This is a genomic window from Pseudomonas sp. P4_B3 (assembly GCF_056402295.1).
In genome coordinates this window covers 295,449-351,224 of record NZ_JBFUHR010000007.1, presented here as the reverse complement: position 1 = coordinate 351,224, position 55,776 = coordinate 295,449, and the positions used below count along the sequence as shown (strand labels likewise).

The window sequence follows — 55,776 nt, the reverse complement described above, 5'->3', positions numbered from 1 at the left end:
CAGGGTCCGGGTTCAGGCCACTGACCGGATCACCTCCCCCAACCAATCCATGAACACCCTCACCCGCAACGGCAAATGCCGCTGCCGGGCATACAGCAGCGACGCCTCCATGGACGGCGCGTTGAACGACGGCAACACCTCGATCAATTCGCCGCTTTGCAGGTATTGCTGCATACCCATCCTCGGCGCCTGAATCAGGCCGAAACCACCCAGGCATGCGGCCTCGTAGGCATCGGTGCTGTTGACCGTGACACTCCCGGCCATCGGCAGTCGCTGCACCTGCCCCTTGTCGACGTACACGAACCCTTCCGAACGCCCGCCCAGTACACCGACGTAGTGCACCAGCCGATGCTGCGCCAGATCCTCCAGCCGCTCGGGCACGCCATAACGCTGCAAATACGCAGGGCTGGCGCAGTTGACCATGGTGAAGTCGCACAGGTGTCGCGCCACCACCGATTGGTCCGGTTGGGCGCCGATGCGCAGCACGCAATCGAACCCTTCGGCGAGCAGATCGACCCGACGGTCGGTGCTGCTGATTTCCAGTTCAAGCAGCGGGTGCTGCGCCATGAACGCCGGCAAGCGCGGCATCACCACGCGACGGGCGAGAATGTTCGGCAGGTCGATGCGAATCCGCCCGACCAGCGACGCTTCGTCCTGGCGAAACAAACCCTCGATTTCGTCCATATGCGACAGCAGGTCCTTGCTGCGCTCGTACAACACCAGGCCATCCTGGGTCGCCTGCACTTTGCGCGTGGTGCGCTGCAACAGCCGGGTGCCGAGCAAGGCCTCCAGTGCCTGCACATGTTCGGACACCGTTGAGCGAGGCAGGCCCAGGCTTTCTCCGGCCAGGGTGAAACTCGACATCTCGCTGACTCGGACAAAGGTGCGCAACAGTTCCAGTTTGTTCATCAGCCTGTTCTTCTATTGTTCGGATTATCCGACCAGTGATTCCGGTTTCACTCTGTTTATCACCACCAAGCGGATAAATAAACTTCCTCACAACAACCGCCCACTGCACTTGAGGAAGTCCCATGAACCGTAAAATCGCACTGATCACCGGCGCCAGCCGCGGCCTCGGTAAAAACGCAGCCCTGCATCTGGTCGCCCAAGGCATCGATATCATTGGCACCTACAACAGCCGCGCCGATGAGGCGCAGGCACTGGTGGTCGAGATTGAAAGCCTGGGCGGTCGCGCCGTCATGCTGCAACTGGACGTTGCCCAGAGTGGGAGCTTTAGCGCCTTCGGCAGCGAAGTCGCTAAAGTCTTGCAGAGCCACTTCGAGCGCGAGCGCTTCGATTTTCTGATCAACAACGCCGGAATCGGCCTGCACGCCAACTTCGTCGACACCACCGTCGAACAGTTCGACCTGTTAGCGAACATCCACTTCAAGGGGCCGTTTTTCCTCACGCAGACACTGTTGCCTTTGCTCAATGACGGCGGCCGCATCATCAACATTTCCAGTGGCCTGGCCCGTTTCAGCCTGCCGGGGCACAGCGCCTACGCGGCGATGAAAGGCGCGATGGAAGTGCTGACCCGCTACCAGGCCAAGGAACTCGGTGCGCGTAACATCGCGGTGAATATCCTCGCACCCGGTGCGATTGAAACCGATTTCGGCGATGGCGCCGTGCGCGACAACCCCGGGTTGAACACCCTGGTGGCAAACAACACCGCCCTGGGTCGCGCCGGTTTGCCGGATGACATCGGCGCCGCGATTGCATTACTGCTGGCGCCGGGCAGTCAGTGGATCAACGGTCAGCGTATCGAGGCGTCGGGGGGGATGTTTTTGTAAAACGCCTAACAACGGCGATTGGAATACCCTGTGGCGAGGGGGCTTGTCGGATCGCCGCACCGTCCCGTTCGGCTGCGAAGCAGTCGTAAAGCTTGGGACCGCTTCGCGCTCCAACGGGGGCGAGCCCCCTCGCCACAAAAACACACCTCAGCAAGCCTGACGAGTCATCACCATCCGCTCCCGAACCACGTCATACACCCAGTGGTAGACGTAGGTGTACGGCAGGAAGAACAGCAGCACGCCGATATCCAGCAGGAATGCCTGCCACAGGCTGACATTCAGCCACCAGGCGATCAGCGGTACGCCAAGAGCAACCAGACCGCCTTCGAACAACAGCGCATGCACCACGCGGACCCAGGCGTTGTGTGCGATGGCGAGGCGCTTGAGCACCCGGTCGAACATACCGTTGAAGACCACGTTCCAGGCCAGGGCCAGGCCGGCGATGAGGACGGTGACCATGCCCATTTCCAGCATCGGTTTGTTCATGATCCAGGCCAGCAACGGGGTACAGATCAGGATGGCCAGCAGTTCGAAGCCGATGGCCTGGAAAATACGTTCAGTAATGGACTTGTTGGCGCTCATGGCCGAACTCCCTTGAGTGACTGTGGTTGCCATGATCTGTCATCACACCGATACTTCATAACCAATAACCATCGATCAAGGCGATAGTTCATGGCTTCTCACGAAGTGTTGCTGGCATTTGTCGAAGCGGCGACCCAGGGCTCATTTTCTGCCGCGGCACGCAAGCTGGGCCGCAGTCAGTCGACCATCAGCGCCGCAGTGGCCAGCCTGGAAATCGACCTGAATCTGACGCTGTTCGACCGCAGCAGCCGCAAGCCCGGACTGACTCCGGCCGGGCACGTCATGCTGCAACGGGCCGAAGACATCCTGGCCGCCACCAGTCGCCTGGAAATGACCGCCAGCCAACTGTCCCAAGGGGTGGAGCCAAAGTTGACGGTGGCGCTGTCCGATACCTATCAGTCGGACCGTTTCGAAACCGCCCTCAGCGCCTTCGAGCAGCGTTATCCCGACCTTGAACTCGAATGCCTGATCGCCGAATGCGATGACCTGGTGTCCTTGGTCCAAAGCGGCCGGGCGCAGATTGCCTTTGCCGAAATGCAGGACAGCTACCCGCCGGACCTGGTCAGCTCGACGGTGGACGAGCGCACGGAGATCGCCTTGTTCGTGTCCCCGGCACACCCGTTGGCAACGCTGAACTACGTCGACCGGGACGTACTGCAGCAGCACCGCGAGCTGCGCCTGGCCACCATCATAAATCCCTATGAAAGTCGGGCGAAGGGCCGCGTCTGGTCGGCGCCGAGTTATCTGATGCTGCTGGAAATGGCCCAGGGCGGATTCGGCTGGGCACCGTTGCCCCGCTGGCTGGTCGAGCGGTTCGGGCCTGGCACGTTGCAGGAACTGGTGGTGCGCGGCTGGCCGAAAACGGTGTCGGTGGATGCGTTGTGGTCGCGGCTGAATCCGCCGGGGCCGGCGGGGAGCTGGTTGCTGGGCAAGATGCTGGAGTGAAGGTCCTTCGGCCCTTATCGCGAGCAAGCTCGCTCCTACAGGTTATTGTGTCGGTCATAAAACTTGTGTGCACCACTGCCCCTGTGGGTGTCGGTCATAAAACTTGTGTGCACCACTGCCCCTGTGGGAGCGAGCTTGCTCGCGATGAGGCCAGTACAGCCGCATCACTCCAACGCCTTGAGCCGCTCTTCGATAAACCGCCGCTCCGGCTCTTGCCGGGTCAATTCCAGTGCGCGCTGCCAAGCCGCCCGCGCCTGCTCCTTGCGACCCAGTTGCCGACAAAACTCCGCCCGCGCCGAATGCGCCAGGTGGTAGTCGAGCAGTTCTCCCCGCTCCAGAATCGCATCGACCAGCGTCAGCCCCGCCAGCGGACCATCGCGTTGCGAAATCGCCGCCGCACGATTCAACTCGATCACCGGCGACGGCACCGCCCGCAGCAGGACGTCATACAGACCGACAATCTGTGGCCAATCGGTTTCCCCCGCCGTCGCGGCTTCGGCGTGTACCGCCGCGATCGCCGCTTGCAGGCAATACGGTCCGAATCGTCCCATGCTCAACGCCTGTTCGATCAATGCGCATCCTTCACTGATCAGCCCGGCGTCCCACAGCGAACGGTCCTGCTCGTCGAGCACGATCAGCTCGCCGCTCGCCGAGGTCCTGGCCGGGCGTCGCGACTCGTGCAACAGCATCAACGCCAGCAAGCCCATCACCTCCGGTTCCGGCAACAGTTCCACCAGCAACCGGCCGAGACGGATCGCTTCGCGGGTCAAGTCCTCGCGGATCAGTTCGGCTCCGATGGACGCGGAATACCCCTCGTTGAACACCAGGTAAATCACCCGCAATACGCTGTCCAGGCGCTCGGGCAACTCAGCGAGGGTTGGCACTTGATAAGGAATTTTCGCGTCGCGGATCTTCGCCTTGGCGCGCACGATGCGCTGGGCGATGGTGGCCGGGGCCGAGAGAAAGGCCCGGGCGATTTCTTCCGTGGTCAGGTCGCAGACCTCCCGTAGCGTCAGCGGCACTTGCGCGTCCGCCGCCAGGGCCGGGTGGCAGCAAGTGAAGATCAGCCGCAGGCGATCGTCTTCCACGTCGTCATCACTCCAGTCTGCCTGTTCCAGTTCCTCCAGTTGAGCGATCAACATGGGCTGCGACGCGGCAAAACGTGCGCGCCGGCGCAAGGCATCGATGGCCTTGAAGCGTCCGGTGGACACCAGCCAGGCCCGCGGATTGTCCGGCACGCCGTCACGCTGCCAGCGTTCGACCGCGATGAAAAACGCCTCGTGCAAGGCCTCTTCGGCGAGGTCGAAATCCCCCAGCAAGCGAATCAGGGTCGCAAGAATGCGCCTCGACTCTTCGCGATAGACCCGCTCGACCTGCGCCTGAACCGGCAGCCCTGGCATCTTAAGGATTCAACTGCCGAACGGGGCGCACTTCGACACTGCCGACCCGGGCCGCCGGAATGTTCCCGGCGACCTGGATGGCTTCGTTGAGGTCCCTGGCGTCGATCAGGTAGAAGCCGGCCAACTGCTCCTTGGTTTCGGCGAACGGGCCGTCGGTGATCGACATCTTGCCGTTGCGCATGCGCACCGTGGTGGCGGTCTGCACCGACTCCAGCGCCTCGGCGGCGACCATCCGGCCACTGCCCTGGATCGACTCGGCATAGGCCATGCACTCTTCGTCCTTCGGGCTTTCCGGCAGCGAATGCAGCAGGCGCTCGTCGCTGTAGACCAGGCATAAATATTTCATGAACGTCTCCTGATTCGAACGGATCAACTATGGCCGTGGATTGACCATTTGGCGCAGCGCCCCGAGAAAAAACATCGATCAGGGTTTCAGATCGAACAGGACGGTGCCGCTCATCATGTCGAACGGCGCCGACCAGTGTTCATGGACGATCTGCCACAACCCGTCCTCCTGGCGATAGCACGCACTGCCGCGCATCCAGCAGGCCTGGGTTTCGCCCTTGTCGTTGGTGCCGCCGCAATGGGCCAGCCAATGAGCGAAGGCGATCTCCTGGGACGCCTCGATGCGGATGTCCTGGAAGTCGAAAATGTGCGGCCCTGGGCACATTTTCATGCAATCCTCCCAATGCGCGCGGTACGCCTCCTTGCCCTTGAATTGCAGGGCCTTGACCGCGTCGAAGGAGACGATGTCGTCGGCATACAGGGTCATGATTTTATCTACGTCCTTGGCCATCATGGCCTGACGATAGGTTTCGATCAGGTTCTGGATCTGGGTTTGCGCATTCATGGTGGTTCTCCGTGGTTTTTATTGGAAGACACCCTTAGTCGTCTGGCGATCCGGCGAATCGACAGAAGAAATAAAAATAATCCATAACGCCAGACTCGCTAGAATCCGAGACTCATTTTCAGTTGGAAAAAGGACACTCCAGTGACAGCCCGACTCGTGCCTTATGAAAGCCTGAATGCGCTGCAGCGCCAGCAGGTCGAGGCAATTGAAGTACATCCGGAGCAAATAAAGTTCTCCGGTGACATCCACGGTGCATTGCACACCTTGTTGTCCAGGCCCGGCCCGGGGGTCAAAGGATTTGCCCTGCTGACCGAAGACATCCCCGTGGCCTTCCTGCTGCTCAAACGCCCGCCCGTATTGCCTGCGTGGGCCGATGAACACAGCGCCACGCTGCATGCCCTGCAAGTCGATCAACGCGCTCAAGGCAAAGGCTACGGCAAGGCCTGCCTGCAGGCGCTGCCCGAGGCGGCGCGCCTGGCCTGGCCGGAAATCAGGGGGCTGGAGTTGTCGGTGGATGCCGACAACGAGGCCGCCATCGCCCTGTACGTCAGGTTTGGCTTTGTCGACAGCGGCGAGGCGTACAAAGGCCGGATCGGTTATGAGCGGCGGATGGGGTTGGTGTTTTGAACGCGGCCCCCGCCAACACCACAAAACTACTGTAGGAGCGGGCTTGCCCGCGAAAGCGGTGTGTCAGTCAACATCACTGTTGAATGTGATGACCTCTTCGCGAGCAAGCTCGCTCCTACAAGGGGATTTGTGTCGGGTCAGAGTTCGAGCACCATCTCATGCCACGCCATGCCGCCATGGTCGGACGCCGACGGTTTGACGTAGGCAAAACCGAACCCGGCGTACAACGGAATATGCCGTTCCTTGCACATCAGGTTGATGCTGACCTTGCCCATCGCGCGCATGCGCTCGATGAACTCGCCCATCAGGCGTTTGGCCAGGCCTAGCCCCTGGAAATCCGGATGCACTACCACCGACATGATCACCACGTGCGGCCCGGCCGGGTCGTGGCCGATCAGTTCCTTGAACGCTTCGTCCGACATTTCCACCTGGAACGCCGCACCGGAGTTGATGAAACCGGCGACTGCCCCGTCCACTTCAGCAACGATAAAACCCTCGGGCCAGGTGGCGATGCGGGTGGCGATCTTCTCGCGGGTCGCGGCTTCGTCACCTTCATAGGCAAGGGTTTCGATGGCAAAGCAGCGGTCCAGATCGGCGGGGGTGACGTTGCGGATGACGGTGTTCATGGCAGCTCGGAATCAGCGTGGGAAAGGCTGGGGATGATAAATCAGCCGCCGTGGGACATCGAGAGACGAATCGGCTGATCCGCCTCTCGCTGCAGGTGTCATGCCTTGATTGGCAGCCAGATTTCCAGCTTTCCGGTGTTGAGCCTGGGGTTGAAGTCTTCACTGTAGCGCTCGAATTCCGGGGCAGCCAGCAACTCATGCCCGGACTGTGGCAACCATGTGCCATGGATGTATTGGAAGGTTTGCGGCAATGTGGCCAGCGGTCCTTGATGTTCGAACACGACGTACTGCTGGGGCTGAATCTCTACCCAGCGGTACGTATCCGGCAAATCGTCGAGTTTGCTGATCTCGACCCCCGCGATGTAATCGAAGCCGCCCTTGCCGTCGAAATTACAGCAGACGCCGTAAGTCACTTCGTCTTTTTGCCCCGGAATGTTCCCAATGTGGGGCTCGAGTTTTTCCCAGAGATCGGGAATGTCTTTAGTGGTCTCTTGGGTAAATCGTCCGCCAAGCCCTGCGATCAGCAGGAAGTGTCCGTGTTCAAAGCGCGGTTCCGTCACTTCGACGCGTGTTTGCTCATCCATGGCTCGACTCCTGAAACGAAAAAATGGGTTCGGCTGGGAGTATAGAAGCCAAACCCGATTCGCCCAATTACAGTGCGTGCAATTGCTCGACGGCAGCGGCGCCAACGAACTCGTTATAGCCAGATAGAATCACGTAGACCGCGAAATAGCAGAAAATCGCCGCCGATGCCATGTAGGAGTAACGCAGCAATTTGTCGCCGAGCAACTTGCCGCCGTGGCTCGCGGCAAAGCACAGCCCGACGCACCAGAGAATCCCCGCGCAGAGAAAACCGCCGAGAAACAGCGCCGAACTGAGGGCGCCACCGCCACCGGAACGGGCGATCAGCGTACCGCCCACAGCGGCGAACCAGAGAATCGCACTGGGCGACGACATGGCCAGGAAAATCCCGCGAAAGAACTCCTTGCGATGGGAGTTGTGGCCCACCTCGGCGGTCTCGGCCAACAGCGCCTCATGGTGGATCGCCGAATAAATCATCTTCGCCGCGAAGTACACCAGCAGCGCCGAGCCACCGATCCACAACACCCAACGCACGGTTTCGTACTGCAGCAACACGGTCATGCCGGCCAGCGCCAGCACCGCGTAGATCAGGTCGCCGACGCAGGTCCCGAGGCCCAGGGCAAAGCCCTGGAAGTAGCCGCGCTGCATGGCCAGGGTGATCATCGCGATGTTGGCCACGCCGATATCCAGGCACAGCGAGAGGCTCAGCAAGAAGCCGCTGGTAAATTCCATCGAACCTTTTCCTTCGGACAAATTTTTTACATTGAGGCTGGACAGTCTGCCACAGCTGCCCTTACATTCCGCCACAGGTCACCGCAGTGACCAGCGTCGCTCGGACGGTTCCGGGCGCTTACGTTATCCGAGGCAACAATGGCCGAACAAGGTTCGCCGCGCCGCTTTGCGCGCATAGATCGACTCCCCCCTTACGTTTTCAACATCACTGCCGAGCTGAAGATGGCCGCCCGTCGTCGTGGCGAAGACATCATCGACTTGAGCATGGGTAACCCCGACGGCGCCACGCCGCCGCACATTGTCGAAAAACTCGTCACGGTGGCCCAGCGCGAAGACACCCACGGTTACTCCACCTCCAAGGGTATTCCGCGCCTGCGCCGGGCGATTTCCAACTGGTACAAGGACCGCTACGAGGTCGACATCGACCCGGAAAGCGAAGCCATCGTCACCATTGGTTCCAAGGAAGGCCTGGCACACTTGATGCTGGCGACCCTGGATCAGGGCGACACCGTACTGGTGCCGAACCCGAGCTACCCGATTCACATCTACGGCGCGGTGATTGCCGGCGCCCAGGTGCGCTCGGTGCCACTGGTGCCGGGGGTGGATTTCTTCGCTGAACTGGAACGGGCGATTCGCGGCTCGATTCCGAAACCAAAGATGATGATCCTCGGTTTCCCGTCCAACCCCACCGCGCAGTGTGTGGAACTGGACTTCTTCGAACGGGTCATTGCCCTCGCCAAGCAGTACGACGTGCTGGTGGTGCACGACCTGGCCTACGCTGACATCGTCTACGACGGCTGGAAAGCCCCGTCGATCATGCAAGTGCCAGGGGCCAAGGACATTGCGGTGGAATTTTTCACCCTGTCCAAGAGCTACAACATGGCCGGCTGGCGCATTGGCTTCATGGTCGGCAACCCGGAACTGGTCAACGCCCTGGCGCGGATCAAGAGCTACCACGACTACGGCACCTTCACCCCGCTGCAAGTGGCGGCGATTGCCGCGCTGGAAGGCGATCAGCAATGCGTGCGCGACATCGCCGAGCAGTACCGGCAGCGACGCAATGTGCTGGTCAAGGGCCTGCATGAACTGGGCTGGATGGTGGAAAACCCGAAAGCCTCGATGTACGTCTGGGCGAAGATTCCCGAGGCTTATGCGCACCTGGGCTCGCTGGAGTTTGCCAAGAAACTGCTGTCCGAGGCCAAGGTGTGTGTCTCGCCGGGCGTCGGGTTTGGCGAGTATGGCGATGATCACGTGCGCTTTGCCCTGATCGAAAACCAGGACCGGATTCGCCAGGCCGTACGCGGGATTCGCGGGATGTTCAGGGCGGATGGGTTAATCAGCAAATAAACACCCTGTAGGAGCTGCCGAAGGCTGCGATCTTTTGATCTTGTTTTTTAAAAGCAAAATMAAAAGATCGCAGCCTTCGGCAGCTCCTACAGTGATTCACCCACAAAAAAACCGCATCGCTGCGGTTTTTTTGTGTCTTGCGTTTGAATCAGACGAACAACGACAACAACAGAATAAAGCCCAGGCCGACCACGGAGAGGATGGTCTCCATCGCCGTCCAGGTCTTGAAGGTTTCCGCCACGGTCATGTTGAAGTACTGCTTCACCAGCCAGAAACCGGCGTCGTTGACGTGGGACAGGATCAACGAACCTGCACCAGTGGCCAGCACCAGCAACTCACGGTTCACACCCGGAATCATCCCCACCACCGGCACTACGATACCGGCACCGGTAATGGTCGCCACGGTCGCCGAACCGGTCGCGATACGAATCACCGCTGCCACCAGCCAGGCCAGCAGGATCGGCGATATCTGTGCAGCCACCGCCATGTGACCGATCACATCACCTACACCACTGGTTACCAGCATCTGCTTGAAGCCACCACCGGCACCGATGATCAGGATGATCGCGGCGGTCGGTGCAAGGCTCGCATCCAGCCATTTGAGCATCTGTTGCGAACCGATGCCCTGCTTGTAGCCGAAGGTGTACAGCGACAGCAGCAACGCCAGCAGGAGGGCCGAGATCGGGTGACCGATCAGGTCCATGAAAGTGCGGAAGAAGTTGCCGTCCGGCAGCACCACATCGGCAAAGGTCTTGAGCAACATCAGGAACACGGGTGACAGCACAGTGATCAGGGTAATGCCGAAGCTAGGCAGATCGCCTGCATCCTCATCGCGCACCAGTTGATCCACCAGTTCCTGATTCGGATGACCGGGAATGTGCTTGGCAATGAACGTACCGAAGATCGGGCCAGCGATGATGGCGGTTGGCAGCGCAACGATCAGGCCGTACAGAATGGTTTTGCCGATGTCGGCACCGAACACACCGATGGCCAGCAGCGGACCCGGGTGCGGTGGCACCAGGCCGTGCACGGCGGACAGACCGGCCAGCAACGGGATACCGATCTTGATGATCGACACGCCGGTGCGGCGGGCCACGATGAACACCAACGGGATCAGCAGCACGAAGCCGATCTCGAAGAACAGCGGAATACCGACCAGGAACGCAGCGAACATCATCGCCCACTGCACCTTGTCCTTGCCGAAGGCGCGGATCAATGTCTGCGCAATCTGATCCGCACCACCCGATTCGGCCATCATTTTGCCGAGCATCGTGCCCAGCGCGAGGATGATGCCGACAAAGCCAAGCACGCCACCGAAGCCGTCCTGGAACGCCTTGATGATGGTGCCGATCGGCATGCCGGAGGTCAGCCCGAGGAAAGCGGCGGCAATGATCAGGGCAATGAACGGGTGCAACTTGAACTTGGTAATCAGGACGATAAGCCCGATCACCGTGACCACTGCATCGAGCAGCAGGAACGTCTCGTGGGACATGCCAAACATTAGGGGTGTCTCCTGGTTGTTGTTGTTATTAAAGCGGGAAATTCGAAAGCCATAAGGACAGCGCTATCTCTGCAAGCAAAATTAACCGGCACGCTTCAAGCCATGCTCAAGCCACCAGTGGTGAGCCTGAACGGCCAGTTCATCGACGCTATGGGTCGAAGCATCCAGCGCCAGGGTCAACGGCTCGCCGACGGGCGATTCGAGGGTGGCGAACTGGCTGTCGATCAGGGTCGACGGCATGAAGTGGCCTGGCCGATGGGAGACGCGGTCGGTGGCCACTTCGGGGGTCAGTTCAAGGAACACGAAGCCCAGGCCCGGCAAGGCACTGCGCAAACGTTCGCGATAGATGTGTTTGAGCGCCGAACACGTCAGCACCGGGCGCTGGCCCTTGGCGTCGACACGGCGCAGTTCATCGCACAGGCTGTCGAGCCAGCCGGCGCGGTCTTCATCGTTCAGGGGGATCCCCGCGCTCATCTTTTCGATATTGGCGGCAGGGTGGAAAGAGTCGCCTTCAATGGCCGTGGCGCCGCTCAAATGGCACAGGGCCTCGCTGACGCACGTCTTGCCGCAACCGGCAACGCCCATGATGACCAGGGCGGTGATGGGATGATTCATGTAACACCTCAGCGCGCAGACAGCGCTACCTTTGCCAGTTATGACACTAGATCAAAAGCAGAAGTTGCCGACGCCTTTCTTGTCATTTTATGGGTTGCAGCAGGTTAGGTCCCGACACCAAAAAGCGAGGATCAGGCGAACCCTCGCTCACGCATTTGCAGCTGCATCGAGACAGCGCTACCTTAGTGCCTTGAATTTTGTTTGGCAAGCCGTCGATGAACACAACCAAGAACGATAAAAATACCCGCACCACTGGCCGCCCTACCCTGAACGAAGTTGCCCGACTGGCCGGCGTCAGCCCGATCACCGCCTCCCGCGCCCTGCGGGGCGTCAGCACCGTGGCCACTGAACTGGTGGAAAAGGTGCAGAAAGCGGCGCTGGAACTCAACTATGTGGTCAACCCTGCCGCCCGTGCTCTGGCCTCGGCCCAGAGCCAGTCGGTGGTGGTATTGGTGCCGTCGCTGTCCAACCTGCTGTTCATCGACACCCTGGAAGCCATTCATCGGGTCTTGCGCCCCAAGGGCTTCGAAGTGCTGATCGGCAACTTCCACTACTCCCGCGATGAAGAAGAAAACCTGCTGCGAAATTACATGGCCTATCAACCCCGAGGCCTGCTGCTGACCGGTTTCGATCGCACCGAAAGTTCGCGGCGGATGATCGAAGCCAGCAACATTCCTTGCGTGTACATGATGGAGCTGGACAGTGCGGCCGGGCTCAATTGCGTCGGCTTCTCGCAACTGGCCGCCGGTGAAACCGCGGCCGAGCATTTGTTGTCCCGGGGTCGCAAACGTCTGGCCTACATCGGCGCGCAACTCGACCAGCGCACCTTGCTCCGTGGCGAAGGCTTCCGCAAAGCCCTGCAAAAGGCCGGTTTGTATGACCCGGACCTGGAAGTGCTGACGCCCCGCTCATCCTCCGTCGGCCTCGGCGGCGAACTGTTCCTGCAACTGCTGGCCAGTCATCCGGATGTCGATGCGATCTTCTTCGGTAACGACGACCTGGCCCAGGGCGCCTTGCTTGAAGCCATGCGACACGGAATCAAGATCCCCGAGCAAGTGGCGATCCTCGGCTTCAACGACTTGCCCATGTCCGAACACATGGTTCCGCGCCTGAGCAGCATCAACACCCCACGCGAAGCCATCGGCCGCCGCGCGGCGGAGCAGATGCTGACGCTGATGGCCGGCAACACCGTGGCCAAACCGGTGCAGGACATGGGGTTTGAGTTGAAGGTGCGCGAGAGTACTTAAAGACACGTTCGGCGACACGGTTCAAGGAGTTTGCCGTGTCTGCCGTGTCGGGATCAGTTCCCATAAGAACGGGTCACAGTTTTGGCTGCAGGATCACGGCAACCAACCCAGAAAGACGAACCATCCGTAATTGATGGGAACCAATACAACATACGTAATGAATGCAAGCGCAAGACTCAATCGTAACGCTGCCATGAAAGGGATTCTTCCCATTTCAATAGCGAGAACAATCGGAGAGGCTTGGTAAGGCAGGAGCGGTGTTGAAAACCCGATGACCTGAATCATTAGAACACTAAGTAACGGCAGTCCGGATGCGGTGGCTAACGACTGTGCCAAGGGAGTAAATAGCGCTGGTACTCCGTTCGCTGTAACCACAAAATTTAGCAGCGTGGAAAGACCTACGATTGAGGTGTAGCTGCCGAACGGTGAAGCCGGATCCAACGGTGCGAGGGTAAGTACTTCATTACCAATTAATGTTCCAAGTCCGCTTTGTCCTACAAGTGCGGCGAGTCCGAGGATTGCTGCGACATAGACTGCCGTCCGATGGTTTACCTCTTGACCAAACTCTTCACTGGATACAAAGCCGACTTGTGGAAGGAGGCATACGCAAGCTGCCACGAGACCGACCCATGCAGGGGAAATGCCGTGTAAGGAGTCAGTAAGCCAGAGTCCCAGAGTCATCAAAAGAAGGATACCCAACCTCTTTTCCTTAGGACTCAAAGGGCGAGCAGGTTCCACCTCTGTGCTTTTTCCCGCTTTATCTGGAAACAACCAGACGATACATGCACATAGTGCAAGCCCCTTGAGAATGCCAAGTACGGGTGCATGCAATATCAAATAGGGCAGATAGGATAACTGCAACCCGTACGTGGTATCGATGGCCCCCGCCATGACAAGATTTGGAACGTTCGCCGGCAGAATGGATGCCGAAAGCTGGAAGGTTCCAAAGCCGACAGCAAGTGAAAGACCAATACGCCCTGGACTTTTCTCCCTGAAACCCACTCGATCAGCAAGCGCCAGGACAATCGGCATCAGTAGCGCAATACGCCCCATATTGGAAGGCATAACAAAAGCGAGCGCGTAAGTGAGGCCGACAATTCCAAGGACCATTTGTGGATATGATCTGGAAAGATGAACCGCGAGCACCCTCGCACATCGAGAAGCCAATCCTGTCTTGCGGATAGCGATTCCAATGACATAGCCACTGATAACGAGCCAGAATGCGGCGGAGGTAAACCCAGAGAAAATCAAGGAAGCAGGAGCGACATGGAGGATCATCGCGGTCGCGAAGAACATAAGTGCAGTCAAGTACTCAGGAAGTCTACGTGTTGCCCATAACGCGATTGTCACAGTTACCAAACCGGCCACTGTTATGAGTTGAACATCCATATCACTTTCCTATGTTCCGAGGACTCGGTTTACATCTTGAACTTTCTCAGTTCCTGAGGCCCGACTTCATAGCTGGGTTTATAACAAGTCCAAGGCAAGATACCGGCTGGTCTGAACGATTTTTTCGCGCTCCTCGAAACTCGTCAATTGTGCTGCCATGGCGCTGCTATCCCCTGTGCGTTTGATCTCAGTCAGAACGACTTGCATCGCGTGTATTGCAGCGCGCTGCATATCCGAAGGAATAATGACGAGCTGGTAGCCAAGAGAGGACAGTTCTTCAATGGGCATTAAGGGAGTCTTGCCACCGTAGAACATATTCATCAGTTTTGGCCCTGGGATGCGCCGGGCAATCGTGCGAATTTGATCCAGTGTCTCCGGGGCTTCTACGAAAATCATGTCTGCACCTGCCTTCACATACTGCTCGGCTCGGCTTAACGCAGACTCAAAACCTTCTGTCGCAATTGCATCGGTACGGGCAATAATCATGCAGTCCTGATCGATCAGCGTATGGCGTGCAATCCGAATTTTTAGGCACATCTCGCTTACATCTATTAATTTTTTGTTGTCCAGATGGCCGCAGCGCTTGGGAAACGATTGATCCTCAAGGTGGAAGGCGGCGACACCGGCACGCTCAAGAGCTCGAACCGTGCGCTGAACATTGGCTGATCCCCCAAATCCCGTATCGGCGTCTGCAATCACTGGCAAGCCACTTGCTTCAACAATTTTCTCGATCCGTTCTAATACTTCGCTGAAGCTCAGTAGACCGATGTCCGGGTATCCAGCAGCACGCGCAATCGCACCACCGCTGGCATAGACCGCGTCGAAACCCGCCATGGCAACCAGTCGAGCGGATATACCGTCATAAGCGCCTGGTGCTATCACAGGAGAACCTGAGGATAGTTTTTCACGCAGATATCGAGTTGGTTTCATATGAAGCTCTCCTAATTCTCGGACCGTAAACGTTCTGACCGAAGCACTGACGGTATTTTTGACGCAGAAGAAGCATGGCGGCAGACAAATAAAATGTCTAATATTTAGAAAATACAGAATTAGTATCTTTGGAGTCCTAATTGGAACTCAGGCATCTACGTTATTTCGTAGTCACGGCCCAAGCGGAGAATTTCACACGAGCCGCCGAACAACTTGGGATCGCCCAACCCCCGCTTGGACAGCAAATACGTGATTTGGAGGATGAAATTGGTACGCCGCTTTTTCACCGGGTAGGACGCGGCGTCATACTCAGTGATGCTGGCAGGGTATTTCTGGTCTCGGCACAAGATATTCTTGCGCGTGCCGAGGACGCCCAAAAAAATGCGCGGCGCGCTGCACGAGGAGAGATCGGCTCGTTGAACCTGGGGTTCACCGAATCCGCTTCGTTCAATGATACCGTCACCGGTTTGATCAGCCGTTACCAGCGACAACACCCCAAGGTGGAGGTAAACCTTGAGGAGAACGATAGCGAATCTCTTATTTCCAGGCTCGGCCGTGGAGAAATTGACGCTGCGTTTGTCAGGCCTCCGTTTGCTATGGGCGGCGACATTGACTTCATCACCTTATCCGAAGAACCACTTATTGTTGTCCTGCCTGACGGCCACCCATTAACGTCACGCAAGCGTCTGTCGCTTGCTGATTTACGGCAGGAGAATTTCATCCTGTATTCACGCAAATCCGGTTATGGGCTGAGTGCGGATATCGTGGCCGCTTGCCGGCAATCCGGGTTCAATCCGACCATCCGTCAGCAGGCCCCCCAACTATCTTCCGCTGTAAACCTGGTATCTGCCGGGATGGGTATTGCGGTAGTACCCGCATCGATGCAACGAATTCAACGCGCTGACCTGCACTACAGAGCACTTCAGCTTGATTGGCCGAAGGCGATACTTGGATTGGCCACGCGAAAATCGAATCAGTCAACTGTAGTCAAAGACCTGATCAGTTCGACGAGAATCGAAACTCCGTAGTTGATCCTCCGGATACAGACCATATTATTCCCGGGCTGCAACTGCCTGCCCAAGACCCGCAACGCGAAAAAAATATGGGGTTTAAGTTGAAGGTTCTCCAGAGCACCTGAATCAACACTGTCCATTGTGGCCAGCATTATGATCTGTGCGATCGCCAGCGCCGTATTGCGCTGACTGCCTTCCAGAAAAGCAGCAAAGTCATTGGTCATGACGCTCGCCGAGGCCAACGATTCGCAGGCGTGCGCCAACAGAGTTTCGTTATTGATACCGGGTGAGATGGAGAACATTGGGCTGGGATTGCGTGGGGGGTTCGGCGTGGGTTTGAACATGGTGATGCTCCTAGAGTAATGGAGCTGCCACGTCTCGCTGCGATACGAAGGGTGGCAGCTGTACGCGGGTCGCAGACCGGGACTCTAGAACCCGGTAGACCCGAAGGTCTCCCACGCACAGCCGCCATAACGTGAACTGCCAGGCACAAAATCACCTGATCACGAACGGTGGACGCCATGCGTCTAGAGATACCCGGGCTGCGAAACCCGATCGCTGAATTTGCAGCGACGCGGAACGATAGAGTCCGGATACCAGGCGCACAAGCCGGCGGATTCTGGCGTAGTTGTAGGCAATGACGCAATAAATCGTAGGCAGCGGAAACCTGTCGAAACGCCTTTCCTACAGACCACTCCTACAATTACACCTACGCCTTTCGCGATGGAGTAGCTCAAATGGAACACACATTGAAGATTCTCGGCAAAGCCTCGTCCATCAACGTCCGAAAAGTCCTGTGGACCTGTGAGGAGCTGGGCATAACCTACGAACGCGAGGACTGGGGCAGTGGCTTCGCGTCCACCCACAGCCCCGAGTTCCTGCGCTTCAATCCCAACGCACAGGTGCCGGTGATCATCGATGAAGCCGGCGTGTTGTGGGAATCCAATACCATCTGCCGCTATCTGGCCGGCAAACACCAACACCACCACGAGCTGCTGCCTGGCGAACCCGCGGCACGCGCCCGGGTGGAACAGTGGATGGACTGGCAAGCCACCGAGCTCAATCCATCGTGGAGTTATGCGTTCATGGCACTGGTGCGCAAGGACCCGGAGTTCCAGGACGCGCATCGCATCGACGTCGGCATCCGCGGCTGGAACCAGAAGATGGGCATCCTCGAACATCAACTCGCGACCACCAAGGCGTATGTCGCCGGACCACAGTTTACTCTCGCCGACGTTGTCATCGGTTTGTCGGTCAATCGCTGGCTGATGACGCCGATCGACCGTCCCGACTACCCCGCCGTCGATGAATATTTCAAACGCCTGGCGCAACACCCCGGTTTCCTGAAGCATTGCTGCAATGGCTTGCCTTGAATGGCCGCAGGTTGCCGCCTGGATCGCCACACAGCGAGGCAACCTTGGGCTTTCAAGGCCACTAGTCGGCCAGCATTGAGGACAAAATCGGTTCAGCAGCTTGTCGGGGGTTACCGTCCGTCGAGCATGTCCAGCAGCGCCTGCACCGCCGCCGACGGTGGTTTGTTCGCCGCGACCACCAAGGCAAACTCGCGCTCGATCCGCGGCAACACCGGTACGACGCGCAAACCTTGCCGATTGCCCGGCAGCGTCATCTCCGGCACCAGGCTCACGCCGAGGTTTTCCCGCACCAGGGTGAACGCACTGCTCCACTCACGGACCTCGACGCGCACATCCTGCAGTTGCAGCCCCGCATCGGCAGCCAGGCTTCGCGCATTGGTCGAACAACCGCCCGTGGCCAGTACAAAAGGTTGCGTCACCAACTCTTCGAGGCAGACGCCTTCTTCATGGGAACGCCGCGCCAGCGGATGGCCCCCGGGCAATACCGCCATCCAGGCATCGCGTCCCAAAGGACTGGCCTTGCGCTCGGCAGACGGATTGAGCACCACGCCGACATCCACCAGCCCCGCGCCGAGCAGGGTTTCCACTTCGTCATCGCTGACTTCCAGGGCGACCACCTCGATGCCGGGGTAAAGCCGGTTGAACTGACGCAGCAACGGCGGCAGAAAGGTCGCCAGTACCATGGGAAAACTGGCCAGGCGAATCGTCCCGCGTTCAACACCTTTTGCGGCCTCGACGGTGCTGCGAATGGCCTGCAGCGCGCCGAGCATGGTCCGTGCCTGCTCGATGACCGGCAGGCCGATGGCTGTCGGCAATGTCTGGCGGTTTTCCCGGGTGAACAATTGAACACCGAGGTTTTCCTCGATCAATGCCAGGGCCTGGCTGGCGCCTGACTGGGTCATGCCGACCCGTTCGGCGGCCCGGGTGATGTTGCCGGTGTCTGCCACGGCCACCACCATTCGCCAGTGCATCAGGTTCATCATGGCAGTAGCTTTCCTTATGGTAGTTTTCTGAAAGATTAATTTTACCGGGGGCACTGGGCACTATGACACTGGCGTAAATCCACATCCAGAGCCCGTCCCATGAAGCTGTATTACGCCCCACAAGCCTGCTCGCTGGCGCCGCATATCGTGCTGCGTGAACTGGAACTGCCTTTCCAATTGATCCGTGTCGACAACATCAGCAAAACCACGGCCGACGGCGACGACTTTCTCGCCATCAACCCCAAGGGTTACGTCGCGGCCTTGCAACTGGATAACGGCGAAGTGCTGACCGAAGGGCCGGCGATTCTGCAATACCTGGCTGATCTACAGCCGCAAGCGAAACTGGCCGCAGCGCAGGGGACATTCGAGCGAGTACGGTTGCAGGAATGCCTGAACTTCATCTCGACGGAGATTCATGGCGGGCTCGGTTGGCTGTTTAACGCACGGTTTCCGGATGAAGTGAAAGCGTTGATCAAGGAGAAACTGTTCAAGCGTTTGGCCGTGTTGAACCAGACGTTGGAGCGGCAGGATTACTTGATGGCGGGCGGGTTCAGCATTGCTGATGCGTATTTGTTTACGGTGCTGCGTTGGGCTCGGTTGTTCGACATTGAATTGAATGAATGGCCGGCGTTGGCAAGGTTTCAAGCCAGGGTGGATCAGCGGCCGGCGGTGAAAGCGGCACTGGTCGCCGAGTTGGCGTAAGGCTTCAAATCGCATCGCGAGCAAGCTCGCGATGGCTACCTTCCAGACACTACAAAACTACAAGCTGGCACTCACCTTGGTGGCCACCTCCCCCGGCACCCAGCCCTTCCACACCTGCGGCTGCTCACGCAAAAACGCTTCGGCGACTTCGCGGGGTTTCTGCCGCTTTTCACTCATCTGGCCCAAGGTCTGGTTCAACAGATCGATCGGCAAATCGACCTTTTCAAAGAACGTCACCAGGTCCGGGTATTGCGCCTTGAACGGTGCCGATACGCCGATGGCCAGGCTCGCCGGCATCGAGCGCGTGCCTTTGGGGTTCGGGTTGTTGGCGTCGGCCAGGGTTTTCCAGGCTTCGGCATCGAACGGCGGTTCGTCGAGTTTCACCAGTTTGAAACGCCCCAACAGCGGTGTCGGCGACCAGTAGTAGAAGAGCACAGGTTTGCCACGACGGATCGACGACGCCACCTCGGCATCCAGTGCGGCACCGGACCCGGTGCGGAAGTTGACGTAGCTGGTAGTCAGGTCATAGGCCTTGAGTTTCTGGCTGTTGACGATTTCCGAGGTCCAGCCGGTCGGGCTGTTGAGGAAACGTCCGCGGCTCGGGTCTTCGGGGTCGCGGAACACGTCCTTGTATTTCGCCAGGTCAGCAACGGATTTCAACTCCGGGGCCAAGGGCTTGATGCCGCGCTCGGGATCGCCCTTGATCACGTACTCCGGCACCCACCAGCCTTCAGTGGCGCCTTTGACCGTATCGCCGAGGCCAAACACCTTGCCCTCCGCGGCAGCCTTGACCCAGGCAGGACTGCGTCCGGCCCACTCTTCACCGATGACCTGGATATCGTTTTTCGCCAGCGCCGCTTCAAGGCTGACGGTGCTGCCCGGCAGCGTATCGGTCGGGTAGCCGTAACCTTTTTCAACGATCAGGCGCAGGATTTCGGTGATGAAACTGCCGCTTTCCCAGGTGATGTCGCCAAAGTGGATAGGCGCGGCTTTTTCCGTGGCCGAGGCCGGGTGGGACAACAGGCTCAGGGCCAGCAACGAACTGCCGAGCAGGGTTTTGATCGATCTCATGCGGACCTCTTGTTCTGGAGTGGACGGTTCAGGGATTGGTTGGCGCTGTGCCGGTCGCACAGGGCCTGGGAACGGGTCATGTAGTCGCTGACTGAACGCAACGAGATGCCCAGCGCAGCGGCAATTTGCGGATAGGTCAGGCCGTCGATCCGCGACAGCAGGAAGGTCGAACGCACTTTGCCTGGCAGCCGCTGAAGACTGCGATCCACACGGGTCAGGGTCTGGGACATCTGAGCCAGTGCCTCCGGCGATTCGGCGTGTATCGGCTCGGCCTGTTGCAGTTGCTGAAGATACTGGCGCTCCAGATCACCTCGACGCCAACGCTGATAGAGCAGGCGCCGGGCGATGGTGGTGAGCAAGGCACGGGGTTCACGGATGGCCGTCAGGCCAGGGGCCTGGAGCAATTGCACGAAGGTTTCGCAGGCAATGTCTTCGACAGCGGCGGCATCGTTCAGAGACTGACGCAGGCGCGTGCAGAGCCAGTGGTAGTGAGCACGGAACAATCCGTCCACGTGTTTGCGATGAAGAATATCGGCGCCGGACATAGGGGCTCCTGGGTTAGGGGTCGCTGAATGTCCGGTGGTCCGGTGAGGCGAATCCTAGCAAGGAGCCTTATTCATTAATAATACTTAAAACTTATTTTTATATTCGTTTATAGAATTAAACAAAGGTGTGCCTGATAGGCCGCTTTCGTCGGAACACCGCCCGGAGCAAGCTCGCTCCTACAGCGAAAATGGACCTATCACCTCAATCGTCCATAACCCAATGTTTCGGCCTCACGTTGATAATCGAGCACAACCTGATAGTCGATTTCGCTGGCGGGCAGTACCTCCGGTAAACCGAGGGTTTGGGCAACGTCCGGCAACTCGCGCAACGCCAGGTTCATCACCCGCAAGAGCTCAACGGCCTGCTCATCGCTGACCGTCGCGGCGGTAATGAACGGTAAGGCAGGACTGAGCGCACTGCGGGCAATCACGCGCAAACCGGCCACTTCCTCTGCAGCGTGGCGCGCCAGATAGGCAAAGGTCACGCTGTCGATGGCCGCCAGATCGGCAAGGTCTTCGCGTAACCAGCGCAGGCTTTCGCGATGACTACCGCTGATTCCGACCTGAGCAAAAAACCGCCCGTCACGTTGCAGCGGCGCCAACCGGTGGCGCAGCAAATTCATGCCGCTGTTGGAGTCCTGGCCATTGATCACGCCTCGGCTGCCGCGAAAATCCGCCAGGGTTGGCCGTGCATCATCAAGGCGTCCCAGAATCAGGCTGCAATGATTGCCGCCACTGCTGTCCGGCAGTTCGTAACGAGGGCGGCCCAGCACCCGGACCTTGCCGCGCAATGCCGTCATCAGCGGATAGCCGCAGGTTTGTGTGAGCAGCAAGTGCGGCGACAGCCACAGGTCCAGCAGTGACAGGCCTTCGGCATCACGGCGGGTTTCGCCCAGGTGCTCGAGGACTCGCGCCAGCCAGCGTTCGTTGGCCTGGTGGATGGGTTCGGGGGCGGTGTACATCAGCAGTTCGGCGATGTGTTGGGTCATCGAAATGTTCCAGAGCAGCGTGAATCCAATGTGGGAGCGGGCTTGCTCGCGAAAGCGTTCTGCCTGGCAACATTGATGCTGGGTGTGCCGGCCTCTTCGCGGGCAAGCCCGCTCCTACAGGGCTCGTTGGTGATCAGGCATCAGTAAAACGGATGCCTCGGGCTGTCGATGGCCTTCACTCCATGTTCACGCCACAACTGCCCATAACCCCGCACCAGAAACCCGCCGCTACGCACCAGCCATTGCTCGCGGCGGGCCCGGTAAGCGCGGGGCAAGTCGTACCAGGGCAACCCCGGCAACTCGTGATGCACCAGATGAAAATTGAGGTTCAGGAACAGCCAGCGCCACGGCCACGCCGCTTCATTGAGCACCGTGCGTTGCTCCGGCGACGCGTGAGGTCGATGTTCATAGTAGGAGCGAATCATGGCGATCGACAGCGCCGGCACACTGATCAAAAACAGGTAATGCCAAACCGGCAATACGCTGAGGTTCGCGATGAACAGCAGCATCAACCCGGTCATCGAGCCGTGACTCAACCACATCAGCCAGGCCTGGCGCTCGCCCGCTCTCAGACGTTGCAGCTCTTCACGGGCCAACGCCAGCAAGGCCAACGGTGCACCCAGGGCAAAGCGGCCGAGCACGGTTTTGTTCAGCCGGTGCAGGCTGCGCACCGGCAGTGAACTGCCCTGCCACTGTTCGGCGCTCAGGTAACGGCTTTCCGGGTCGCGACCGGGGATAGTCAGGTCCTCGTCGCGGTGATGCAGCAAATGGCTATCGCGATACAGGGTGTACGGATACCAGACGGCAAACGGCGCATAGCCAAAGATTTTGTTCAGGGTTGGCCAGCGCGTGGGATGACCGTGCAGCAGTTCGTGTTGCACGGATAACCACAGCACCAGCAACGGAATCAACCACAGGGTGCTCCACCACAATCCCAGCCGATGGCTGTTCAATACAATGCCAAACCAGCCGCCATACACACCGACCAACAGACACCAGGTCGGCCATTCGGTGCGCGCGGTGAAGCGTCGACGCAGGGTTTCGATTTCTTCTTGGTGGGCGCTATCAAAGTAGTGGGGCATGGCGTTGCTCAGATCGGGGACCAGTCCCCTTCTGTGCAATGGCCTTGGGAAATCCTGCAGATTAATTTCTGGAGGATCGCTCCCATGTTGCATGGGAGCGATCAATCAACGCGGAATCAGTGACCGAACACGCCGACCTTCTTGGCTTTCTTGTCCGCACGCTTTTCAATGGCGGTTTTCACCGGTTTCTTTTTCGCCGATTTCTTTGAATCCATACCTTTGGACATGATGCGTACTCCACTCACAGGGATGTGAGATCAGGTATACACCTATCCCGGCGCGCGCGTTCTTTTATAATCGCCCGCTTTGCATACCGACAGTCCGAGACCATGCCCGATACCCAATTCACCCTGCTCGACGAGCCGTTATGGCCATTGATAAACAAGTTCTACCGCGCTCACCAGTCGTCGATGAAAGCCGTGCGCGACGCGCAGCTGTGGGTGGCCCGGCGTGAGCGGATTGTTGCCGCGCTGTGTTTGCGTCCGGTGTCCGGTGGGCATTGGCTGACCGGGTTGTTTGTCGATCCGGGGTGTCGCGAACAAGGGATTGCCGCCGGGTTGATTGCGGCCGCGGTAAAGGATTGCGAACTGCCGGTGTGGTTGTTCTGTCATCCGGATTTGCGCGGGTTTTATGAGGGTCGCGGGTTTACGTTCGATCCGCCGATGCCTTACGCAATGGTAGAACGCTTGAGCCGATATGCGCGCAGCAAGCCGATGATTGCGATGGGGTCGGAGCCAAACGTTTAACTTACTCAAGCCAGTTGGAGATCCAATGTGGGAGCGGCGGTGGCTTTAGTCGTCCGCGATGGGATCCAGATCCGGGAACATCACCTCGGTGAAGCCGAACTTGCTGAAGTCGGTAATGCGCGACGGGTACAGGCGGCCGATCAGGTGATCACACTCATGTTGCACCACCCGTGCGTGGAACCCTGAGGCAATGCGTACGATAGGCTCGCCCTTGGGGTCGACGCCGTCGTAGCGAATCTGTTGGTAACGCTGCACCGCGCCGCGCAGGCCCGGTACGGACAAACAGCCTTCGAAACCCTCTTCCAGGATCGGACTCAGTGGTGTGATCAACGGGTTGATCAGGATCGTCTGCGGTACGGCCTCCGCATCCGGATAACGCTCACTGTGCTCGAAACCGAAGATCACCAGTTGCAGGTCAACACCGATCTGCGGAGCCGCGAGGCCAACGCCCCCCACACTTTCCATGGTCTGGAACATGTCATCGATCAGTTGCCACAACTCGGGGCTGTCGAACATCTCGGCTGGCACTGGCGGGGCAATGCGCAGCAGGCGCTCATCGCCCATTTTCAGAATTTCACGAATCATGATCAGGTTTCATCCATGGTCGGTTTATGTGAGTGGTCGCGCCCCAGTCCCGACACGTGGTGCTTTTCCTCATGGACGGGACCGTGCTCGCCAGCCACTTTTTCGCCAGGGTCCTTGCCCTCTCGCGACATGTGCTCGATCACCGCGTTCATCTCCGCGCCCAGCAGCAGTACCGCGGCGGAAATGTAGAAGTACAGCAACAGCACGATGATCGCACCGATACTGCCATACATGGCGTTGTAGTTGGCGAACTCCTTGACGTACAAACCGAAGCCCAGGGAAGCGATGATCCACACCACCACCGCCAGCACTGAGCCTGGGGTGATGAAGCGGAATTCCTGTTTGACGTCGGGCATGACGTAGTAGATCAACGCCACCGCGACCATCATCAGAATCACGATCACCGGCCAGCGCGCGATGGTCCAGAGCGTGACGATGAAGTACTCAAGTCCGACTTGCGCAGCGATCCAGCTCATCACCTGCGGACCGAGCACCATCAGCGCTGCGGCGATCAGCAGCATGCCGGCAATGCCGACGGTGTAGATGACCGACAACGGAAAGCGTTTCCACAGCGGACGCCCTTCAACCACGTCGTAGGCAGCGTTCATCGCGCTCATCATCAGCCGCACGCCGGCGGAGGCGGTATACAGCGCAATCACGATACCCACCGAGAGCAAGCCACCCTTGGACTGCTGAAGCTGGTCGATCACCGGGTTGACCTGCTCCAGTGCCTGGGGCGGCAATACGAGTTCCGATTGCAGGCGCAGCCAGGAGAAAAAGTCGGGCAGGTGCAGGAAGCCGATCAGGGCAATCAGAAACAGAATGAACGGAAACAGCGAAAACAGCATTTGATAAGCCAGCGCCGAGGCATAGGTCGACATTTCGTCGGCAATGAACTCGGTGACCGTGCGCATCATCACACGGTGCAGGGGCAAGCCTCTCATGTCCGGAAAAATCATTAGCGTCTCCATTCGCCGCATACGCATTTGGGTTGAAGTCGTGGCGACTCAGGGGCCGTTTCCTTCATCAAGGTAGCCCAGTTGGCGACTTTGAAACAATTTCAGAGTGCAAGTTCAGGCTGACACAAAAACGGCCATCCGAAGATGGCCGCGTCCTGTTTTCATTCAAGGCCTGATCATGCCTTGTCGATACCTTTTTTCAGCGCATCCTTGGCCTTGCCGACTGCTTGCTGGGCCTCGCCCTTTCTTTCCTGCCTCACGCCCTCGGCACGCATTTTATCGCTGCCGGTGACCTTGCCAACACCCTGCTTGATGTTGCCGGCGGCTTCATTGGCCACGCCTTTGATTTTATCGCTTGTGCTGCTCATGGTAATTCTCCTGTGAATCGAAGGAAAAGTCGTTACACAAGGTTGACCGGGGGCTTTTGCAGGGAGTTTCATTTATTTTCACCACGACATTTCATCGTTCAGTGCAGGTTGCGCTTTATGTTTGCCGGCCAACCCCCGAGAATGCGCAACACGTTCAGGCCATGGCGCTGAAGATCCAATCCCGTAGGAATGTTATGAAACTCGATAAAAAGCAGGCCATTGCCCGCAGAAACCAGGAACTCGGCGGTGCTGTGCTTGGCGTCAACAACTGCCACTTCGCCGAACTGAACCGTAACCGTAACATCTGGTGGTTCGACCTCCCGGTGACGCGCCTTGCAATCGGTCAGTACGAGTGGATTCACCTGCTGATGCACACGCCGGACACTGACGAGCTGCTGCACCTGAAAGTGCCGACAGTGTTCCTGCGCGAGAAGCTCGAAGGCCTGGTGGTGCGCAATGAAGGCAAGCGCAAGGCTGCATTGAGCCTGGAACTGAGCGCCGACAAGGACTCCTTCCTGCAGGACATGCGCCCGACGGGCACCAACGTCAACTTTGCGCCATTCCGCCAGTAAAAAGAAAAGATCGCAGCCTTCGGCAGCTCCTACAGGTGACCGCAATCCCATGTAGGAGCTGCCGAAGGCTGCGATCTTTTGATCTTCAACAAAAAAGCCCCGCATCTGCGGGGCTTTTTTGTGTTGATTACGCGGTGGCTTTCTTCCCGTTGATCTTCTTCAGCTCTTCATCGCGCAATTCACGACGCAGGATCTTGCCGACGTTGGTGGTCGGCAGTGCATCGCGGAACTCCACGGAGCGCGGGACCTTGTAGCCAGTGACGTTGGCGCGCATGTGCTCCATCACCTGTTCCTTGGTCAGGGTCACGCCCGGCTTGGCAACGATGAAAATCTTGATCGCCTCGCCCGACTTCTCGTCCGGTACACCGATGGCCGCGCATTGCAGCACGCCCGGCAGGGTCGCCAGCACGTCTTCGAGCTCGTTCGGGTACACATTGAAACCGGACACCAGGATCATGTCTTTCTTGCGATCGACAATGCGCATGTAGCCATCGGGCTGGATCAGCGCGATGTCACCGGTCTTCAACCAGCCTTCGCTGTCGAGGATTTCATCGGTGGCTTCCTGGCGCTGCCAGTAGCCTTTCATGACCTGCGGGCCTTTCACGCACAGCTCGCCGATTTCGCCCAGCGGCTGCTCGACACCGGCATCGTTGATGACTTTGCACAGGGTCGACGGCACCGGAATGCCGATGGTGCCGACCTGGATGTGCTGGATCGGGTTCACCGTGGCCACCGGGCTGGTTTCGGTCATGCCGTAGCCTTCGCAGATGGCGCAACCGGTCACCGCTTTCCAGCGTTCGGCCGCCGCCAGTTGCAGGGCCATGCCTCCCGACAAGGTGACTTTCAGCGCGGAGAAATCCAGCTTGCGGAAGCCTTCGTTGTTGCACAGGGCCACGAACAGCGTGTTCAGGCCGACGAAGCCGCTGAACTTCCACTTCGACAATTCCTTGACCATCGCCGGCAGGTCACGCGGGTTGCTGATCAGGATGTTGTGGTTGCCCGCCAGCATCATCGCCATGCAGTGAAAGGTGAACGCATAGATGTGGTACAGCGGCAGCGGCGTGATCAGGATCTCGCAACCTTCATTGAGGTTGGAACCCATCAGCGCCTTGCACTGCAGCATGTTCGCCACCAGGTTGCGGTGGGTCAGCATCGCGCCCTTGGCCACGCCGGTGGTGCCGCCGGTGTATTGCAGTACCGCGACATCACCGCTGGCCGGGTTGGCTTCCGCCACTGGCTGGCCCAGGCCTTTGCTCAGCACGTCGTTGAACTTGACGGCCTTGGGCAAGTGATAGGCCGGCACCATCTTCTTCACATACTTGATGACGCTGTTGATCAGCAGACGCTTGAGCGGCGGCAGCAGGTCGGCGACTTCGGTGACGATCACGTGCTTGACGCCGGTTTTCGGCACCACGGTTTGGGCCAGGTGCGCCATGTTGGCCAGGCAGACCAGGGCCTTGGCACCGGAGTCGTTGAATTGGTGTTCCATTTCCCGCGCGGTGTACAGCGGGTTGGTGTTGACCACGATCAGCCCGGCGCGGATGGCCCCGAAGACGGCAACCGGGTACTGCAACACATTGGGCAGTTGCACGGCGATTCGATCGCCGGGCTGCAAGTCGGTATGCTGTTGCAGGTAAGCGGCAAACGCACCGGACAATTCGTACAGTTCACCGTAGGTGAGTGTCTTGCCCAGGTTGCTGAATGCCGGCTTGTTGGCGAAGCGTTGGCAGGATTGCTTCAACACTGCCTGAATATTCGGATACTCGTCTGGATTGATGTCGACAGCAATCCCAGCTGGGTACTTATCCTTCCAAAAGTCTTCGATCATGGAAGCCCACTCCTCAGCAACGCGAATTCAGCACCGCATTTGATGCGATTATTATTGGTGTTTGGTCATTGGTGAATCTGGCTGATAGAAGGCCGAGAAGTCACAAAGCGCGCCGAGAGTAGCAGCTTTGCCAAGGGTCGACTAGAGCCAAAAGAGGCCTCTACGGTCACATTTGTGACTCAAGACTTTCAGGCAGTCATTTTAGAGCAAAAGACCTATAAAGCCCTGTGGCCCGCTAAAACCGGGGCTAAAAGCAAAAGATCGCAGCCTTCGGCAGCTCCTGCAAGGATATGCGATCCCTGTAGGAGCTGCCGAAGGCTGCGATCTTTTGGAATCGCGCCGGCCTCTATGTCCTGCTACGCGATATCACGCAACTCCCGCCGCAGGATCTTGCCCACCGGCGTCATCGGCAGCGACTCACGCAGCACGATGTGCTTCGGTACTTTGTACGCCGTGAAGTTTTCCTTGCAGTAAGCCTTCAACTCTTCAAGGCTGACCCCTGCTTCACGGGCCACCACGAACAACTTCACCGCCTCCCCCGACCGCTCGTCGGGCACACCGATGACCGCGCAGTTGGCGACTTTCGGGTGTGCCATCACCACGTCTTCGATCTCGTTCGGGTACACGTTGAACCCCGAAACAATGATCATGTCCTTCTTGCGATCGACGATGCGCACGAAACCGTCCGGGTCGATCACCGCGATATCACCGGACTTGAACCAGCCCTCGGCATCCAGCACTTCGGCGGTGGCATCGGGTTTTTGCCAGTAGCCCTTCATGATCTGCGGGCCTTTGATGCACAACTCGCCGCGTTCTCCCAAAGGTTGCTCGACGCCGTCATCATTGATGACTTTCAGCGTGGTACCCGGCACCGGCATGCCGACCGTACCAATCCGCGATTGATCGCCGTAGGGGTTGGCGCAGGCAACCGGCGAAGTTTCGGTCAGGCCGTAACCTTCGGTGATGCGACATCCAGTCAGTTGTTCCCAACGCTCGGCAGTGGCCTTGACCAGCGCAGTACCGCCGGAGTTGGTGAGCTTGAGGCTGGAGAAGTCCAGGGTCTTGAAGTCCGGGTGATCCATCAGCGCTACGAACAGCGTGTTGAGCCCCAGCAACGCCGAGAACCGCCAGTTCTTCAGCTCCTTGATGAAGCCGCCGATGTCACGCGGGTTGGTGATCAGCACGTTGTGGTTGCCCGTCACCATCATGCACATGCAGTTCGCCGTGAAAGCATAGATGTGGTACAGCGGCAGCGGCGCGATCATCACCTCCTGGCCTTCGCGCAACAGCGGCTGGCCGTCGCTGGCCGACTGGCTGAGACAGGCCCGCGCCTGTTGCATGTTCGCCACCAGATTGCCGTGCGTCAGCATCGCACCCTTGGCCAGACCGGTGGTGCCGCCGGTGTATTGCAGCACGGCGATGTCGTCGAGGCCGACGCTCAGCGGCTTGATGCCCAGGCCACGGCCCATGTGCAATGCACTCTTGAAAGAAATGGCCTGGGGCAAGGAATAGTCCGGGACCATCTTCTTGACCTTGCTCACTACAGTGTTGACCAGCCACCCCTTGGCAGTGGGCATCAGGTCGCCCATCTTCGCTTCGATCAGGTACTGGATATCGGTGTCGGGGAGCACTTCCTGGACTTTCTGGCCGAACATATTCAGGTACACCAGTGCCCGGGCACCGGAATCCTTGAACTGGTGACGCATTTCCCGCGCGGTGTACAGCGGGTTGGTGTTGACCACGATCAACCCGGCGCGCAAGGCACCGAACACGGCAATCGGATAATGCAGGACGTTGGGCATCTGCACCGCGATGCGGTCGCCCGGCACCAGGTCGGTGTGGGCTTGCAGGTAACCGGCGAAGGCAGCGCTCTGGCGTTCCAGTTCGGCGTAGGTCAGGGTCACGCCCATGTTGCTGAACGCCGGGCGATCAGCAAACTTCTTGCAGGAACGCTCGAACACCTCGATTACCGACTTGTAGGCTCCCAGATCGATATCCATGGGCACGCCGGCCGGGCGTTTGTCATTCCAGAAATCAGGTTGCATTGTTGTTGTCCTCTTTACCTGAATCTATCCGGGGCCACTTTTCTGTCACTTTTCAAAAAAAATGCAAAAAGCGGAGCTTCACGGACACTAGCAGTTATGACGTAGCAGGCAAATATGCCCACAGCCGTCATTGACCGTATGAATCTACTCGCCGTGGCGTAGGCTGATCAGACGCCCAGCCAAGGATGCGCTATAAACTGCAACGAGCTGTTTGCGACCAGGCAGCCTCATGCAAAGGAACCGCCATGATCCATGACACTTTCTGGCTGACCACGAGCGACCACAGCCGCCTCTTCGTCAACCAGTGGCTACCCGACGGCAGCCTCAAGGCAATGATTCTGCTGGCCCACGGCATGGCCGAACACAGCGGTCGCTACGGCCCCCTTGCGCAAAAGCTCTGTGACCAGGGCTATGGCGTGTGCGCGCCGGACCTGCGTGGACATGGCAAAACTGCCGAAAACGGGACACTCGGGCATTTCGCCGATGACGATGGCTGGTGCAAGGTCGTGAGCGACCTGGCCTGCCTCAACCAGCACATCGGCCAGCAGCACCCTGGCGTCCCGATCGTGCTGCTCGGTCACAGCATGGGCAGTTACATCGCCCAGGCCTATCTGCTGCACCACAGTGCCAGCCTGCACGGGGCAATCCTCAGCGGCTCGAACTTCCAGCCTGTGGCGCTTTATCGCGCGGCACGGCAAATCGCCCGTCTCGAACGCCTGCGCCAGGGCGGCAAAGGACGCAGCGCTTTGATCGAATGGCTGTCGTTCGGCTCGTTCAACAACAAATTCAAACCGGCACGCACGCCGTTCGACTGGCTCAGCCGTGATCCGGCGCAGGTCGATCTGTACGTCAACGACCCGCTCTGTGGTTTTCGCTGCACCAATCAACTGTGGATCGATTTGCTCGGTGGCTTGCAGCAAATCAGCAAAGCGTCCAATCTCGCCCAGATCGACCGGGGCCTGCCGCTGCTGGTGATTGGCGGTGAATGTGATCCGGTGAGCGAAGGCAAACGTCTCAAGGATCTGGCCGACGCACTACGGGCGGCCGGCAGCCAACACCTGCAACTGACCGTTTACCCGCAGGCGCGGCACGAACTGTTCAACGAGAGCAACCGCGATGAAATCATCGCCGATGTGTTGAACTGGATCGCACAGGCCTTGAGCACTCCTCGGCCGCACCGATCCGAATAGCGTTTTGTGAATTTTCTAATTCGTCACAGGAATTGAGACAGATGACCCAGGTTACCAACACCCCTTACGAAGCCCTCGAAGTCGGCCAGACCGCCAGTTTCAGCAAGACCGTCGAAGAGCGCGACATCCAGTTGTTCGCCGCGATGTCCGGCGATCACAACCCGGTGCACCTGGATGCCGACTACGCCGCCAGCACCATGTTCAAGGAGCGCATCGCCCATGGCATGTTCAGCGGCGCGTTGATCAGCGCGGCGGTCGCCTGCGAATTGCCTGGACCGGGGACCATCTACATCGGCCAGCAAATGAGCTTTCAGAAACCGGTGAAGATCGGCGACACCCTGACCGTGCGCCTGGAAATCCTGGAAAAACTGCCGAAATTTCGCGTACGCATTGCCACCCGCGTGTTCAACCAGCGCGATGAACTGGTGGTGGATGGCGAAGCTGAAATCCTCGCACCACGCAAACAACAGAGCGTGACCTTGACCACGCTGCCAGCGATTAGCATCGGCTAACCCTCTGTGGCGAGGGGGCTTGTCGGAATGCCTGTATTTTTCAGACTGACCAAATCAAGACGACCGATCGATGAATCCTGAAAAGCTCGAACTGCTGATCACCCGCGAAATGCCCTTCGGCAAGTACAAGGGCCGAATCATTGCCGACCTGCCCGGCCCTTACCTGAACTGGTTCGCCCGGGAGGGTTTCCCCCATGGCGAGTTGGGTGGCCTGCTGGCCCTGATGCAGGAGATCGATCACAACGGTTTGTCGGACTTGCTCGAACCGCTGCGCGCCAAACACGGCAAACCGGCCCCGCGCCACTGAACACCTACCGAGTAGCCCATGCCCGACAACACCCGCCGCGCCCGTGATGAAGCCTTCTGGCAAACCTTTGCCGACCGCTACGATGTCGAACCCGGCCCGCTCAACCTGGAGAACGGTTACTTTGGACGCATGTCGCGCACGGTGGTCGAGGAATACCAGCGCAACATCGAGCTGATCAACCGCAGCAATTCGGTCTATGTGCGCCAGCGCTTCGAACAGGGCGACAGCCTGAAGATCCGCGCGCAACTGGCCCGGTTGATAGGCGTACCCGCCGACAGCATCGCCCTGACCCGCAACGCGTCGGAAGGTTTGCAGTCGCTGATCCGCAACTACAACCGGCTCCAGCCCGGCGATCAGGTACTGGTTTGCGATCTGGAATACGACACGGTCAAAGGCGCCATGCGCTGGCTGGCGCGTAATCGCGGTGTTGAAGTGATCGAGATCGAACACACCCACCCCGCAACCTTCGACAGCCTGCTCAATACCTACCGCGAAACCTTCGCGCGGCACCCACGGCTGAAGCTGATGGCCCTGACCCACGTCACCCATCGCACGGGCCTGGTGATGCCGGTGCAGGCGATTGCAGCCGCGGCAAAGGAACACGGCATCGACGTCATCCTCGACGGTGCCCATGCCCTCGGTCAGTTCGAATTCGACCTGGCCGAGTTCGGTATCGCCTTCGCCGGCTACAACCTGCACAAGTGGATCGGTGCACCGCTGACGCTCGGCTTTATCTACATTGCACCCGAACACCTGGCCGACATCGACCCGGACATGGGCGAGATGCATTTTCCGGTCACTGACATTCGTGCCCGTATGCCGTACAGCACACCGAACATTCCGGCGTTGCTGACCTTGCCGCTGGTACTCGAGGAGCATCACGCCATGGGCGGCGCGGCGGCCAAGGGTTCTCGGCTCAACTACCTGCGCAACCTGTGGGTCCGCCCCGTGCGCGAACTACCGGGCATCGAAGTCCTGACCCCGGACGACCCGCGACTGTACTGCGGCATCACGTCCATGCGTTTCATCGCACAGACCGATCAGCAGGCGATGGTCGAGCGGCTGCTCAAGGACTACAACCTGTTCACCGTGGTACGCACTGGCGCGGCGTGCGGCCCGTGCATCCGCATCACCCCGGGGCTGACCACCACCGCCGAGCACATGACGCGGCTGACCACGGCGCTGGCGCAATTGTGCTGACCTGCAGGAGCGAGCCTGCTCCGGGCGGCGTTCCGACGATGGTCGTGAACGATAACGCGGGAACCCGATAGCCAGCGGTGGCTGGAAGTTTTTCGCGAGCGAGCTCGCTCCTACAGGTATTAATTGCCTCAACTTTTCGCGGGCAAAAAAAAACGGTGCACCGACCAAGCGCACCGTAAAGCCGTAGAACACACAACGAGGTGTAGGGTGAAGCGATCAGTCCAGCAGCGCCAAGGCCTCGGCGGTGCATTCCTGAATGCGGGCCCAGTCGCCGTTCTTGATCCACTCCGGATCGAGCATCCAGCTACCGCCCACGCACATGACGTTTTTCAACGCCATGTAGCTCTTGATATTGGCAGGTCCCACGCCGCCGGTCGGGCAGAATTTCACTTCGCCGAACGGACCGCCCAAAGCCTTGATGGCTGCAACGCCGCCGCTGACTTCGGCCGGGAACAGCTTGAAGCGGCGATACCCCAGACCGTAGCCTTCCATGATGCCCGAGGCATTGCTGATGCCCGGCAACAGTGGAATCGGGCTGGCGACGCTGGCTTCCAGCAGGTCGCGGGTGATACCCGGCGTGACGATGAATTGCGAGCCGGCCGCTTCCGCCGCCGCCAGCATGTGGCGATCGAGCACGGTGCCGGCACCGGTCACCAGTTCCGGACGCTGCTCGCGCAGAATCTGGATGGCCTTGAGGCCGAATTGCGAACGCAAGGTCACTTCCAGGGCCGTCAGGCCACCGGCCGCCAGGGCGTCGGCCAGCGGCAGAACGTCTTGCTCGCGGGCGATGGTGATCACCGGCAGAATCCGCGCTTTCGCGCAGATGCTGTCGATCAGGGCAACTTTGTCCGCCATGGAAACGGTCGGGGATGGGTTTGTCATAGCGGCTGTTCCTTGGCTCATGGGCACCAGTAAATCTCTAACGTGGGTTGCAGAAACGCGCGAATCGGCAGTGCGGCGACATCGTCACCGGCCAGTGCGGTACTCAGGGTGGTCAGCTTGGACTGACCGGAAATCGATAGAACCTTATGCTTGGCCGAGGCCAGCAACGCCCGGCTCATGGTCAGGCGCTGATGCGGCACGGTCGGCGCCAGCATCGGCCAGCAGCGACGGACGCCATCGGCCTGCAATGCCTCGGCAAGGTTCGGGCTGTTGGGGAACAGCGACGCGGTGTGGCCGTCATCGCCCATGCCGAGGATCAGCACGTCGATCACCGGCAACTCGGACAACAAACGGTCGGCCTGCTCGGCCGCCTGTTCCAGGTTGGCGCTGGCGCTGTACAGGCTCAGGAATTGCGCCTTGGCCGCCGGGCCTTGCAGCAGGTAACGCTTGATCAGACCGGCGTTGCTGTCGGCGTGTTCCACCGGCACCCAGCGCTCGTCGGCCAGGCTGACCACCACGTTCGACCAGTCCAGCGTCTGCCTGGCCAGGTGCTGGAAAAACGCCACCGGGCTGCGGCCACCGGAAACCACCAGGGTCGCAGCGCCCTGGGCTTCGATCGCGTCGCTCAGTTGTTTCGCCACGTTCAGTGCCAGGCTTTCAGCCAGCAGCACCGGGCTCTTGTATGCATGGGCGCTGACGCCCTGCGGCAGTTTCAAATCAGATATCGCCATACCACGACCTCCCGTCCCGCGTGATCAGAGCAATGGAGCTCATCGGCCCCCAGGACCCGGCCGCGTACGGCTTGGGCGCATCACCGGATTTTTTCCACCCGGCGATCAACTGGTCACACCACTTCCACGCGGCTTCGATTTCATCTTTACGGACAAACAGGTTCTGATTGCCGCGCATCACTTCCAGCAACAACCGCTCGTAGGCATCGGGAATCCGTGCGCTGCTCCAGGTGTCGGAAAAATTCAGCTGCAACGGACCGCTGCGCAGCTGCATGCCTTTGTCCAGGCCTTGATCTTTGGTCATGACACGCAAGGAAATACCTTCGTCCGGCTGCAGGCGGATAATCAGCTTGTTGCTGATTTGCAGGCGCTGCTCGGGGGCGAAGATGTAGTGCGACGGTTCCTTGAAGTGGATGACGATCTGCGACAGCTTCTGCGGCATGCGCTTGCCGGTACGCAGGTAAAACGGCACGCCGGCCCAGCGCCAGTTGCGGATGTCGGCACGCAGGGCGACGAAGGTTTCGGTATCGCTCTGGGTGTTGGAATTGGGTTCTTCCAAGTACCCCGGCACCGCTTTGCCTTCGCTGTAGCCGGCGATGTACTGGCCGCGCACCACTTGAGTGGTCAGGCCTTCCGGGCTGATCGGCGCCAGGGCCTTGAGCACTTTGACTTTCTCGTCGCGAATGCTGTCGGCGGACAGGTCGGCCGGCGGGTCCATGGCGATCAGGCAGAGCAGTTGCAGCAGGTGATTCTGGATCATGTCCCGCAGCTGGCCGGCTTTGTCGAAGTAACCCCAGCGGCCTTCGATGCCGACCTTCTCGGCCACGGTGATTTCCACGTGGGAAATGTAATTCTGGTTCCACTGGGTTTCGAACAGGCTGTTGGCGAAACGCAGGGCGATCAGGTTCTGGACGGTTTCCTTGCCCAGATAATGGTCGATGCGGTAGGTGCGGTTCTCCGGGAAGAACTGCGCCACCGCGTCGTTGACCTTGCGCGAGGATTCCAGGTCCGAACCGATGGGTTTTTCCAGCACCACGCGGGTGTTTTCTGCCAGACCGACCTTGGCCAGGTTCTCGCAAATCGCGCCGTATACGGCGGCAGGGGTCGCAAAGTAGGCGATGACTCRCTGTGCGGTGCCGGCGACTTCGGCCAGGGTCACATAATCCTCGGGCTTGAGGAAGTCGACGTGCAGATAGCTCAGGCGCGCCAGAAAACGCTCGACCACGGCTTCATCCAGCTCTTTGGCGCCGACATAACGGCGTAGCTCGGAGGCGATGAACGTCAGGTGTTCCTGCTCGCTGCCCGGTTCACGGGCCAACGCGATGATCCGCGTGTCCTCGTGCAACAGGCCTGCGCCGTCGAGTTGATAAAGGGCAGGAAACAGCTTGCGCAAGGCCAGATCGCCCAGGCCGCCGAACAAGGTAAAGGTGCACGGTTCAACCGTAATCGAGAGCATGATGTTTGTTCTTTTATCAAGTTAAGCTACAAATACCTTTTTTCAAGGCATCACTCAAGGGAAAATGTAGTAATAACCACAACATTTTCGCAAAATACAGATTCCGAGTGGTGGTCGGTCGGAGCCATCAGTAGGATAGGCCACCGTGATGGGCCTCACCAAAGGCCCTTTTTGCATTAACCGCGCGCTTATCGGTGCCGGTGAATCAAGGATACTTATATGGACCGCGTGCGAAATTTACTGGAGCAAATCCAGAATCGCCTTGAAGAGCTGAACAAGGCCGAACGCAAAGTCGCCGAGGTGATTCTGCTCAACCCGCAGCAGGCCACCCGCTTCAGCATCGCCGCCCTCGCCCAGGCCGCTTCGGTCAGCGAACCGACGGTCAACCGTTTCTGCCGTTCGTTCGGCGTCAGCGGCTACCCCGAGCTCAAGCTGCAACTGGCCCAGAGCCTGGCCAGTGGCGCCGCCTATGTCAGCCGTGCGGTGGAGGCCGACGACAATCCGGAGGCCTACACCCAGAAGATCTTCGGCAGCGCCATCGCCTCGCTGGACAGCGCTTGCCAGGCACTCGACCCGAACCTAATCAGCCGCGCCGTCGACCTGCTGATCCAGGCACGGCAGATCCACTTCTTCGGCCTCGGCGCCTCGGCCCCGGTGGCACTGGATGCGCAGCACAAGTTCTTCCGTTTCAACCTCGCCGTCACGGCCCACGCAGACGTGCTGATGCAGCGCATGATTGCCTCGGTGGCCCACACCGGCGAGTTGTTCGTGATCATTTCCTACACCGGTCGCACCCGCGAACTGGTGGAAGTGGCGCGCATCGCCCGGGAAAACGGCGCCTCGGTGCTTGGCCTGACCGCCGAGAACTCGCCACTGGCCAAGGCCAGCACCCTGAGCCTGAACATTCCGCTGCCGGAAGACACCGACATCTACATGCCGATGACGTCGCGGATCATCCAGCTGACCGTGCTGGACGTGCTCGCCACCGGCATGACGTTGCGCCGGGGCGTGGATTTCCAGCCGCATTTGCGCAAGATCAAGGAGAGCTTGAATGCCAGCCGGTATCCGGTTGGGGATGAGTTTAATTAGGACGCTTCGCGTAAAAGATCGCAGCCTCGTTTCACTCGACAGCTCCTACAGGTATACGCGCTTGCGTAGGAGCTGCCGAAGGCTCGGGCCGCGTTCGGACGATCTTTTGATCTTCTTTACACCCCCACCCGCGCCTGCAAACTCAAATGCGCCCGCTCCCCAGGCGCAAGGCACAGGCTATCGGTACCGCCGCTCGCCGCTTCCACACAGACAAACTCGGATATCTCGTTCCAGGTCACGCCGAGCAACGGCCGCGAGCCGGGATGCCACACCACCGTGTCGGCCGTATCCCCCGTATCGATGCACAAAGCCCGCTGCCAGGCGTGGTCATTGAGCTGCAATTCACCGTCATGCTGGAACACTCGCTGGCATCCGCCGTCCACCCGTAATTCGCCTTCCTGCTGACAGACCTGCCGGCTCAACTGGTCGTAACCCTGCGCGCCTTCGAGCCCAGACAGCGCTATCTCACTGACATCGCCAATACGCCAGTAAGCATGCAAAGCCTGGCTCAGCTGGCACGGCATGTCGTCCTGATGCTCGGTGCTCAGACGCAACTCCATACGCTCACCCAAGTGGGCGTGCAAGTCCACCTGCCAGTCGCACAACTTCAGCTGCCAGTGCAATCGCACGCCGTCGTCGTCACTGCTGCTGTCGAGCAGCTTCCAGTCGAGCAACCGTGCCCAGCCATGGGACGGCCAGGCGTTTTCGCTCGGATGCCGGCCATACCACGGCCAACACACCGGCACGCCACCGCGAATGGCGCCGACCTGCGGCCACTTCGCCGCGCACCACAGCCAGGGTTTCTGGCCCTTGGGCTGGAAGTGCAACAACTGCGCGCCCTGCCGACTGAACACCGCCTGACACAACGGATGATCGATCACCAGCACATCGCGCATCTGATAGCGCTCCCACGCGAACACCGGACGCTCGCGCAAGGATTTGAAGAAGCGTTGTAGCGGATGCTCAAGCATGTGCCACGGTCCTGAAATCAACTGTCACCGGGGTGCGCGACCCGCAAAAAAAAGCGGACAGCCATGGCTGTCCGCAAATATGCGCACATGGAGAGAAGCTTATCGCAGACGCGTTAGAACACCGACTGAATTTTCAGGCCAGCCACCAGCGCGTTGTCGACTTCATCCACACCACCCGGGTGCGTGACGTATTGCAGGTTGGGGCGTACGGTCAGCCAGTTGGTCACGTGGAAGCCGTAGTTGATCTCGTAGTTGTATTCGGTTTCACGAATGGGCGAGAACAGCGGATTGTCGTATTCCGAAACGCCGTTGGCCGCGTTGGTCAGCTCGGCGTTTTTCTTCACGTCATCGTTGACATGGATACGGGCGAAACCGATGCCCACGTCATCCTTCGGACGCGCGTCGAACGGGCCCTTGTACACGAACATCAGCGACTGGTAGTTGTCGACGACGTTAGTGTCCTTGTCGTGGAAGGTGGCGTTGGCCGCGATGTTCAGACCGCGAGAAGCGTCACCGTTGTGAGTGGTGAGTTGCTGCTGCGCGACGAACCAGTAGCCGTGCTTGCTATCGTGGACGCGAAAAGGCTTGCCGGTGGTCGCGGCGTCCTGGCCGTTGTCGTCCTTGAGAACGTCATCGGCAGGCGCAGTGCTTTTGTAGTAACCGACACGGTATTCGCCCGGCAGGTTGTTGACCTTCGGCGACCAGACCAGCTCGACCGGCAGTACGGTGCCATTGGTACCACTGCCGCTGAGCTTGAAGCCGTTACCGTGTTCCAGTTGCGACGTGTTCTGGTTGTACGCGCCAATCTGGGCGTAGAGCTCGTCATTGATGTTGTACTTCACGCGGATCGCCGCCTGCATCACCGGCCAGTTGTACCAGATGTTGGTGGCCCAGTTACCCACCTGGGATCCGCAGAACGCCAGGTTCTGGAATTCGCACGGGAAGGTGTTGAAGTCTTCACCTTCACCGAAGTAACCGGCTTTGACGTCCAGTTTGTTGTCGAGGAACTGGTGCTGAATCCACAACTGGGTCAGACGCACCATATGGCCACGACCGAAGACTTCCTGCGAGGAACTCAAGGTGCCGGCACGCGGATCGCCGATACGGTCGTTGGAGATGTTCTCACCGTTACGGTTGGTGAGCTGGATCTTGGCCTGGGTGTTATCCCAGCCGAACAGTTTCTCCAGGTCCAGCGCCGCGCCCAGGCCAAACTGGTCGGCGTAGCGCGCGGTCTTGTCATCGTTGAAACCGCCATGCAGGTTGCCGCCGACTTCACCGACGTAGTCCATCTTGATGTCGATGCCTTGCTCGATCAGCTTGGTACGCTCGCCACCCCAGTCGCCCGTCATCCACTTGGAATCGGAGCTGAACGCTTCATCGGCCATCGCATTGCCGGCCAGAACCAGTGCTGCCGCTGCTGAAACCTGGCAGATCAACCGGGCCTTGTTCTTCATCTTCATCCCTACTTCCTCGTTTTATTGTTATTAACTTTTCTTCTTTAACGCGGTTACATCGGTTGCGACGGATGTCTCCACCCAACGCATATCCCCCCCTGTAGGAGCAAGCTCGCTCCTACAGCTTTGTTCTTCAGCGGCCTTTGAATTGGGCCACGTTGTCAGCATGCGCCTCGGCTTTCGGCACGCCGGCAACCCCCAGCCGCTCCCCGCTCTTGGCATCGAACAGCAGCACTTTCGCCGGGTCGAATTGCAGGGTCAGGGTCTCGCCCACTGCCGGCGCCACGTCTGGCGCCAGGCGGCAGCAGACCTTGGTGTCGTTGAGGTTGACGAAGACCAGGGTGTCGGGACCGGTCGGTTCGGTGACCTGGACTTCGGCACGAATGGTCGGCAAACCGTTCGCTTCGCCGTTGGCCAGGATGATCTGCTCAGGGCGCATGCCGAGGATCACTTCGCGATCTTCGAGACCGGCGTCCTGCATGCCCAAAGGCAACTCGCAACGGGCCTGGCCGCTGTCGAGCAGCGCCAGCAGTCGACCGTCCTTGCGCTGCAGGCGCAGCGGGATGAAGTTCATCGGCGGCGAACCGATGAAGCTCGCCACGAACAGGTTGGCCGGGTTGTTGTAGATGTCTTTCGGCGTGCCGAACTGCTGGATGATTCCGTCCTTCATCACCGCCACTTTGTCGCCCAGGGTCATGGCTTCGATCTGGTCGTGGGTCACGTAGACCGTGGTGGTTTTCAGGCGCTGGTGCATCAGTTTCATTTCGGTGCGCATCTCGACCCGCAGCTTGGCGTCGAGGTTGGACAGCGGTTCGTCGAACAGATAAATCTTCGGCCGCCGCGCCAGGGCACGGCCCATCGCCACACGCTGTTGCTGGCCACCGGAGAGCTGGCCGGGCTTGCGGCTGAGCAGGTGCTCGATCTGCAACAGCTTGGAAACCCGAGCGACTTCTTCGTCGATTTCGGCGGTCGGCATTTTGCGGATCTTCAGGCCGAACGCGATGTTGTCGCGCACACTCATGGTCGGGTACAGCGCGTAGGACTGGAACACCATGGCGATGTCGCGATCCTTGGGGCTCATGCCGCTGATGTCGGCGTCATCCACCAGGATCGCGCCGCCGCTGATGGTTTCCAGGCCGGCGATGCAGTTCATCAGCGTGGATTTGCCGCAGCCCGACGGGCCGACCAGGATCAGGAATTCCCCGTCATCGATTTTCAGTTCGATGTTTTTCAGGGTGTCCGGCAAACCGGCGCCGTAGGTCTTGTTGACGTTGCGTAATTCGAGAGTTGCCATGTTCTACCCCTTGACCGCGCCGGACGTCAGCCCACGCAGGAAATACTTGCCAGCGAATATGTAGACCAGCAGTGTCGGCAGCCCGGCGATCATCGCGGCGGCCATATCAACGTTGTATTCCTTGGCCCCGGTGCTGGTGTTGACCAGGTTGTTCAGGGCCACGGTAATTGGCTGGGCATCGCCACTGGCGAAGACCACGCCGAACAGGAAGTCATTCCAGATCTGGGTGAACTGCCAGATCAGGCAGACCATCACGATCGGGATCGACATCGGCAGCAGGATTTTCAGGAAGATCGTGAAGAAGCCCGCGCCATCGAGCCGCGCCGCTTTGACCAGCGCATCCGGAATGCTCACGTAGTAGTTGCGAAAGAACAGCGTGGTGAACGCCAGGCCGTAGACCACGTGCACCAGCACCAGGCCAGTGGTGGTGTTGGCCAGGCCGATCTTGCCGAGGGTGAACGAGGCTGGCAGCAGCACGGTCTGGAACGGCAGGAAGCAGCCGAACAACAACAGGCCGAAGAACAGTTGCGAACCACGGAAACGCCACATCGACAACACATAGCCGTTCATGGCACCGATGAACGTAGAGATCAGTACCGCCGGCACGGTGATTTTCACCGAGTTCCAGAAGTAGCTGCCGACACTGTCCCAGGCCTTGATCCAGCCGATGCCGTCGATCACGGTCGGCCAGCTCAACAGGTTGCCGGTACGGATGTCTTCCGGGGATTTGAAACTGGTCAGCAGCATCACCACCAACGGGATCAGGTAGATCGCAGCGGCCAGCAACAAGGTTGCGTAGATCGCGATACGGCTGAAGCTGAGCGATGGTTTGCCGAGTTGATTAGTCATGACGTTTGCCTCGCAGCTCGGAGTACAGGTACGGCACGAGGATGGTCAGCACGGCGCCGAGCATCAGCATGGCGCTGGCCGAACCGATGCCCATCTGGCCACGGCTGAACGTGAAGGAATACATGAACATCGCCGGCAGGTCGGAGGAGTAACCCGGACCGCCCGCGGTCATCGCCGCGACCAGGTCGAAGCTCTTGATCGCGATGTGCGCCAGGATCATGAAGGCACTGAAGAACACCGGGCGCAGGCTCGGCAGGACGATCTTCAGGTAGATGGTCGGCAGGCTCGCCCCGTCGACTTGCGCGGCACGGATGATCGACTGATCGACACCGCGCAGGCCGGCGAGGAACATCGCCATAACAAACCCGGAGGCTTGCCATACGGCGGCGATCACCAGGCAGTAAACCACGCGATCCTGATCCACCAGCCAGTCGAGGCGGAAGCCTTCCCAGCCCCAATCCCGCAGCATCTTGTCCAGGCCCAGGCCAGGGTTGAGCAGCCATTTCCACGCGGTACCGGTGACGATCATCGACAGCGCCATCGGGTACAGGTAGACGGTGCGGATGAAGCCTTCCTTGCGAATGCGCTGGTCCAGCAGCACGGCGAGGAACACGCCCAGCACCAGGCTGATGCCGATGAACATGCCGCCGAACAGCGCGAGGTTCTTGCTCGCGACCCACCAGCGGTCGTTGTCCATCAGGCGCATGTATTGCTGCAGGCCGACCCACTTGTAGCTCGGCATGAAGCTGGAGTTGGTGAAGGACAGAATGAACGTCCAGATGATGTAACCGTAGAAGCCAACCAACACGATCAGCATGCTCGGCGCGAGTACCTGAGTGCGATCCCCTGTAGGCTCTGCCGCAGGCTTCTATCTTTTGATTTTTTTTTTCAAAATCATGATCAAAAGATCGCAGCCTGCGGCAGCTCCTACAGGGGGGATGCCAAGGGATTACTGGGCCGCTTTGACAGCCGAGGCCAGTTGGGCGCTGGCCTTGGCCGGGTCTGCGTCCTTGTCGTTCATGAAGTTGGTGACCACGTCGAAGATCGCGCCCTGCACGGCCAGGGAAGTGGCCATGTTGTGCGCCATGCTCGGTTGCAGACCGCCGGTCTTGTCGTCCGCGACAAAGTCCTTCGCCGATTTCTGGGCGCACTCGTCGAAGCCGAGCTTGTCCATTTCGTTCAGCATGTCGTTACGCACCGGGATCGAACCCTTGTTCATGCTGAAGACTTTCTGGAAGTCGGTACCCAATGCGACCTTGGCCAGGTCTTGCTGGGCGGCGATGTCACCCTTGCGATCGGCCTTGAGCTTGAACACCGCCAGGGAGTCGATGTTGTAGGTGAAGGCTTTTTCAGTGCCCGGGAACGCTACGCACTGGTAGTCCTTGCCGGCGACTTTCTTCGCCGCAGTCCACTCGCTTTTTGCCCAGTCGCCCATCATCTGCATGCCGGCCTTGCCGTTGATGACGTCGGCGGCGGCGATGTTCCAGTCACGACCGGCGCGGTTCGGGTCCATGTAGCCGGTGATCTTTTTCAGCTCGGCGAACGACTGGGTCATCTGCGGGCCGGACAGGGTTTTCTGGTCCAGGTCGACCAGGGCTTTCTTGTAACCGTCGGCGCCCATGACCGAGAGCACCACGTCTTCGAACACGGTGCTGTCCTGCCAAGGCTGACCGCCGTGGGCGAGCGCGATGAAGCCGGCGGCTTTGAGCTTGTCGCCGGCGGCATAGAATTCTTCGAGGGTGGTCGGGGCTTTTTCGATCCCGGCTTTCTTGAATACTTGCGGGTTGATCCACAGCCAGTTGACGCGGTGGATGTTCACCGGCACGGCCACGTAATCGCCTTCGTACTTGACGGTGTCGGAGACTTTCTTCGACAGCAGGCCATCCCAGTTTTCCGACTTGGATACTTCTTTCAACGCGTCGGTGCTGAGCAGGCCAGTGCTACCCCACTCCTGGATATCCGGACCTTTGATTTGCGCGACGCCCGGCGGGTTGCCGGCTACGGCGCGACTTTTGAGTACGGTCATGGCCGTGGAACCGCCGCCACCGGCGACTGCGCCGTCCTTCCAGGTGAAGCCGTCTTTTTCGACTTGAGCCTTCAGGACATCGACTGCTGCTTTTTCACCACCGGAGGTCCACCAGTGAACGACTTCAACGGAACCTTTGGATTCAGCGGCAAGAACACTGAGGGGGAGCGCAGACAGGGAAGCGAGAGAAATGACAGTAGCGAGGCGAGAAATCGCATTCATCCAGGAGCACCTTTCTTGTTGTTATGCATGCAAGTCTATTGCTTGCGCTGCATAGGAGTTTAAACAGGGGATATCCCCTCGCAGGTAACGAAGGGATGCGCAAATGTCACCGCATGGTTACATAGAACCGCTCTGGGACAACTGCGCCAGCGCCGTGGCCATGCTCGGCGCCAGCGCCAGGCGCGGAATCAATACGGCTTGCCAGGCGTGGTAAAGGTCAGGTTTGCCGGGCCAGATATCGGCACTCGGGCGGTTCAGCGGGTCGAGTTCGTGATGCCAGCTGCCATCGCAGCGGTCGATGAAATGACTGTCACAAAATTCCCAGAATAGTCGGTACCAGTGCTCGTACTGCTCATCGCCAGTACGTTTGAGTAGCGCACTCGCGGCGGCACTGGCTTCGCAATGGGTCCAGTGCAGGCGATGGCGGACCACCGCTTTGTTGTCCCAGTCCAGGGTGTAGACAATCCCCGGCGCGCCGTCGATGCTCCAGCCGTGACGGCAATTGTGCTCGAAGAGTTTTTGCGCGTCGGTGACCAGCCAGCCGGGTGTGAGCATCCCTGCTCTCACCCGCGAAGCTTCGAGGTGCAGCAACAATCGCGCCCACTCGAAACCGTGGCCCGGGGTGGTGCCGTACGGGCGGAAGCCGTCGGCGGGGTTGTCGTGGTTGTATTCCCGCAGCGGCTGCCAGTCGCGGTCGAAATGCTCGATCACCAGGTAATCGTTGGCAGCGGCGTGACCATGGATCACTCGCTCGACAATCCGTTGGGCGCGGCTCAGCCAGCGGTTGTCTTCAGTGACATCGGCCAGGGCGAGGAAGGCTTCAGTGGCGTGCATGTTGCTGTTGGCGCCTCGGTACGCCTCCTCCTCGCTCCAGTCGCGATTGAAGGATTCGCGCATGGCGCCTTCTTCTTCGCTCCAGAAACAAGTGTCGATGATATCGATCGCATCATCGAGCAAGGCTCGCGCACCGGGGCGCTGCGCGACCACCGCAGAACTTGCCGCCAGCGCCACGAAAGCATGCAGGTAGGCATTCTTGCCGGTGTTGCCATCGCGATGTTCGGCGGCCGCGAACCAGCCGCCATGCAGCGCGTCGCGCAACGGCCCGCGCAGGGCGGCAACGCCGTGATCCACCAGCTCGGCAAAACCCGGCAAGCCCTGAATATGGGCCATGGCGAAGCTGTGGGTCATGCGTGCGGTGTTCATGGTCTGGGCTTGCGCTTCAGCCGCGAGACGGCCTTTTTCATCGAGGTTGCCGAAGCCTTCAGGCAGTTTCGAAGCCTTGGCGAAGGCCAGCAGGCGCAAGCCTTCGGTGGCGAGCCATTGCTGATGGGCAGGTGCGTTCAGCCAACTGCTGAAGGCCGGTTGGAAGGTGTCCATGGCGTACCTTTTTTGTTGTTATGACTGTGGGGCAGCATAAACAACGGACGAAGGCGGGCTTGTAACGAAGGGGGTGGGGTTTGTCACCACTCAGTGACAAAGAAAGATCAAAAGATCGCAGCCTGCGGCAGCTCCTACGCCGATCTCTGTAGGAGCTGCCGAAGGCTCGGGCCGCGTTCGGACGATCTTTTGACCTTCAATCAACCGAACGCGGCAACTGCAGGGTCACCCGCAACCCGCCTTCACGCAGATTCTGCAAACTCACTTCACCGCCATGGCTATGGGCAATGTTGCGGGCAATCCCCAGCCCCAACCCATAACCCTGCTGCTGCCCGGCCAGGCGAAAGTGCGGTTCGAACACCTGCTCCAGCCGCTGCTCCGGTACGCCCGGCCCTTCATCATCGACGTGCAGGATGAACGCGCTTTCGTCGTCATCGATGTGCAGGTGCGCGTTCTGCCCATACTTCAACGCATTGTCGATCAGGTTGCCGATGCAGCGCTTGAGCGCCAGCGGTTTCCCCGGATAGGCCGCCAGCGCCCGCCCCTGCTGGGTCACGCGGCCGTTGCCGTTCGGCGCGAGATAGGGCTCCACCAGGCAGTCGAGCACATGGTTGAGGTCCACCGGCTCGATATTCTCGTGGATGTCGGTGTCTTTCACGCATTGCAGCGCGCCCTTGACCAGCAATTCGAGCTCGTCCAGATCGCGGCCGAACTTGGCTTGCAACCTCTCATCTTCCAGCAATTCAACGCGCAACCGCAATCGGGTAATCGGCGTGCGCAAATCATGGGAAATCGCACTGAACAACTGGCTGCGCTCGGTCAGGTAACGACTGATGCGCTCGCGCATGGTGTTGAAGGCGCGCCCGACCTCGACCACTTCGCTACCCCCGCCTTCGGCCACCGGTTCCACGTCGGCCCCCAGCGACAGGTCCCGCGCCGCCCGCGCCAGGCGCTTGAGCGGACGACTCTGCCAGTGCACCAGCAGGCCGATGAACAACAGCAGAAAGCTGCTGGTCAGGACGATGAACCACACCTGCTGCGCCGGCAGGCCCTGCTCTTCAAGACTGGTGTAGGGCTCGGGCAAAAGCGAGGCGATGTACAGCCACTCGCCCGGCGCCATCTGGATCTGCGTGACCAGTACCGGCGGGTTCACCGGTTCCAGGGTCAGCGCGTAGTGCGCCCATGAGCGTGGCAACTCATCGAGCTTCAGGCCGCCATTGAAGATGCGCAGGTCTTCCGGGCTGACGAAGGTCACCGAGATGTCGGCGTCCTGACCGAGGGACTGGCGTAGCACTTCGTCCACCGCTTTGAGCACCGCTTCTTTGCGCGGGGTGATGGGCAGCACTTCCATGCCCAGGGGTTTGTCATTGAGCGTCACCACGAACCGGGTGCCGCCCATGCTGCGCAACTGATCGAGCACCAAGGGCCGAAACGCCACTGGCAACGAACGAAAATAACTGACACTGGCCGTCATCGAATGGGCCAGGCTGCGGGCGCTGGTGACCAGGCCCTCGAGCTGCGTGGCACGCAGTTGCGATACCCAGATCACGCTCGACAACGCTTGGGCGAACAACACCGCCAGCAAGGTCAACAGCAACATCCGCCCGAGCAGCGAACGCGGCATCGGCACCTTGGCGGCGAGCTTGCGTAATAGCTTAGTGGCCATTGCTGGCAACCACATTGGCTGCCAGTTGGTAGCCGCTGCCGCGCACGGTGCGGATCAGCCGTGGCGGCTTTTCGGTGTCGCGCAGGCGCTGGCGCAACCGGCTGACCGCCATGTCGACGATGCGATCCAGGGGCATCAGTTCACGGCCACGAGTGGCGTTGCCGATGGTGTCGCGGTCGAGGATTTCCTGCGGGTGATCGAGGAACAGTTTCAGCAGCGCGAAGTCGGCGCCCGAGAGAATCACCTCTTCGCCATCGATGTGAAACAGCCGATGGCTGACCATGTCCAGCCGCCAGTCATCAAAGGCCAGCACCTCACCGCCATTACGCTCCTGACCGAACTGCGCACGGCGTAGCAATGCCTTGATCCGCGCCTGCAATTCCCGTGGGCTGAAGGGCTTGCCGAGGTAATCGTCGGCGCCCAGTTCCAGGCCGATGACGCGGTCGGCTTCGTCGGAACTGGCGGTGAGCATGATGATCGGCACCTGCGCCTGGCGTGGATGCTGGCGAATCCAGCGGCACAGGCTGAAACCGTCTTCGTCGGGCAACATCACATCAAGGATCACCAGATCGGCCGGCGCGTCGTTCAGCGCCTGGCGAAAACCGGCGCCATCGGCGGTGGCACGCACCTGGAAACCGGCGCGGGTCAGGTAGGTGTCCAGCAACTCGCGTATCTCTTGATCGTCATCGACCAACAAAATCGACTTGTTGACTGAGCTCACGGGCGGCGTCCTTGTTGTTTGAATTGGGCGGATTATGCCTGATGCGCAAAATATACAAACACCACAGAAACAACTGTGGGAGCGAGCCTGCTCGCGAAAGCGGTTTTACATTCAACACATTCGTTGACTGACACACCGCATTCGCGAGCAGGCTCGCTCCCACATTTTGATCGCATTTTCAAACCGGAATAGATTGCTCCAGCGCTACACCTGCGCCGACGAGGCCCGAATACGGCGCCGTCACCAGCCACACCGGAATCCCCTTGAAGTAATCGCTCATGCAACCCTTGTCGGCGAAGCACCGGGCGAAACCGCTTTCGAGGAAGAAATCGGCAAACCGCGGAATCACCCCGCCAACGATGTACACGCCACCGCGACCACCGGTGGTCAGCACGTTGTTGCCGGCCACGCGACCGAGCCAGCAGCAGAACTGCTCAAGCACTTCCACGGCAATCGGATCGCCCGCCAGCCCGGCAGCGGTAATCGCTTCCGGTGTGTCGAGCACCGGCGTGTGTCCATCCACCGCACAAATCGCCCGATAGACGCGGGGCAAGCCGCCACCGCTCAGGGCTGTCTCTGCACTGACATGGCCAATTTCGTTGAAGATGTGCTGCCAGAGTTGAGTTTCACGCGGACTGCTCAATGGCAGATCAACGTGACCGCCCTCCCCCGGCAACGCGGCGAATCGGCCCTCGCCCAAATCGAGCAAGGTGCCGACACCCAGGCCGGTGCCCGGGCCAATCACCACCGCCGGACGCAACGTCTCCGGCGTGCCTTCGCAGACCACGCGGAATTCGCCGGGCTGCAAACGGGTCATGCCCAGGGCCATGGCCGAGAAGTCGTTGACCAGCAACAGTTGCTCGACCTGCAAGGTCTGGCAAAAGCCCTTGCGGCTCAGGCGCCAGTGATTGTTGGTGAACTTGAATTCATCGCCACTCACGGGACCGGCCACCGACAGGCACACCGAACCGATCGCCCCCGGCGCCAGCCCCAGGCCACTAAGGTAGAGGCTGATCGCCTCTTCGGGGCTGGGGAAGTCTGCTGTCGCCAGCACCTGGACCGATTCCAGTTGCTGGTTTTTCCACAACGCGAAACGTGCGTTGGTCCCACCGATGTCACCGACCAAAGCCAGTTTCAATTAAGCGTCTCCAGGGCAGAAGTGAAGGCGCTGGCGCCCTGCTCCGCCGAGCTGAAGGCCATGCGCATGAAACCGAACAGCTCGCGACCGGTGCCGATGTTGTTGCCCAACAGACCTTTGGCCGGCGTGCGCGCTGCAAATTCTTCGGCGTCCACCTTAAGCTCCAGGGTGCCTTTGACGCCATCGACGCGGATGATATCGCCCTCTTGCACCCGCGCCAAAGCGCCGCCGACATAAGCTTCGGGGCTGACGTGGATGGCCGCCGGGATTTTCCCTGATGCGCCGGACATGCGCCCGTCAGTCACCAGTGCCACCTTGAAGCCGCGATCCTGCAACACACCGAGGAACGGCGTCATCTTGTGCAGTTCCGGCATGCCGTTGGAGCGCGGGCCCTGGAAGCGCATCACTGCGACAAAATCCTTCTCCAGCAAACCGGCCTTGAAGGCATCGGCCAGGTCCTGCTGATCCTGGAACACCATGGCTGGCGCTTCGACGACCTGGTTTTCCACGGCCACGGCGGAGACTTTCATCACGCCACGACCGAGGTTGCCTTCCATCACCCGCAGGCCACCCTCTGCCGAGAACGCGCGGGCGACCGGGCGCAGGATGCTTTCATCGAGGCTGTCGGTCACGCCTTCGCGCCAGACCAACTGTCCATTGTCGAGGAACGGTTCCTGGGTGTAGCGGCTCAGGCCGTGGCCCATCACGGTGTTGACGTTTTCGTGGAGCAATCCGGCTTCCAGCAGTTCGCGGATCAGGAACGACATGCCGCCCGCCGCCTGGAAGTGGTTGATGTCGGCTTTGCCGTTCGGGTAGACGTGGCTCAGGGTCGGCACGACTTCGGAGAGGTCGGCCATGTCCTGCCAGGTCAGCTGAATGCCCGCCGCCATGGCGATGGCCGGCATGTGCAAGGTGTGGTTGGTCGAGCCGCCGGTGGCGTGCAGCGCAACAATCGAGTTGACCAGCGAACGCTCGTCGACGATTTCACCAATCGGGATGTAGTCACCGTTCTGCTTGGTCAAACGCGTGACCTGATGCGCCGCTTCGCGGGTCAAGGCATCGCGCAATGGCGTATTCGGGTTGACGAAGGACGCGCCCGGCAGGTGCAGGCCCATGACTTCCATCAACAACTGGTTGGTGTTGGCGGTGCCGTAGAAGGTGCAAGTGCCAGGGCTGTGGTAGGACTTCATTTCCGATTCCAGCAGCTCCTCGCGGGTCGCCTTGCCTTCGGCGTACTTCTGGCGCACGTCGGCTTTTTGCTTGTTGGAAATGCCCGAGACCATCGGCCCGCCCGGTACGAAGATCATCGGCAGATGGCCGAAGCGCAGCGCGCCCATCATCAGGCCCGGCACGATCTTGTCGCAGATGCCGAGCAGCAGCGCGCCGTCGAACATGTTGTGGGACAGCGCCACGGCCGTGGACAACGCGATCACTTCACGGCTCGGCAGGCTCAGTTCCATGCCCGGCTCGCCCTGGGTCACGCCATCGCACATGGCCGGGGTGCCACCGGCGAACTGGCCGACGGAGCCGATTTCGCGCAGGGCTTTCTTGATCAGTTCGGGGAAGACTTCGTACGGCTGGTGCGCCGAGAGCATGTCGTTATATGACGAAACTATCGCGATGTTGGCGGAGTTCATCATCCGCAGGCTGTGCTTGTCATCGCTGCCGCAACCGGCCACGCCGTGGGCGAAGTTGGCGCATTGCAGCTTGCCGCGCATCGGACCGTCGCTGGCCGCACCGCGGATCAATGCAAGGTAGGCCTCACGCGTGGCGCGGCTGCGGGCGATAAGCCGTTCAGTGACCTCAAGGACGCGGGGATGCATGTGTAGAACTCCAGGCTAACGGATGTGGCGACCTGATTGTCTATGTTGATCAAAGGCCGGTGTCGATGGGATGACAGACGGTTTGTTTGACCATTCGGACCAGTTGATTCAGGTCACTCGTTGTAGATCGAACAAAATATTGCCATCAAAAAGGCTTGTTTTCTATTTTTTTACGAATAATCTTGTAATTCCAACAACAAAACGACGGTAGCGCCGCAATATGACTCTTCGAATCGCAATCAATGGTTTTGGCCGCATCGGCCGTAATGTCCTGCGTGCACTCTATACCCAGGGCTACCGTCAGGATCTGCAGATCGTCGCCATCAACGACCTGGGCGACAGCGCGATCAATGCTCATCTGCTCAAGTACGACACCGTTCACGGCACGTTCGATGCCGATGTCCAGCACGATCTGGAGAGCCTGACGGTCAACGGCGACCGCATTTCGGTCAGCGCCATCCGCAACCCGGCCGAGCTGCCTTGGGCCGCGGAAAAAATTGATGTGGTGTTCGAATGCACCGGTCTGTTCACCGACCGGGCCAAAGCCGCCGCGCATATTACAGCCGGCGCGCGCAAAGTGATCATCTCGGCCCCGGCCAAAGGCGCCGACGCTACCGTGGTTTACGGGGTGAACCACGACATTCTGCGCCAATCGCACCAGATCATTTCCAACGCATCGTGCACCACCAACTGCCTGGCCCCGGTGGCCCAGGTGTTGCATCGCGAATTGGGTATCGAAAGCGGTCTGATGACCACCATCCACGCCTACACCAACGATCAGCACCTGACCGACGTCTATCACGTCGATCCGTACCGCGCCCGTTCGGCCACCCAGAACATGATCCCGAGCAAGACCGGTGCTGCCGAAGCGGTGGGCCTGGTGCTGCCGGAACTGGCGGGCAAATTGACCGGCATGTCGGTGCGCGTACCGGTGATCAATGTTTCGCTGGTGGACCTGACGGTGCAGCTCAAGCGCGAAGCGTCGGCCGATGAGGTCAATGCGCTGATGAAAGAAGCCAGCCAGCACTCGAAGATCCTTGGGTACAACACCCTGCCGCTGGTCTCCAGCGACTTCAACCACAACCCGCTGTCGTCGATCTTCGACGCCAACCACACCAAGGCCAGCGGCAAGCTGCTCAAGGTATTGGCGTGGTATGACAACGAGTGGGGCTTCTCCAACCGCATGCTCGATAACTGCCTGGCGCTGTGCAACGCTGAATAAGCCCGGAGCAACCATCGATGATCGGCATCAGCTTTACGCAAAAGACCATGGCGGCGCGCAAGCGTATCGCCCTGGTCGCCCATGACCACTGCAAGGTGTTCTTGCTGGACTGGGCCGAACGGCAAAAAGACAGACTGGCCCAGCATGATCTGGTCGCCACCGGCACCACGGGGTTGTTGTTGCAACAACGCCTCGACCTGCCGGTGCAAAGCATGATCAGCGGGCCACTGGGCGGCGACCAACAGCTCGGTGCGCAAATCGCCGAGCAGCGGGTCGACATGCTGGTGTTTTTCTGGGACCCGTTCGAACCCCAGCCCCACGACCCGGATATCAAGGCGTTGCTGCGGGTCGCGGCGGTGTGGAACATCCCGGTGGCGTGCAACGAATGCAGCGCCGACTACCTGCTCAGCAGTCCGCTGATGGATCAGGCGCACCTCCATCGGATTCCCGATTACGCCACCTATTTGCAGGGTCGCGCGTAAAGCTTCACAAATCAGCACTTGACCATTCGAGTAGATGATAAGCATTATCATCTACTCGAAATGGATCAGGTTCTCCCGTGAGTCAGTCACGCTTCAACCACGTTTTCCTCGCCCAGCGCACCTCCCTGCTGCGCACGCTGGAACGGATGGTCAACAATCACAGCACCGCTGAAGACCTCCTGCAGGAAACCTACCTGCGGGTGACCCGTGCATTGAGCGAACGGGCCATCGATCATCTTGAGCCCTTTGTCTTCCAGACGGCGCGCAACCTGGCGCTGGACCATTTGCGCGCGCGGCGCATCCACTCGCGCACCATGGTCGACGACGTGCCGCAGGAGGTGGTGCACAGCATCGCCGCCCCCACCAGCAGCGCCGAAGACGCCGCCCACGCCGAACAATTGCTGGAGCGCCTGAACGTGAGCCTCAGTGAACTCAGCGCCCGCCAACAGCGGATTTTCATCCTCAGCCGCCTGCACGGGCACAGCTACCAGGAAATCGCCGACGAGCTGAACGTGTCCCTCAGCACCGTGCAGAAAGAACTCAAGTTGATCATGTCGATCTGCATCGGAGTTGCCGATCGCTTGAACACCAACTGAGCGCCAGGACCTTGCGCCTACCTGGACCGACTGCGCTGATCATCGGGCTTTGCTACCCTTGGCCCACTTTTACGCTTCACTAAAAAAACAGCCGTGCACAGACACTGCCGAGGAAACACCGTGACGGACAACCACCGCTCCCCAGAGCCTTCATCGGCGCAGGATCCCGCAAGCGCGATGGACCAGGCCCTGGACTGGCTGATCGTGCTCGGCAGTCCCGACCAGGAGCAGACCCACCAATTCCATGCATGGCTCGACGCCGATCCGTTGAATGCCCAGGCGTTCGCCAAGGCCCAGGCGATCTGGGACGGCCCACAAGTGGCGCAGTGCGCGTTAAGCCTGGCCGCGCGTCCGGCGAAAGTCACTGTCCTCGCCCGTCTGCGTCCGCACTGGAAACCACTGGCCACCGCCGCCGTGCTGCTGCTCGGGCTGTTCAGTTTCAGCAGTTTGCCAATGCGCCTGCAGGCCGATCACCTGACCGTGGTCGGCGAGCGCCAGCGCCTGCAACTGGAGGACGGTTCCAGGGTCCTGCTCAATACCGATTCGGCGTTCTCAAGCACCATCAACGACCAACAACGTGTTGCCCGCCTGTATCAGGGCGAAGCTTTTTTCGAAGTCCAGGCCAACCGCAGCCAGCCTCTGGAAATCGACGCCGGCCCGGTCACGGCCAGCGTTCGCGATACCACGTTTGCCGTGCGATACCTCGACGGCGTGGCGCAGGTGCGGGTGCAACGCGGCGATGTCGACTTGCGCGCCACCCGGGATGACGCGCGGGTGCGCTTGTCCGCCGGGGAAAGCATTCGCATCGGCCCCAACGGTTTCGACCGCCCGGCCAAGCTGGATGCCGCCACCGACCTGGCGTGGGTCCAGGGGCGCCTGGTGTTCGAAAACTGCCCGTTGAACCAGGTACTGGCAGAACTTCGCCGCTACTACCCGGGCTGGATCATCAACAACAACGAACAGTTGGCCGATGTCACCGTAACGGGCAACTACCGCCTCGATCAGCCGCTGGACGTGGTTCGCTCCCTGGCTCACATCACTTCGGCACGGCTCCAGGAATTCCCGGCGCTGGTCATCTTGAACTGAATGAGAATTATTTTTACTCGATAGCCAAACCCCGTACGTCTCGTTATAGCCAATGCAATTGATTCGCATCTCACCATGCGGATCAGCACCTATAAAGATTCGTGCGACACGGAGCGCTATCGATGTCCTCTCGCCTTACCCGCCAAGCCCCTTCACCCTCCCGCGCGCTGTCGCTGCTGACCGCTGCCATCCTGATGGCCGGTACCGCGCCGCTCATGGCCGCCACCGCCACCGAGCCGTCGACCCGCAAGATGGGCGACTACTCGTTCGCCATTCCCCAGCAGTCACTGGTGTCGGCACTCAATGCCTTTACCGCCGTGACGGGCTGGCAGGTCGGCGTGTCGTCGGAATTGGCGCAAGGTGTGGCCTCGCCGGGAGTACGCGGTTCCCTGTCGCCGGAAAAAGCCCTGGATCGCCTGTTGGTGGGGACCAACCTGGGCTATCGCAAGCTGGGCAACAACAGCATCGTTCTGGAAAGGCGCAGCGGTAGCAGTGCCCTCAATCTGGATCAGGTCACCATCAGCGCCACCCGTAACGAGCAGGCTGTGAACAGCGTACCGAGCACGGTCTCTGTCTACACGCGCGAAGATCTGGACCGCAACAACGTCAATACCATCAAGGAACTGGTGCGCTACGAACCCGGTGTTTCGGTAGGCGGCGCAGGCCAACGCGCCGGCATCACGGGCTACAACATTCGCGGTATCGATGGCGACCGAGTGCTGACCCAGGTCGACGGGGTGCAGGTACCCGACGGTTTCTTCAATGGCCCGTATGCCCAGACCAACCGCAACTATGTCGACCCGGAAATCGTCAAGCGTGTGGAAATCCTCCGGGGCCCGGCGTCGGTGCTGTATGGCAGCAGCGCCATTGGCGGTGCGGTCAGCTACTACACGCTGGACCCGGACGACATCATCAAACCGGGCAAGGATGTCGGCGCACGTCTGAAAACCGGCTACAGCTCCGCCGACGACAGCTGGTTGACTTCCGGCACCGTCGCCGGCCGCACCGGCGAGTTCGACGGCCTGTTGCATCTCAGTCAACGCAACGGTCATGAAACAGAGTCCTTTGGCGAAACCGGCGGCACTGGCCTGAACCGCACTGAAGCCAACCCCCAGGACGTGCGCACCACCAGCGTGCTGGCCAAACTCGGCTGGGATTACGCTGACGACGCGCGCCTGGGCCTGACCTACGAGCATTACAAGGACGACCGCGACACCAACCAATTGAGCGCGGTGGGTGGCCCGTTCAATGCCGGACGCGGTATGGGCTTCTATAAGTCCCGTACCGGCAACGACACGATCACCCGCGAACGCTTTGGCCTGGAACACAGCTTCGGTCTGGACAGCGCATTGGCTGACAACATCAAGTGGACGCTGAACTACCAGATCGCCAAGACCGACCAGAGTACCGAGGAAATCTACGCGCCGCCTTCGCGGACCGTGCTGCGTAACCGCGATA

55 protein-coding genes and 2 pseudogenes (1 of these 57 cut by a window edge) are annotated in these 55,776 nt (G+C 59.7%); 20 read left to right on the top strand and 37 right to left on the bottom strand.

What is annotated here, in order from left to right:
• Positions 1 to 12: 12 nt before the first annotated feature.
• Positions 13 to 909, bottom strand: coding sequence for a LysR family transcriptional regulator (locus AC1DWG_RS10410; RefSeq protein WP_477765458.1), 897 nt, complete (start codon positions 907 to 909; stop codon positions 13 to 15).
• Positions 910 to 1,031: 122 nt separating this feature from the next.
• Here AC1DWG_RS10410 and AC1DWG_RS10405 point away from each other — a divergent pair, with 122 nt between their 5' ends.
• Positions 1,032 to 1,790 (top strand): SDR family NAD(P)-dependent oxidoreductase, encoded by a 759-nt coding sequence (locus tag AC1DWG_RS10405; RefSeq protein ID WP_477765459.1) that lies wholly within the window; start codon positions 1,032 to 1,034, stop codon positions 1,788 to 1,790.
• Positions 1,791 to 1,937: 147 nt separating this feature from the next.
• Here the strand turns inward: AC1DWG_RS10405 and AC1DWG_RS10400 are convergent, their stop codons facing one another.
• Positions 1,938 to 2,372 (bottom strand): multidrug/biocide efflux PACE transporter, encoded by a 435-nt coding sequence (locus AC1DWG_RS10400; protein WP_477765460.1) that lies wholly within the window; start codon positions 2,370 to 2,372, stop codon positions 1,938 to 1,940.
• Positions 2,373 to 2,462: 90 nt separating this feature from the next.
• On the opposite strand from AC1DWG_RS10400, the gene AC1DWG_RS10395 reads away from it, so the two are divergent.
• Positions 2,463 to 3,317 carry a LysR family transcriptional regulator gene (locus tag AC1DWG_RS10395; protein ID WP_477787737.1) on the top strand — a complete coding sequence of 285 codons (855 nt, stop codon included), beginning with the start codon at positions 2,463 to 2,465 and terminating at the stop codon, positions 3,315 to 3,317.
• Positions 3,318 to 3,481: 164 nt separating this feature from the next.
• Here AC1DWG_RS10395 and AC1DWG_RS10390 read toward each other — a convergent pair whose 3' ends face one another.
• From AC1DWG_RS10390 to AC1DWG_RS10380, 3 genes are all read right to left on the bottom strand, one after another.
• Positions 3,482 to 4,717, bottom strand: a complete 1,236-nt coding sequence (locus AC1DWG_RS10390; protein ID WP_477787736.1) for an RNA polymerase sigma factor — start codon at positions 4,715 to 4,717, stop codon at positions 3,482 to 3,484.
• 1 nt (position 4,718) lies between these two features.
• Positions 4,719 to 5,063 carry a YciI family protein gene (locus tag AC1DWG_RS10385; RefSeq protein ID WP_007985194.1) on the bottom strand — a complete coding sequence of 115 codons (345 nt, stop codon included), beginning with the start codon at positions 5,061 to 5,063 and terminating at the stop codon, positions 4,719 to 4,721.
• A gap of 78 nt (positions 5,064 to 5,141) precedes the next feature.
• Positions 5,142 to 5,567 carry a YybH family protein gene (locus AC1DWG_RS10380; RefSeq protein WP_477765463.1) on the bottom strand — a complete coding sequence of 142 codons (426 nt, stop codon included), beginning with the start codon at positions 5,565 to 5,567 and terminating at the stop codon, positions 5,142 to 5,144.
• Between the two features lie 141 nt (positions 5,568 to 5,708).
• Here AC1DWG_RS10380 and AC1DWG_RS10375 point away from each other — a divergent pair, with 141 nt between their 5' ends.
• Positions 5,709 to 6,194 carry a GNAT family N-acetyltransferase gene (locus tag AC1DWG_RS10375; protein ID WP_477765464.1) on the top strand — a complete coding sequence of 162 codons (486 nt, stop codon included), beginning with the start codon at positions 5,709 to 5,711 and terminating at the stop codon, positions 6,192 to 6,194.
• Positions 6,195 to 6,331: 137 nt separating this feature from the next.
• Here the strand turns inward: AC1DWG_RS10375 and AC1DWG_RS10370 are convergent, their stop codons facing one another.
• From AC1DWG_RS10370 to AC1DWG_RS10360, 3 genes are all read right to left on the bottom strand, one after another.
• Positions 6,332 to 6,820 (bottom strand): GNAT family N-acetyltransferase, encoded by a 489-nt coding sequence (locus tag AC1DWG_RS10370; RefSeq protein WP_477765465.1) that lies wholly within the window; start codon positions 6,818 to 6,820, stop codon positions 6,332 to 6,334.
• A 98-nt stretch (positions 6,821 to 6,918) separates the two neighbouring features.
• Positions 6,919 to 7,404 (bottom strand): GyrI-like domain-containing protein, encoded by a 486-nt coding sequence (locus tag AC1DWG_RS10365; protein WP_477787735.1) that lies wholly within the window; start codon positions 7,402 to 7,404, stop codon positions 6,919 to 6,921.
• 67 nt (positions 7,405 to 7,471) lie between these two features.
• Positions 7,472 to 8,134 (bottom strand): LysE family translocator, encoded by a 663-nt coding sequence (locus AC1DWG_RS10360; protein ID WP_477787734.1) that lies wholly within the window; start codon positions 8,132 to 8,134, stop codon positions 7,472 to 7,474.
• A gap of 138 nt (positions 8,135 to 8,272) precedes the next feature.
• Between AC1DWG_RS10360 and alaC the strand changes: the two genes are divergently transcribed.
• A complete protein-coding gene (gene alaC, locus AC1DWG_RS10355; protein ID WP_477765467.1) occupies positions 8,273 to 9,481 on the top strand; it encodes an alanine transaminase in 1,209 nt (402 codons plus the stop codon).
• Between the two features lie 148 nt (positions 9,482 to 9,629).
• Here alaC and AC1DWG_RS10350 read toward each other — a convergent pair whose 3' ends face one another.
• Together AC1DWG_RS10350 and AC1DWG_RS10345 are read right to left on the bottom strand one after the other, a co-directional pair.
• Positions 9,630 to 10,982 (bottom strand): GntP family permease, encoded by a 1,353-nt coding sequence (locus AC1DWG_RS10350; RefSeq protein WP_477762820.1) that lies wholly within the window; start codon positions 10,980 to 10,982, stop codon positions 9,630 to 9,632.
• An 81-nt stretch (positions 10,983 to 11,063) separates the two neighbouring features.
• Positions 11,064 to 11,597 carry a gluconokinase gene (locus AC1DWG_RS10345; RefSeq protein ID WP_477762819.1) on the bottom strand — a complete coding sequence of 178 codons (534 nt, stop codon included), beginning with the start codon at positions 11,595 to 11,597 and terminating at the stop codon, positions 11,064 to 11,066.
• Between the two features lie 215 nt (positions 11,598 to 11,812).
• Here AC1DWG_RS10345 and gntR point away from each other — a divergent pair, with 215 nt between their 5' ends.
• The gene (gene gntR / locus AC1DWG_RS10340; protein ID WP_477762818.1) at positions 11,813 to 12,844 is read left to right on the top strand and encodes an HTH-type transcriptional regulator GntR; all 1,032 of its coding nucleotides are present in this window, start codon (positions 11,813 to 11,815) and stop codon (positions 12,842 to 12,844) included.
• A 93-nt stretch (positions 12,845 to 12,937) separates the two neighbouring features.
• Here gntR and AC1DWG_RS10335 read toward each other — a convergent pair whose 3' ends face one another.
• Both AC1DWG_RS10335 and AC1DWG_RS10330 read right to left on the bottom strand, forming a co-directional pair.
• Positions 12,938 to 14,233, bottom strand: coding sequence for an SLC13 family permease (locus AC1DWG_RS10335; RefSeq protein ID WP_477762817.1), 1,296 nt, complete (start codon positions 14,231 to 14,233; stop codon positions 12,938 to 12,940).
• Between the two features lie 78 nt (positions 14,234 to 14,311).
• Entirely contained in the window at positions 14,312 to 15,163 is an 852-nt protein-coding gene (locus AC1DWG_RS10330; RefSeq protein WP_477762816.1) for an isocitrate lyase/PEP mutase family protein, read from the bottom strand.
• A 140-nt stretch (positions 15,164 to 15,303) separates the two neighbouring features.
• Here AC1DWG_RS10330 and AC1DWG_RS10325 point away from each other — a divergent pair, with 140 nt between their 5' ends.
• Positions 15,304 to 16,191: a LysR family transcriptional regulator gene (locus AC1DWG_RS10325; protein WP_477762815.1), complete on the top strand. Its 888-nt coding sequence runs from the start codon at positions 15,304 to 15,306 to the stop codon at positions 16,189 to 16,191.
• Between the two features lie 122 nt (positions 16,192 to 16,313).
• Here the strand turns inward: AC1DWG_RS10325 and AC1DWG_RS10320 are convergent.
• Positions 16,314 to 16,520 (bottom strand): annotated as a pseudogene (locus AC1DWG_RS10320) (DUF6124 family protein); the annotation flags it as partial.
• 393 nt (positions 16,521 to 16,913) lie between these two features.
• On the opposite strand from AC1DWG_RS10320, the gene AC1DWG_RS10315 reads away from it, so the two are divergent.
• Complete coding sequence (locus AC1DWG_RS10315) at positions 16,914 to 17,549, top strand: glutathione S-transferase family protein (RefSeq protein WP_477755082.1); 636 nt, start codon at positions 16,914 to 16,916, stop codon at positions 17,547 to 17,549.
• Positions 17,550 to 17,659: 110 nt separating this feature from the next.
• On the opposite strand, the gene AC1DWG_RS10310 is transcribed toward AC1DWG_RS10315, so the two are convergent.
• Positions 17,660 to 18,532: a LysR family transcriptional regulator gene (locus AC1DWG_RS10310; protein WP_477762814.1), complete on the bottom strand. Its 873-nt coding sequence runs from the start codon at positions 18,530 to 18,532 to the stop codon at positions 17,660 to 17,662.
• Positions 18,533 to 18,631: 99 nt separating this feature from the next.
• Here AC1DWG_RS10310 and gstA point away from each other — a divergent pair, with 99 nt between their 5' ends.
• Positions 18,632 to 19,234: a glutathione transferase GstA gene (gene gstA / locus AC1DWG_RS10305; RefSeq protein WP_477787733.1), complete on the top strand. Its 603-nt coding sequence runs from the start codon at positions 18,632 to 18,634 to the stop codon at positions 19,232 to 19,234.
• Positions 19,235 to 19,291: 57 nt separating this feature from the next.
• On the opposite strand, the gene AC1DWG_RS10300 is transcribed toward gstA, so the two are convergent.
• The 4 genes from AC1DWG_RS10300 to AC1DWG_RS10285 form a co-directional block, all read right to left on the bottom strand.
• Entirely contained in the window at positions 19,292 to 20,305 is a 1,014-nt protein-coding gene (locus tag AC1DWG_RS10300) for an ABC transporter substrate-binding protein (protein ID WP_477787732.1), read from the bottom strand.
• A complete protein-coding gene (locus tag AC1DWG_RS10295; RefSeq protein WP_477762812.1) occupies positions 20,302 to 20,850 on the bottom strand; it encodes a sigma-70 family RNA polymerase sigma factor in 549 nt (182 codons plus the stop codon). Before AC1DWG_RS10295 ends, AC1DWG_RS10300 begins: the two co-directional genes overlap by 4 nt.
• A gap of 197 nt (positions 20,851 to 21,047) precedes the next feature.
• Positions 21,048 to 21,839: a phosphate/phosphite/phosphonate ABC transporter substrate-binding protein gene (locus AC1DWG_RS10290; protein ID WP_477787731.1), complete on the bottom strand. Its 792-nt coding sequence runs from the start codon at positions 21,837 to 21,839 to the stop codon at positions 21,048 to 21,050.
• A 140-nt stretch (positions 21,840 to 21,979) separates the two neighbouring features.
• Complete coding sequence (locus AC1DWG_RS10285) at positions 21,980 to 22,921, bottom strand: fatty acid desaturase (RefSeq protein WP_477762810.1); 942 nt, start codon at positions 22,919 to 22,921, stop codon at positions 21,980 to 21,982.
• A 329-nt stretch (positions 22,922 to 23,250) separates the two neighbouring features.
• Here AC1DWG_RS10285 and AC1DWG_RS10280 point away from each other — a divergent pair, with 329 nt between their 5' ends.
• Positions 23,251 to 23,667, top strand: a complete 417-nt coding sequence (locus AC1DWG_RS10280; RefSeq protein ID WP_477787730.1) for a GNAT family N-acetyltransferase — start codon at positions 23,251 to 23,253, stop codon at positions 23,665 to 23,667.
• 45 nt (positions 23,668 to 23,712) lie between these two features.
• Here the strand turns inward: AC1DWG_RS10280 and def are convergent, their stop codons facing one another.
• The 3 genes from def to AC1DWG_RS10265 form a co-directional block, all read right to left on the bottom strand.
• Positions 23,713 to 24,252 carry a peptide deformylase gene (gene def / locus AC1DWG_RS10275; protein ID WP_477787729.1) on the bottom strand — a complete coding sequence of 180 codons (540 nt, stop codon included), beginning with the start codon at positions 24,250 to 24,252 and terminating at the stop codon, positions 23,713 to 23,715.
• Positions 24,253 to 24,254: 2 nt separating this feature from the next.
• The gene (locus tag AC1DWG_RS10270; protein WP_477762807.1) at positions 24,255 to 25,211 is read right to left on the bottom strand and encodes a YihY/virulence factor BrkB family protein; all 957 of its coding nucleotides are present in this window, start codon (positions 25,209 to 25,211) and stop codon (positions 24,255 to 24,257) included.
• A gap of 176 nt (positions 25,212 to 25,387) precedes the next feature.
• Positions 25,388 to 25,579, bottom strand: a complete 192-nt coding sequence (locus AC1DWG_RS10265; protein ID WP_477762806.1) for a CsbD family protein — start codon at positions 25,577 to 25,579, stop codon at positions 25,388 to 25,390.
• Positions 25,580 to 25,773: 194 nt separating this feature from the next.
• Here AC1DWG_RS10265 and AC1DWG_RS10260 point away from each other — a divergent pair, with 194 nt between their 5' ends.
• The gene (locus AC1DWG_RS10260; RefSeq protein ID WP_477762805.1) at positions 25,774 to 26,151 is read left to right on the top strand and encodes a hypothetical protein; all 378 of its coding nucleotides are present in this window, start codon (positions 25,774 to 25,776) and stop codon (positions 26,149 to 26,151) included.
• Between the two features lie 127 nt (positions 26,152 to 26,278).
• Here AC1DWG_RS10260 and fadD1 read toward each other — a convergent pair whose 3' ends face one another.
• Both fadD1 and fadD2 read right to left on the bottom strand, forming a co-directional pair.
• Positions 26,279 to 27,979 (bottom strand): long-chain-fatty-acid--CoA ligase FadD1, encoded by a 1,701-nt coding sequence (fadD1, locus tag AC1DWG_RS10255; RefSeq protein ID WP_477787728.1) that lies wholly within the window; start codon positions 27,977 to 27,979, stop codon positions 26,279 to 26,281.
• A 356-nt stretch (positions 27,980 to 28,335) separates the two neighbouring features.
• A complete protein-coding gene (gene fadD2 / locus AC1DWG_RS10250; RefSeq protein ID WP_477760563.1) occupies positions 28,336 to 30,024 on the bottom strand; it encodes a long-chain-fatty-acid--CoA ligase FadD2 in 1,689 nt (562 codons plus the stop codon).
• A gap of 245 nt (positions 30,025 to 30,269) precedes the next feature.
• On the opposite strand from fadD2, the gene AC1DWG_RS10245 reads away from it, so the two are divergent.
• From AC1DWG_RS10245 to AC1DWG_RS10230, 4 genes are all read left to right on the top strand, one after another.
• Complete coding sequence (locus tag AC1DWG_RS10245; protein ID WP_477787727.1) at positions 30,270 to 31,214, top strand: lysophospholipase; 945 nt, start codon at positions 30,270 to 30,272, stop codon at positions 31,212 to 31,214.
• Between the two features lie 41 nt (positions 31,215 to 31,255).
• Positions 31,256 to 31,726: a MaoC family dehydratase gene (locus AC1DWG_RS10240; RefSeq protein WP_477756913.1), complete on the top strand. Its 471-nt coding sequence runs from the start codon at positions 31,256 to 31,258 to the stop codon at positions 31,724 to 31,726.
• A gap of 70 nt (positions 31,727 to 31,796) precedes the next feature.
• Positions 31,797 to 32,033 carry a DUF3820 family protein gene (locus tag AC1DWG_RS10235; RefSeq protein WP_003227425.1) on the top strand — a complete coding sequence of 79 codons (237 nt, stop codon included), beginning with the start codon at positions 31,797 to 31,799 and terminating at the stop codon, positions 32,031 to 32,033.
• Between the two features lie 18 nt (positions 32,034 to 32,051).
• On the top strand, positions 32,052 to 33,233 hold the full coding sequence (locus AC1DWG_RS10230) for an aminotransferase class V-fold PLP-dependent enzyme (RefSeq protein WP_477756198.1): 1,182 nt from the start codon (positions 32,052 to 32,054) through the stop codon (positions 33,231 to 33,233).
• 216 nt (positions 33,234 to 33,449) lie between these two features.
• Here the strand turns inward: AC1DWG_RS10230 and AC1DWG_RS10225 are convergent, their stop codons facing one another.
• Genes AC1DWG_RS10225 through zwf form a run of 3 tightly spaced genes read right to left on the bottom strand, consistent with a single transcriptional unit; the run spans position 33,450 to position 36,302 of the window.
• Positions 33,450 to 34,115 carry a bifunctional 4-hydroxy-2-oxoglutarate aldolase/2-dehydro-3-deoxy-phosphogluconate aldolase gene (locus tag AC1DWG_RS10225; protein ID WP_008050561.1) on the bottom strand — a complete coding sequence of 222 codons (666 nt, stop codon included), beginning with the start codon at positions 34,113 to 34,115 and terminating at the stop codon, positions 33,450 to 33,452.
• 17 nt (positions 34,116 to 34,132) lie between these two features.
• A complete protein-coding gene (pgl, locus tag AC1DWG_RS10220; protein WP_477762802.1) occupies positions 34,133 to 34,846 on the bottom strand; it encodes a 6-phosphogluconolactonase in 714 nt (237 codons plus the stop codon).
• Positions 34,833 to 36,302, bottom strand: a complete 1,470-nt coding sequence (zwf, locus tag AC1DWG_RS10215; protein ID WP_477787726.1) for a glucose-6-phosphate dehydrogenase — start codon at positions 36,300 to 36,302, stop codon at positions 34,833 to 34,835. The genes pgl and zwf overlap by 14 nt, the downstream gene beginning before the upstream one ends.
• A 228-nt stretch (positions 36,303 to 36,530) precedes the next feature.
• On the opposite strand from zwf, the gene AC1DWG_RS10210 reads away from it, so the two are divergent.
• The gene (locus tag AC1DWG_RS10210) at positions 36,531 to 37,391 is read left to right on the top strand and encodes a MurR/RpiR family transcriptional regulator (protein ID WP_170948639.1); all 861 of its coding nucleotides are present in this window, start codon (positions 36,531 to 36,533) and stop codon (positions 37,389 to 37,391) included.
• Positions 37,392 to 37,507: 116 nt separating this feature from the next.
• On the opposite strand, the gene AC1DWG_RS10205 is transcribed toward AC1DWG_RS10210, so the two are convergent.
• The 11 genes and pseudogenes from AC1DWG_RS10205 to edd form a co-directional block, all read right to left on the bottom strand.
• Positions 37,508 to 38,362, bottom strand: coding sequence for a D-hexose-6-phosphate mutarotase (locus tag AC1DWG_RS10205; protein WP_477762800.1), 855 nt, complete (start codon positions 38,360 to 38,362; stop codon positions 37,508 to 37,510).
• A gap of 113 nt (positions 38,363 to 38,475) precedes the next feature.
• Positions 38,476 to 39,822: a carbohydrate porin gene (locus AC1DWG_RS10200; protein WP_477762799.1), complete on the bottom strand. Its 1,347-nt coding sequence runs from the start codon at positions 39,820 to 39,822 to the stop codon at positions 38,476 to 38,478.
• A gap of 127 nt (positions 39,823 to 39,949) precedes the next feature.
• Entirely contained in the window at positions 39,950 to 41,110 is a 1,161-nt protein-coding gene (locus AC1DWG_RS10195) for an ABC transporter ATP-binding protein (protein ID WP_477755240.1), read from the bottom strand.
• Positions 41,111 to 41,113: 3 nt separating this feature from the next.
• Positions 41,114 to 41,959, bottom strand: a complete 846-nt coding sequence (locus tag AC1DWG_RS10190; RefSeq protein ID WP_477762798.1) for a carbohydrate ABC transporter permease — start codon at positions 41,957 to 41,959, stop codon at positions 41,114 to 41,116.
• Positions 41,952 to 42,791 (bottom strand): annotated as a pseudogene (locus AC1DWG_RS10185) (carbohydrate ABC transporter permease); the annotation flags it as partial. The gene AC1DWG_RS10190 and the pseudogene AC1DWG_RS10185, both read right to left, overlap by 8 nt.
• A 117-nt stretch (positions 42,792 to 42,908) precedes the next feature.
• A complete protein-coding gene (locus AC1DWG_RS10180; RefSeq protein WP_477755238.1) occupies positions 42,909 to 44,207 on the bottom strand; it encodes an ABC transporter substrate-binding protein in 1,299 nt (432 codons plus the stop codon).
• A gap of 117 nt (positions 44,208 to 44,324) precedes the next feature.
• Positions 44,325 to 45,584 (bottom strand): D-mannose isomerase, encoded by a 1,260-nt coding sequence (locus AC1DWG_RS10175; protein WP_477787725.1) that lies wholly within the window; start codon positions 45,582 to 45,584, stop codon positions 44,325 to 44,327.
• A 196-nt stretch (positions 45,585 to 45,780) separates the two neighbouring features.
• Complete coding sequence (locus AC1DWG_RS10170) at positions 45,781 to 47,208, bottom strand: ATP-binding protein (RefSeq protein ID WP_477787803.1); 1,428 nt, start codon at positions 47,206 to 47,208, stop codon at positions 45,781 to 45,783.
• Between the two features lie 31 nt (positions 47,209 to 47,239).
• A complete protein-coding gene (locus AC1DWG_RS10165) occupies positions 47,240 to 47,971 on the bottom strand; it encodes a response regulator (protein WP_223459445.1) in 732 nt (243 codons plus the stop codon).
• A 178-nt stretch (positions 47,972 to 48,149) separates the two neighbouring features.
• Positions 48,150 to 49,109: a glucokinase gene (locus tag AC1DWG_RS10160; RefSeq protein WP_477787724.1), complete on the bottom strand. Its 960-nt coding sequence runs from the start codon at positions 49,107 to 49,109 to the stop codon at positions 48,150 to 48,152.
• On the bottom strand, positions 49,106 to 50,932 hold the full coding sequence (edd, locus tag AC1DWG_RS10155; RefSeq protein ID WP_223445794.1) for a phosphogluconate dehydratase: 1,827 nt from the start codon (positions 50,930 to 50,932) through the stop codon (positions 49,106 to 49,108). Before edd ends, AC1DWG_RS10160 begins: the two co-directional genes overlap by 4 nt.
• Before the next feature lie 220 nt (positions 50,933 to 51,152).
• On the opposite strand from edd, the gene gap reads away from it, so the two are divergent.
• The 5 genes from gap to AC1DWG_RS10130 form a co-directional block, all read left to right on the top strand.
• A complete protein-coding gene (gene gap, locus AC1DWG_RS10150; RefSeq protein WP_477787723.1) occupies positions 51,153 to 52,154 on the top strand; it encodes a type I glyceraldehyde-3-phosphate dehydrogenase in 1,002 nt (333 codons plus the stop codon).
• 17 nt (positions 52,155 to 52,171) lie between these two features.
• Positions 52,172 to 52,636, top strand: coding sequence for a methylglyoxal synthase (locus AC1DWG_RS10145; RefSeq protein WP_057713543.1), 465 nt, complete (start codon positions 52,172 to 52,174; stop codon positions 52,634 to 52,636).
• A gap of 77 nt (positions 52,637 to 52,713) precedes the next feature.
• Positions 52,714 to 53,232 carry an RNA polymerase sigma factor gene (locus tag AC1DWG_RS10140; RefSeq protein ID WP_477787722.1) on the top strand — a complete coding sequence of 173 codons (519 nt, stop codon included), beginning with the start codon at positions 52,714 to 52,716 and terminating at the stop codon, positions 53,230 to 53,232.
• Between the two features lie 120 nt (positions 53,233 to 53,352).
• Positions 53,353 to 54,318, top strand: coding sequence for a FecR family protein (locus AC1DWG_RS10135; protein ID WP_477787721.1), 966 nt, complete (start codon positions 53,353 to 53,355; stop codon positions 54,316 to 54,318).
• 122 nt (positions 54,319 to 54,440) lie between these two features.
• On the top strand, positions 54,441 to 55,776 hold the 5' portion of the coding sequence (locus AC1DWG_RS10130) for a TonB-dependent receptor (protein WP_477787720.1). The gene runs 1,232 nt beyond the window's last position; only the first 1,336 of its 2,568 coding nucleotides appear in the window; it begins with the start codon at positions 54,441 to 54,443; the stop codon falls past the right edge of the window.

Coding starts and splice junctions, on each gene's coding strand:
- AC1DWG_RS10240 (WP_477756913.1), top strand. CDS start 31,256: ATGACCCAGGTTACCAACACCCCTTACGAAGCCCTCGAAGTCGGCCAG.
- AC1DWG_RS10195 (WP_477755240.1), bottom strand. CDS start 41,110: ATGGCAACTCTCGAATTACGCAACGTCAACAAGACCTACGGCGCCGGT.
- AC1DWG_RS10175 (WP_477787725.1), bottom strand. CDS start 45,584: ATGGACACCTTCCAACCGGCCTTCAGCAGTTGGCTGAACGCACCTGCC.
- AC1DWG_RS10370 (WP_477765465.1), bottom strand. CDS start 6,820: ATGAACACCGTCATCCGCAACGTCACCCCCGCCGATCTGGACCGCTGC.
- AC1DWG_RS10330 (WP_477762816.1), bottom strand. CDS start 15,163: ATGAAACCAACTCGATATCTGCGTGAAAAACTATCCTCAGGTTCTCCT.
- AC1DWG_RS10270 (WP_477762807.1), bottom strand. CDS start 25,211: ATGATTTTTCCGGACATGAGAGGCTTGCCCCTGCACCGTGTGATGATG.
- AC1DWG_RS10265 (WP_477762806.1), bottom strand. CDS start 25,579: ATGAGCAGCACAAGCGATAAAATCAAAGGCGTGGCCAATGAAGCCGCC.
- fadD2 (WP_477760563.1), bottom strand. CDS start 30,024: ATGCAACCTGATTTCTGGAATGACAAACGCCCGGCCGGCGTGCCCATG.
- fadD1 (WP_477787728.1), bottom strand. CDS start 27,979: ATGATCGAAGACTTTTGGAAGGATAAGTACCCAGCTGGGATTGCTGTC.
- AC1DWG_RS10345 (WP_477762819.1), bottom strand. CDS start 11,597: ATGAATCATCCCATCACCGCCCTGGTCATCATGGGCGTTGCCGGTTGC.
- AC1DWG_RS10360 (WP_477787734.1), bottom strand. CDS start 8,134: ATGGAATTTACCAGCGGCTTCTTGCTGAGCCTCTCGCTGTGCCTGGAT.
- AC1DWG_RS10295 (WP_477762812.1), bottom strand. CDS start 20,850: ATGTCCGGCGCCGATATTCTTCATCGCAAACACGTGGACGGATTGTTC.
- AC1DWG_RS10365 (WP_477787735.1), bottom strand. CDS start 7,404: ATGGATGAGCAAACACGCGTCGAAGTGACGGAACCGCGCTTTGAACAC.
- AC1DWG_RS10290 (WP_477787731.1), bottom strand. CDS start 21,839: ATGACCCAACACATCGCCGAACTGCTGATGTACACCGCCCCCGAACCC.
- gntR (WP_477762818.1), top strand. CDS start 11,813: ATGAACACAACCAAGAACGATAAAAATACCCGCACCACTGGCCGCCCT.
- AC1DWG_RS10390 (WP_477787736.1), bottom strand. CDS start 4,717: ATGCCAGGGCTGCCGGTTCAGGCGCAGGTCGAGCGGGTCTATCGCGAA.
- AC1DWG_RS10230 (WP_477756198.1), top strand. CDS start 32,052: ATGCCCGACAACACCCGCCGCGCCCGTGATGAAGCCTTCTGGCAAACC.
- AC1DWG_RS10400 (WP_477765460.1), bottom strand. CDS start 2,372: ATGAGCGCCAACAAGTCCATTACTGAACGTATTTTCCAGGCCATCGGC.
- AC1DWG_RS10145 (WP_057713543.1), top strand. CDS start 52,172: ATGATCGGCATCAGCTTTACGCAAAAGACCATGGCGGCGCGCAAGCGT.
- AC1DWG_RS10170 (WP_477787803.1), bottom strand. CDS start 47,208: ATGCCGCGTTCGCTGCTCGGGCGGATGTTGCTGTTGACCTTGCTGGCG.
- AC1DWG_RS10405 (WP_477765459.1), top strand. CDS start 1,032: ATGAACCGTAAAATCGCACTGATCACCGGCGCCAGCCGCGGCCTCGGT.
- AC1DWG_RS10245 (WP_477787727.1), top strand. CDS start 30,270: ATGATCCATGACACTTTCTGGCTGACCACGAGCGACCACAGCCGCCTC.
- pgl (WP_477762802.1), bottom strand. CDS start 34,846: ATGGCGATATCTGATTTGAAACTGCCGCAGGGCGTCAGCGCCCATGCA.
- AC1DWG_RS10300 (WP_477787732.1), bottom strand. CDS start 20,305: ATGAGATCGATCAAAACCCTGCTCGGCAGTTCGTTGCTGGCCCTGAGC.
- AC1DWG_RS10285 (WP_477762810.1), bottom strand. CDS start 22,921: ATGCCCCACTACTTTGATAGCGCCCACCAAGAAGAAATCGAAACCCTG.
- AC1DWG_RS10235 (WP_003227425.1), top strand. CDS start 31,797: ATGAATCCTGAAAAGCTCGAACTGCTGATCACCCGCGAAATGCCCTTC.
- def (WP_477787729.1), bottom strand. CDS start 24,252: ATGATTCGTGAAATTCTGAAAATGGGCGATGAGCGCCTGCTGCGCATT.
- edd (WP_223445794.1), bottom strand. CDS start 50,932: ATGCATCCCCGCGTCCTTGAGGTCACTGAACGGCTTATCGCCCGCAGC.
- AC1DWG_RS10280 (WP_477787730.1), top strand. CDS start 23,251: ATGCCCGATACCCAATTCACCCTGCTCGACGAGCCGTTATGGCCATTG.
- AC1DWG_RS10260 (WP_477762805.1), top strand. CDS start 25,774: ATGAAACTCGATAAAAAGCAGGCCATTGCCCGCAGAAACCAGGAACTC.
- AC1DWG_RS10380 (WP_477765463.1), bottom strand. CDS start 5,567: ATGAATGCGCAAACCCAGATCCAGAACCTGATCGAAACCTATCGTCAG.
- AC1DWG_RS10310 (WP_477762814.1), bottom strand. CDS start 18,532: ATGATGAACCTGATGCACTGGCGAATGGTGGTGGCCGTGGCAGACACC.
- alaC (WP_477765467.1), top strand. CDS start 8,273: ATGGCCGAACAAGGTTCGCCGCGCCGCTTTGCGCGCATAGATCGACTC.
- gstA (WP_477787733.1), top strand. CDS start 18,632: ATGAAGCTGTATTACGCCCCACAAGCCTGCTCGCTGGCGCCGCATATC.
- AC1DWG_RS10335 (WP_477762817.1), bottom strand. CDS start 14,233: ATGGATGTTCAACTCATAACAGTGGCCGGTTTGGTAACTGTGACAATC.
- AC1DWG_RS10385 (WP_007985194.1), bottom strand. CDS start 5,063: ATGAAATATTTATGCCTGGTCTACAGCGACGAGCGCCTGCTGCATTCG.
- AC1DWG_RS10350 (WP_477762820.1), bottom strand. CDS start 10,982: ATGTTTGGCATGTCCCACGAGACGTTCCTGCTGCTCGATGCAGTGGTC.
- AC1DWG_RS10190 (WP_477762798.1), bottom strand. CDS start 41,959: ATGACTAATCAACTCGGCAAACCATCGCTCAGCTTCAGCCGTATCGCG.
- gap (WP_477787723.1), top strand. CDS start 51,153: ATGACTCTTCGAATCGCAATCAATGGTTTTGGCCGCATCGGCCGTAAT.
- AC1DWG_RS10205 (WP_477762800.1), bottom strand. CDS start 38,362: ATGCTTGAGCATCCGCTACAACGCTTCTTCAAATCCTTGCGCGAGCGT.
- AC1DWG_RS10200 (WP_477762799.1), bottom strand. CDS start 39,822: ATGAAGATGAAGAACAAGGCCCGGTTGATCTGCCAGGTTTCAGCAGCG.
- AC1DWG_RS10180 (WP_477755238.1), bottom strand. CDS start 44,207: ATGAATGCGATTTCTCGCCTCGCTACTGTCATTTCTCTCGCTTCCCTG.
- AC1DWG_RS10410 (WP_477765458.1), bottom strand. CDS start 909: ATGAACAAACTGGAACTGTTGCGCACCTTTGTCCGAGTCAGCGAGATG.
- AC1DWG_RS10225 (WP_008050561.1), bottom strand. CDS start 34,115: ATGACAAACCCATCCCCGACCGTTTCCATGGCGGACAAAGTTGCCCTG.
- AC1DWG_RS10315 (WP_477755082.1), top strand. CDS start 16,914: ATGGAACACACATTGAAGATTCTCGGCAAAGCCTCGTCCATCAACGTC.
- AC1DWG_RS10395 (WP_477787737.1), top strand. CDS start 2,463: ATGGCTTCTCACGAAGTGTTGCTGGCATTTGTCGAAGCGGCGACCCAG.